This window comes from Chryseobacterium elymi (assembly GCF_003385495.1).
In the GTDB taxonomy this organism is placed as follows: domain Bacteria; phylum Bacteroidota; class Bacteroidia; order Flavobacteriales; family Weeksellaceae; genus Chryseobacterium; species Chryseobacterium elymi.
The window spans coordinates 115343-173013 of record NZ_QNUH01000010.1 but is presented as its reverse complement, the minus strand read 5'-3'; the positions used below and the strand labels follow the sequence as shown (position 1 = coordinate 173013).

The following is a 57671-nucleotide window of genomic DNA, read 5'->3' as shown; positions in this document are numbered from 1 at the left end:
GGGAGATTACTTCAGACCAGCTTTCATATGTTTCGGAAAATCAGTTGAACCTAATAGAATCCTGGAACAATACAGTTTCTGATTTTTCTTCAGATAAAACGATTCATGAACTGTTTGAAAACCAGGTTTCAAAAACTCCTGATCACATTGCATTGGTATACCAGAATGTTAAGTTATCCTATAGTGAGCTGAACAATAGAGCTAATCGACTGGCCAATTATCTGATAAGGACTTATGATCTTCAGCCAGATGAGCTGGTCCCATTATGTTTGGAAAGATCGGAACATATGCTTATAGCAATATTAGCTGTATTAAAGGCCGGAGCCGCTTATGTACCAATGGACCCTTCATATCCTGCAGACAGGATAGAGCATATTCTTCATGATACGGGAGCAAAACTGGTTCTTGGAGATGAAGAAACAATAGACAGGGTACAGAAGATGGATGTAGATGCCATTTCCCTGGATCAGATTGCTTTCCAGGATGAGGTTAAGAGAGAATCTTCGGAAGCTCCCGTTACTACAGTCACATCCGATAATCTGGCTTATGTTATTTATACCAGTGGAACAACAGGGCTTCCCAAAGGAGTAATGATAGAACACAGAAATGTAGCCAACCTAATAGAACAGGAAGCTAAAGAATTTGGATTGAAATCTGATGGAACGATCCAAAAAAACTGCCTGTGGTACGCGAGCTATGTATTCGATGCCCATGTATGGGAACTGTATCCTGTAATTACTCATGGGCACAGCATCTTTTTACTGGAAAAAGAAAAAAGAATTGATCTTTCCGAGTTACAGGAGTATATAGAAGAAAATAATATCAGTATAGCGACTATTTCGCCAATTCTTTTGACGGATGAGTATATTCTTCCTTTAGAGAAACTTGTAGTGGCCGGAGATGTAACGAGCCCTCAGGTAATGGCTCTGTATAAAGAACATGGAGTAGATATTATCAATGCCTACGGCCCAACCGAAGGAACAGTATGTGCCACATTACACCATTATAACGAAGATGGTAATCCATTGAATATTGGAAAAGCCATCGGAAATATGACAGCTTATGTATTGGATAAGAATCTTCGCCAGGTTCCTGTAGGGGTAATAGGAGAACTTTATATCGGTGGAGCAGGTATTGCCAGAGGGTATTTAAACAGACCGGAACTTACGGAAGAACGCTTTATGCTGAACCTTTTCCAGACTGCAGAGCAGAAGGAAAGAGGTGAAAACGGACGATTATATAAAACCGGTGATTTAGTACGTTGGTTATCTCATGGAGAATTAGAATATATTGGAAGAAATGACTTCCAGGTAAAAATCCGTGGGTACAGAATTGAACTTGGAGAAATTGAAAATAGATTGCTTCAGTATCCTGATATCCGTCAGGCGGCAGTATTGGCAAAAGAGAATATCGGAGAGATGAAATATCTGGCGGCATATTATGTGTCAAATTCATCGGTAGATCCAAGTCTGCTTTTTGATTTCCTATCGGAATCCCTTCCGGATTATATGTTGCCAAGTGCTTTTGTGCATTTGACTGTTTTACCATTAACGATCAATGGGAAATTAGATAGAAAACAGCTTCCGGAACCTGATTTTACAAGGAATAAAAAATATATCATTCCAGAAAATGAATTACAGGCTAAACTGTGTCAGATCTATGGTGAAGTACTGAAAATTGATCCGGATGGAATAAGCATCCATGATGATTTCTTCAGACTTGGAGGAAACAGTATCATGGCCATAAAACTGATTGGAAAATTTAAGCAAGAATTAAAACTGCAGGTGGGAGTTGCTGAGGTTTTCAGCCATAAAACGGTTGCTTCTCTTTCAGCTGTTTTAGCAGATAAAAATAAGGTGGGTGAACAGATTATAATTACCCCTGTAAAGGTAGACTCTCCGGAAAAACAAAGATTATCTTTTGCTCAGGAAAGACTATGGTTTATAGAGTCTTATGAGGGAGGCAGCAGTGCTTATAATATTCCTATTACGACAATGTTGGATAAGGATATACAACTTGATCTTCTTCAAAAGTCTCTGGAAAAGGTGATCATGCGTCATGAAGTGCTACGTTCAATGATCCGAACCACAGAAGAAGGGGTAGGTTATCAGGTGGTTACAGATCTTATTCCGGAATTTAAAATCACAGAAGTAAAAACGAGAGAGGAATTAGAGCAGAACATAAACAGATGTGCCAATAAAGTATTCCGTGTGGAGGAAGAACTTCCTATAGCAGTAAACGTATTTACTTTAGACAGTAATCATTACCTGTCTGTTGTAGTTCATCATATTGCTTTTGATGGATGGTCTACAGATGTATTCCTGAAAGAGCTTGCAACCATTTATTATAAGCTGTCTGGTAGAGAAATAGCTGAACTTCCTGTGGTGAATGTTCAGTACAAAGATTTTGCTCTATGGCAGCGTAATTATCTTGCAGGAGAACGTCTGGACAAGCAGATTGGCTACTGGAAAGACAAGCTTGACGATTTCCAGACATTAGAGTTACCGACAGATTTCAAGAGACCTTCCCAAATATCTTATGAAGGAGAAAATCTATACTTCAACCTGGATGCAGAACGAGGAGAAAAATTGAGAAACCTTTCAAAAGAACTTGGGGTAAGCCTTTACAGTTTGATGCTTGGAGGATATTATCTGATGCTTTCTGCGTATTCAGGACAAGATGATATCGTGGTGGGAAGTCCAATTGCGAACCGCCATCATGCAGGTCTTGAAGACATCATAGGTTTCTTTGTCAATACATTGGCGCTAAGAGAAAATATTGATCCTGAGCAAACCCTTAAAGATTTCATTCTTCGGGTTTCAAAATCGATTACAGAAGCACAGTCTCATCAGGATCTCCCGTTTGAGAAGTTAGTGGAAGAATTAGGAGTAGAGCAGGATACATCCAGACACCCGATTTTCCAGGTGATGTTTGGTCTTCAAAGTTTTGGAGGGGGAGATGCTAAAGTAAATGATGAAGATGTTTTATTCTATCCTTTTGATGGAGAAGTAGACTACCAGGTTGCGAAGTTTGACCTGACGACAATGGTTGATGATCATGGAGGCGATCTCCGGATCATGTTCAATTATGCAAAATCTTTGTTTAGAAAAGATACGATTGTCCGCATGGCTGGGTCTTATCAGCTTCTTTTGGATCAATTAACAGGAATCGATATAAATCATACAAAGGTTTGTGGACTTTCTCTATTGCAGGAAGATGAATATAGAAAAGTAACAGAGAGCTGGAATAATACTCAGGAAGAGTATTCTAAAGAGATGATGATTCATAAGATGTTTGAAAATCAGGCTGAAAAAACTCCGGATGCTGTTGCAGTGGTATATCAGGATATTAAATTATCCTATGGTGAGTTGAATGAAAGGGCCAATCGTTTGGCTAACTATCTTCTTCAAACGTACAATCTGCAGCCAGATGATTTAGTGCCATTATGTCTTGAACGGTCTGAAAATATACTTGTTGCAATTTTAGCTGTATTAAAGACCGGAGCTGCTTATGTACCAATGGATCCATCGTATCCCACAGATAGAATAAAACATATCTTAAAAGATACCGATGCAAAAATAGTCATCGTGCAGGAAAGTAGCAGAAATGAACTTAATAAAATTGATCATGTTGAGGTTATATCCTTAGATGATATTTCTTTCAAAGCGAAACTGGAAATAAAAGATTCTGAAAATCCTGTTACTGAAGTGCATTCAGATAACCTTGCATATGTAATTTATACAAGTGGAACGACAGGGCTTCCTAAAGGGGTTATGATCGAACATAGAGGAGTTATAAATCTTATAAAATCAATGGTAAAGGCACACCGACTTGAAGAATATAAGGAAGTGGGATGCTACTCGAACTATGTATTTGATGCCTTTGTGTACGAAACCTTCCCTGTGCTATGTAATGGAAATACGTTGTGGCTCTACAGCAATGATCTTAGAACTTCTGTGGGTGAGCTTAATGACTATATTAAAGAAAACAATATAGAAGTTTCATTTATACCGCCTGTTTTACTGAGAGGAGTAGTTGACAATGGGACAAATCTGAAATTGATTTTTGCCGGAGGAGAGAGCTTCCCTGCTTTGGATAAAAATATAGAGGATATCATCCTTGTTAATGAATATGGTCCAACCGAGGGAACAGTGTGTACAACGTTACACTATTACAAAGAAGACAGAAATCCGATGAATATTGGTGGTCCAATAGGCAATATGACGACGTATGTATTGGATGATCATATGCGAGCTGTTCCGGTGGGTGCAGTAGGAGAGCTTTACATCGGTGGAGCAGGTATTTCCAGAGGCTATTTAAACAGAGCAGATTTAACCGAAGAACGCTTCATGCCCAACCCATTCCAGACTTTAGGTCAAAAAGCAAGAGGCGAGAATGGGAGACTATATAAAACCGGTGATTTAGTACGTTGGTTATCCAACGGCGAATTAGAATATATTGGTAGAAATGACTTTCAGGTAAAAATCCGGGGCTACAGAATCGAATTAGGCGAGATAGAAAACGGAATTCTTCATTATCCGGGAATCCTTCAGTCAGCGGTGTTGGCTAAAGAAAACAAGGCTGGGTTAAAATATCTGGCAGGTTACTATGTATCAGAATCCGAGATTGATTCTAATTTACTTTCAGAGCATTTATCAGATACCTTACCGGAATATATGGTACCTAGTGCCTTTGTTCATTTGACAGCGTTGCCACTAACGATCAATGGCAAACTGGACCGAAAACAACTCCCGGAACCGGAGTTAACAGGCAGCAAAGATTATATAGCGCCGGAGAGCGATCTGCAAGCAAAGCTATGTCATATCTATGGTGAAGTATTAGGATTAGATCCGGAAACGATCAGTATCGATGATGACTTCTTCAGATTAGGAGGAGACAGTATCATCAGCATTCAGCTGGTAGGAAGAATCAGACAACAACTAGATGTAAGATTAAGTGTTAAAGAAGTCTTTACTGCTCGAACAACCACCTCATTGTCTTTACTTATCGAAGATAAAAATAAGAATGAAGGGCCCCATATTTTATCAGAACAAGGCTTATTAGAAGGATCTGTGTCCTTACTCCCTGTTCAGCAGTGGTTCTTCAGCCAAAAAGAATCGGGGTACCTGGCTGATTTTAACCATTGGAATCAAGCTTTTTTAATCAATGTACCAGAGCTAGACAAAGAATTACTAGCAGCCTCCGTAGAACATTTAGTAGAAAGACACGATGCGTTCAGGCTTCATTATCCAAAAGAAAATGGAGTCTATGCCCAGGCCTACGGAAGTAGAGAAATAGAAGCAAGCATCAACTATCTTGATGTTTCAGGACTAAGTAGAGAAGAGTTGTCTAAAACCTTCACTCAGTGGCAGTCTGGTTTTGATATCGAAAACGGTCCATTATACCAGATAGGTTATGTCTATGGTTACGCAGATGGCAGCGCAAGGATATACTTTGCCCTTCATCATTTGATTATTGATGCCGTAAGTTGGAGGATCATTACCGAGGATTTAAAGAATATCTACCATTCCCTGGAAAAAGGAGAAATAGAGAATATTACATCCCACGCCAAAGGGAGCAGTTACCGTCAGTGGGTAGATGCTATAAAAGCTTATAAAACAGAGAGGCCGGAATCCAGAGCTCAGGAATTATTGTACTGGAATACAGCCGCAGAAACGGTAGATGCGAATAACCAGTCATTAAACCCTTTCATTGGCTCAGATTATCATCATGGTCATGTGATGCTAAGCAAAGAGATGACCGAATCCCTAATCAGGAAGACCCATCATGCATACCATACCCAGATTAATGATTTGCTTCTCTCAGCCTTATCCCTATCCCTTTCAGCATTGACGGGAGAAGACAGTCATTCCGTATTATTAGAGAGCCATGGGCGGGAAGAGGTCTTTGGTAACCTAGATATTACCGAAACTGTAGGATGGTTTACCACCATGTATCCACTACTATTGAAGAGAGGCAGGGGCCTTACCGATACCGTAGTATTGACCAAAGAATCGTTGAGAAGTATTCCTAACAATGGAATTGGCTATGGTAGTTTAATAGGCTATACAGACCGAGGTCTACCAAAGATCAGCTTCAACTATCTGGGTCAGCTGGACCAAGAAGACGTTTCCGGAGACAAGAGTTGGTTTATTGCCGCGGAAGACAGTGGCTTAGGCGTAGGAAATAATAACCGTGACAGCCACCAGATCAGTATTAATGGGGCTGTTGTAGACGGACAGCTACGATTCGGAATCTCCGGTTATCTTTCAGAAGAACAGATTAATCAGCTATCCGAAGACTTTAAAACCCATCTAGAAGCAATTGTAACTCATCTGTCCCAAGAAACCAGAAGTTACCTTACCCAATCCGATGTAGAGAATATCATCATGCAGGACCAACTTGCAGCCATTCAGACTAAAGGGGAAATAGAAGGAGTATATCTGGCCAACAGCTTACAAGAAGGGTTTGTATACCATGCCTTGAATCAGGGAGATACGGATGATGCGTACAGAGTCCAATTGATGTGGGATTACCATAGTGAAATCAATGCTCATAAACTTGAGGAGTCGTGGAAACTTACCCAGGCTCATTATCCGTCGTTACGAGTTAGATTTGACTGGAATGGTGAAATAGTACAGATTATAGATAAGCAGGGCAAAGTAAACTGGCATTACCAGGACATCAGCAATATGAGTGCAGAAGCTCAGGAAACCCTGATAGGAGAAATAACCCAGAAGGATCGACTTGACGTCTATGACCTAACGAAAGGTAACTTGTTCAGAGTTTATCTTTTCAAACGAGGTGAGAAGCATTACAGCTGTTTATTCAGTAATCACCATGCGATTTTAGATGGCTGGAGTATGCCTATTGTATTGAACAGTGTGCATGATAGCTACCTCCGTCAGATGAAGAATGAGATCCCGGTTTTAGCGACCGATCATGCCTATACCTTAACCCAGCAATATTTACAATCCCATAAAGAAGGGAGTATCGGTTTCTGGAATAAGTATATGAGGTTACTGGAAGATCAGGAAGATTTGAGCAGTTTGATTAAAGAAGACCAAAGACATATTGATTTAGGAACCTACCGTCACATCAAAGACCATCAGCATATAAAAATGATGATAGAAGGTGATAAGTACCACCTGTTGAAAACCTTTACCAAGGACCAAGGGTTTACGGTGAATGCTGTGCTACAATACCTGTGGCATAAGCAGTTGAGCATTTACAGTGGGCTAGGGACAAGTGTGGTAGGAACCACGGTATCTGGAAGAAGCTTACCAGTAGATGGAATAGAATCCTCGGCAGGACTATATATCAATACCTTACCACTGATTGTAACTCATGAAGAAGGAAGGGTTATCGATCATATTTCCGAGATTCAGAACAGAATTAGTGAGCTTAATACCCATAGTGACATTAACCTTGCGGCATTACATCATGACGGACGAAGAATCTTCAGCAGTTTGTTTGTGTATGAAAACTATCCTGTACCGAAAGGAGGAGAAGATAATGAACTAGGCTTTTTGTTCATGGATTCTGTAGAGAAACTTGATTATCCATTGGGAATAATGGCTTCAGAGCAAGGAGAGAGTGTGACATTGAAAATTAATTATGAAGGAGTTCTTTTTAGTAAGCATACTATAGAGCAGCTGATTGAAGGGATGGAAATGCTTTTAGATCAGATCTTGAAAAATCAGAAAATTACTTCAGATAAGCTTCTGTATATTCCAGAAAACCAAATAAAACTGATGCAGGATTGGAATGCTACAGAATCTGTTTATCCATCAGATAAAACTATTCATGAGTTATTCGAAAATCAGGTTGAAAAGACTCCGGATAATACAGCTTTGATATATCAGGATGTAAGGATTTCATATCGTGAGTTGAATAAAAGAGCAAATCGTTTGGCGAACTATCTTATAGAAACGCATGACCTTCAGCCGGATGACCTGGTACCATTATGTTTGGAACGTTCAGAGCATATGCTTATTGCAATTTTAGCAGTATTGAAGGCAGGAGCAGCCTATGTTCCGATGGATTCATCCTATCCTGTAGATAGAATAAAATATATCCTATTGGATACCAGAGCAAAAATTGTACTTGTTCAGGAAGACACAGTAGAGAAGCTACAGGATATAGATGTAGATGTTATCTCTTTAAATGATGTTGCCTTAAAAGGAATCCTTGAAAAAGCAGATGTGGGGAATCCTGTTACAGGAGTTTGCTCAAACAACCTTGCGTATGTTATCTATACCAGCGGAACGACAGGACTCCCAAAAGGAGTAATGATAGAACATACCAGTGTTGTAAATCGTATCGTATGGATGAATGAAACCTATCCTTTGGTACCAACGGATAACATTTTACAGAAAACCCCATATACATTTGATGTTTCAGTTTGGGAATTATTCTGGGCTCATTTTTATGGAGCATGTATAGTATTTGCTCGTCCGGAAGGGCATAAAGATCCCGAATACCTGGCTGAGATAATTCAAAAAGAGAATGTTACTATTATACATTTTGTTCCCTCAATGTTAAGTGCATTTGAAGAAACATTAGATAGTAAAATCACATTGCAGCCTATGATAAAAAGCTTAAGATACATATTCTGCAGTGGCGAGGCATTAACATTAAAACAAGTGCAAGATGCACAAAGATTAATGGGACAAGCGGAAATTCACAATCTTTATGGACCGACGGAGGCAACAGTTGATGTTCTGTATTATGATTGTAATAATAAATCTATCCAAGAAGTACTAATTGGCCGACCAATAACAAATACGAGTGTATATGTGTTAGATAAGTTTCTGCATCCAGTACCTATTGGGGGAGTTGGAGAACTATTCATTGGTGGTGTAGGTGTAGCTCGTGGCTATTTAAACCGACCAGAGTTGACAACTGAACGTTTTATATCCAATCCGTTCCAAAGTGAGAAAGAAAGAAGAGAAGAATATAACGGACGACTGTATAAGACAGGTGATTTGGTAAGATGGATGTCCACTGGTAATATAGAATATTTAGGTAGAAATGACTTTCAGGTGAAGGTCCGTGGTTTCCGAATTGAGCTTGGTGAGATTGAAAATGCTTTGGTAAAACATCCTGATATCCGTCAAGTGGTAGTGGTCGCCAAAGAAAACAACGCAGAAATAAAATATCTTGTTGGTTATTATGTTTCTGATATTGAGTTGAATACTGAAGCGCTCATAGAGTTTCTATCAGAATTCCTTCCGGAATATATGGTACCTGGTATTTTTGTTCATTTAACAGCCTTACCATTAACCATTAATGGAAAGGTTGACAGAAAGCAACTGCCTGAACCTGAATTTAAAAGTAGCAACGCATATGTTGCTATAGAAAATGAGTTGCAGAAAACACTATCTCAAATTTATGAGGAAGTCTTAGGGCTTGCTTCAGAGAATATTAGTATTCATGATGACTTCTTCCGTTTGGGTGGTAACAGTATCATGGCTATTAAGCTGACTAGTAAAATCAAACAGGAACTAGGTATACAAGTAAAAGTAGCGGTGGTGCTTACCCATAAAACGATAGCCTCCTTGGCGAACGCTTTAAGTGTTGAAAATAATATGGATGAACAGATAATCATTACTCCTGTAAAAATTTCTTCTCAGGAAGAGCAGAGATTATCTTTTGCGCAGGAAAGACTTTGGTTTATAGAAACCTATGAAGGAGGTAGTAGTGCCTATAATATCCCAATGACAGTCCTTCTGAGTGAGAAAACAAATATTTCGGTTCTATGCAGAGCCTTTGAAGAAGTAGTAATACGCCACGAAATACTTCGTACAATGATCAGGACTAATAAAGAGGGATTAGGTTATCAGGTCGTTACAGACCTTGTTCCGGAATTTAAAATTACAGAAGTAGAAACGAGAGAGGAGTTAGATGAACGCATAAACAGGTGTGTTAACAAAATCTTCCGTCTTGATGAAGAAATTCCTGTTGATATTAATATATTCAGGTTCCATAATCAACATTATTTGTCGGTTGTGATCCATCATATTGCGTTTGACGGATGGTCTACAGAAGTCTTTTTAAAGGAATTAAGCAGTCTTTATCATGCATTAGTTTTAGGAAAAGCATCTGAGCTTCCTGAATTGAAGATCCAATATAAGGATTTCGCACTGTGGCAACGTCATTATCTTAGTGGAAAACGTTTAGATAACCAGATTGATTATTGGAAAATGAAATTCGATGATTACCAAAGTCTGGATCTGCCAACTGATTTCCATAGGCCGTCTGAAATTTCTTATGAAGGAGAAACCATTAATTTTGATGTCGTTGGAGAAACATCGGAAAGTCTTCGAGAGATTTCGAAAAAACTTGGAGTGAGTTTGTATAGTGTGATGTTGAGTGGATATTATCTGATGCTTTCAGTGTACTCTGGTCAGAAGGATATTGTGGTGGGAACCCCAGTTGCTAACCGTCATCATGCTGGTCTTGAGGATCTTATCGGATTTTTTGTGAATACCCTTGCTTTAAGGGAGAAAATTGATTCAGATCAGACTGTGAAGGATTTTATTCTACAAGTTGCTGGTTCCGTAACGGAAGCGCAATCCCATCAGGATCTTCCATTTGAGAAACTAGTGGAGGAACTTGGAGTAGAACAGGATACCTCAAGACACCCTATTTTTCAGGTGATGTTTGGTCTCCAGAACTTTGGAGGAGGAAATACATCCGGAAATGAAGAAGAAGCAATATTTTACTCTTTCGATGGAGAAATTGACTATCAGGCTGCGAAATTTGACTTGACAACAATGATCAATGATGGGCCAGAAGCAATACAGATAACCTTCAACTATGCTAGATCTCTGTTCAGAAAAGAAACGGTTATTCGTATGGCTGATTCTTATCAATTCCTTCTGAATCAAATAGTAAGAGTTGGTACAGACAATACAAAAATAGGTGAACTTCCTTTGATGGTAGAAGAAGAAAGTATACAGCTAACAGAAATGTGGAATGATACTCAGAAAGAATATCCAGATAAACGCACCATTCACCAGCTTTTTGAAGAACAGGTTGAAAAAACTCCAGATAATATTGCTGTAGTATATCAGGGAACAAAACTATCGTATAGAGAGCTTAATCAAAAAGCAAATTCTTTAGCAAATTATCTGTTAAAGCATTACAATATTCAGTCTGATGACTTGATTCCTTTGTGTATTGACAGATCCGAAAATATGCTTATAGCTATTTTGGCCGTATTAAAAACAGGAGCGGCTTATGTGCCGATGGATCCATCATATCCTGTAGGCAGAATAAAACATATTCTGGAGGATACTCGTGCGGGAGTTGTATTGTGTAACGAGAATTATGAAAGTCTTCTGCTTAACCTGATGGATAGCAAGGAGATGAAGATTTTTACTTTAGAAAACCATAAAATACAACAAGAAACCGGAGAAGGTAATTACACAAATCCAATGACAGCTGTTACAGCCAATAACCTGGCTTACGTAATATATACCAGCGGAACCACAGGAAAGCCAAAAGGGGTAATGATTGAGCATACAAGTGTAAACAGATTGATAAAGAATACAAACTATATTTCTATTCAGGAAACAGACAGAATTCTGAGCCTGTCCAGCTTTGTATTTGATGCTTCAATCTTTGATATTTTCGGGGCGTTGTACAATGGAGCCTCTTTAATAATACAACCAGCTGATACATTATTAGATATTGATAGTTTGGGTCAGGTAATTATAGAGGAGAATGTTTCCATATTTTTCGTTACAACGGCATTATTCAATTCCCTTGTAGACGAGGGTGGAGATTGGTTGTCGGGACTGAAATATATTTTATTCGGAGGTGAAAAGGTGTCCGTATTCCATGTAGATAAATTTAAATCTAAATACAATCACGTTCAGCTATTGCACGTATATGGACCAACAGAGACTACCACATTTGCATCAGCTTATGTTGTTGATAAACAAAAAATTAAAGAGTTTGTAACAATACCGATTGGCCGTCCTATCAGCAACACTTCCACTTACGTCCTGGATTCTCAATTAAGGCCGGTTCCTTTGGGAGCGGTAGGAGAGCTTTATATTGGAGGATCGGGTACTGCAAGAGGTTATCTGAACAGTCCGGAAATGACACAGGAACGTTTTATAAATAACCCTTTCCAGACATCAATCCAAAAGGAAAACGGTTATAATAGCCATATTTATAAAACAGGAGATTTAGTACGATTTCTTCCTGATGGAAACATTGAATATATAGGACGAAATGACTTCCAGGTGAAGATTCGTGGATATAGAATTGAACTTGGAGAAATTGAAAACAGATTACTTCAGTATCCAGTTGTGAAGCAGGCCGTAGTTCTTGCTAAAGAAAATAAAGGAGGAATGAAATATCTTGTTGGATACTATGTTTCAGATCCGGTTATAGATCCGCACGTGATCTCGAAATTCCTGTCAGAAACACTTCCGGATTATATGATTCCGAATGTGTATATGCATCTGGAGCGTCTTCCCTTGACCATCAACGGAAAAATAGATAGAAGACACCTTCCTGAGCCTGAATTTATTGGAGTATCAGAATATGCAGCTCCTGAAAATGAGCTACAAAGAAAACTGGCCGGTATTTATGGAGATGTATTAGGATTAGATAAGGCAAGTATCAGTATTCATGATGATTTCTTCAAATTAGGAGGAAACAGTATCATGGCTATTAGGCTGATCAGCAAAATACGACAGCAGTTGGATGTTCAGATCAAAATTGTAGAACTATTCAAGGAAAAAACGATAAGCAAGCTTTCTACAACTATTATGAGCTATGAGAAGGAATATAAGCCGATCGTTGCCTTTAATCAAGGAAATAACAATCCTAAAATGTTCTTAATACATCCGGGAAATGGAGGCTGTGAAGTCTATCAGTCATTGGCAGAACAATTGGAAACAGGCTATGACTGTTATGGAGTAGACTCTTATAACTTATACAATGAAGAGAAAATTAATAATCTGAAGGCGCTGGCCAATTATTATCTGGATCACATTGATCATGTACAGACGGAAAGTCAGCAAGAGGAATATATCTTATTGGGATGGTCTCTAGGTGGAAATATTGCCCTGGAGATTGCTTCGGAACTTGAAAACAGAGGTCACCAGAAAATTACGGTTTATTTGCTGGACACTATTTTTTATGCTTCAGATCATAAACTGGTAGAATACCTTGCATTCCCAACAGATGAAGAATTGAGTCAGAAGTTGAATGTTGCTGTTGATGACAGTCATTTTACAGCGACTAAAAACTTTATGTCGGCAGAATATTCTATTGTTAAAGAAAATATTTCTAATAATCTTAGCTCTACAAAGGTAGTTTTGTTCAAAGCAATGCTTGAAGGAGAAACTCTTGATCAATCATTTAATACTCATATAAAAGGGTCAACTTATAATAATGTAGATTCAATTATTGAAAACAGTGATTTGTTATCGGTTTATCCTATTAATGCAGCCCATCATACGATGCTGGAACAGAAAGAACAAATCATTGACCTTATCCACAAAACAGCTTCCAACAAATAAAAAAAACAGGGGAGATTTATTGAGGTCTCCTCTGTTTTTAAATCATAACAGTAAAGAAAATTTTATGAACAGAACAATATCATCAAAACCACAACTATTTTTATTACACTATGCAGGAGGGGACAGAAATTCGTTTCGCTCTTTGATAGAACGTTTAGAGCCTTTTTTTCAGGTCGAAACCCCGGAGTTACCTGGTAGGGGAGATCGTATGGCAGAATCTTTCTTGACAAATAAACAAGATGCGGTAGCAGATTTATCAAGCCAAATAAAAAAGACCAGACAAAAAGAAGTTCCGTATCTGATCTATGGACATAGTATGGGAGCAATATTAGGGTTTGAAATTTGTCATGCTATGGAAAGCACAGATCCTCCCATTTATTTTGTTCCCACGGGATATCCGGGCCCCGGAATTAAAAAAAATGTACCTATTGCTGGCCTTCCGACACCTGAATTCTTTGCTGAGATCAGAAAACTGGGTGGTCTTTCGGATGAAGTAATGGAAAGTAAAGAATTGCTGGATTTTTTTGAACCTGTACTCCGTGCAGACTTTGGACTTCTAGAGAATGAAGAGAATTTTCCATTCTTTGAGAAAATACAGACCCCGATTTTCTCAGTGATGGGAAAAAGTGAACGGTATGCAATTCATATTAGAAATTGGAAAAATTACACCCATGCTGCGTGTGAATGTAAGATTGTAAATGGCAATCACTTTTTTATCAATCAAAACGATAATTATCTGTCGCAAATCATTAGGAATCTTATGAGTGCGGAAGGAATTAATTTGTAAAATAGTTGACACACGTATTCATTAAAATATAATTTTTACTCATGCATAGGAAAAAAAATTACTCATTAATTTTTATTTTTATTACAATCCTGATCGATATTATTGGGATAGGGATCGTAGCTCCCGTGCTCCCTACACTTATTTTAAAGTTGTCGAATGGCAATTTAAGTACTACAACACAATATATAGGGTGGTTTATAGCCATATATGCCTTAATGCAGTTTGTATTTGCTCCAATCTTGGGAAATCTTAGCGACCGTTACGGACGAAGACCGGTACTTTTGTGGTCGTCATTGGGACTTGGAATAGATTATCTTATTCTTGCATTTGCTCCAAGCCTTATCTGGCTGTTTGCAGGAAGAATAGTAACAGGAATTATGGGATCTAGTATGACTACGGCTACAGCATATGTTTCAGACATCAGTACTCCAGAAAAAAAGAGTCAGAATTTTGGAATGATAAGTGCTGTTGCAGGACTTGGATTAATTATAGGGCCTGTGATCGGAGGTATATTAGGGCAGTATGGTGAGCGGATTCCTTTCTATGCTGCTTCTGTACTCAGTCTTCTAAATTTCATTTATGGAGTTTTTGTTCTGCCTGAATCTCTTAAAGAGAGTAACCGGAGACCCTTCTCCTGTAAAACAGCTAATCCTATAGGAGCTATAAAAAGTCTTAAAAAGGAAATATTAGCGCCTTCGCTCATCATTGCTTTTGTTTTCATTGCTTTGGCAGGTCATGCTATGCAGAGTACTTGGAATGTTTACGGAATGAAAAAATTTGGTTGGAAGGCAGACATGATAGGCTATTCATTAGGCTTTTTTGGAGTTTTGATGGTGATATGTCAAGGATTATTTATTGGGTTATTTATTAATAAATTAGGGCAGAAGAGGGCGATCATGGTTTGTCTATTTATCTACTGTGTCAGTCTGTTACTATTTGGCATCGTGAACAAATCTTGGATGGCTTTTGCGGTTATGATGCCTTATGTATTGGGAGGAATGGCTTCCCCTATTCTGCTAAGTTTGATATCTTCCAAAGTTTCTGATAATAAGCAAGGACTGCTTCAAGGAGGATTATCCAGTATTGGTAGTGTTACTGCTGTCTTTGGTCCTTTATTAATGACAAATGTATTTGCTTATTTTACTTCTGCTCAAAGCCCCTTCTATTTTAGCGGCGCTTCTTTTATCTTGGCCTCTTTTTTGGCTTCTATTGGTAGTTTGTGCCTGTATTTTGGAATTAAAAAGGAAACACATTTTAATTAAATAAAGGACTCAACTAAAGTGACAATATTAGTAATGTTAAATCAGCAAAATGCTATAAGAAATCATTTAGTGGCGCTGTATAGCACGTTAACCCTAATAAAAAAGGCCTTTACTTTAATTATCACATCTTATCAAATAAATTCCAAACATAAAACCATAATATTCTATTCACACCATAAACAGTACGTATTTTGGTATGTCATTATTTATTTTAATAATTTAACAAAAAAAATCATTATATGCAGAAAAATAGTTAAATTTGATAAGCTAAATCACTTATTGTTGAAATGTTTAATACAAAATAAAAATATATTAAACATTAAGTGTAAGAAATAAAATAAATATTTAATTTTTCATGTTATTACAAGGCAAAATAGTATTACTAAAAAACAAATTAAATTGTTTCAATTTGAAATGGAGCTTAAATCCAAAAAGTAGATAGTATTACCTTAATCCCCCCACACTTTTATATTGTTCCCAACTTTATAATCGTAAATGATGAGAAAGAGCGGGGGGATTTTTTTTAGGGACACACCCTTGACACTGCAAGAAATTTCTGGAACATCAGAACTTCATCCAGAGAAAATACTGGCAGATCCAGGTGAAAGATCGAAAAGAATATCAAAACGCCACATAGCAGCACAAACTTCGGAAAACTATTTTTTCTTATTTTTTTCATAACCATGTTATTGTAGTAAAGATAGACTGAATTTGGCATTATCACTAAATTTAATATCTCGATAATCCCAATGCAGATAATATTAAACTTGCTTTGGTGTAATAGCGGGTTGAACCGATCGGCTCCAATATGCGTACCCACAGTCTGGCGAGTACCGGAACTACTAATGTATGTATAAACAATCCCATCTCTGTCCCCGCCATCACTGGTGTAGTTTTGCTGTTGTGATATTGTATTTCCCGATGTTTGAGAAGTCCATGTAGCCTTTTGATGCCAATGGAAAAGTACCTACAATGGATAAATCGTGGGGATTTTTAACTTCTAATGTTTTTCCATTTTCTGAAGACAACCATTCACCGCCAATAAATAGCTTGTCAAAATTGTTTTTAATTTGTTTCCTCATTTTTTTTAAATTATATAATTATTACATTTTAAATGTCATAAAAACTAATTCAAATTATTGTTCTGTAAGGTCCAAATTTATATGTTGTAATATATTTCAATGAGTGAAGTCATTTAAACTTATATATAAAAAAGGCTTGACTATTTTTGTGTTGCGAAACATAAAAAACAAATCAAGCCCATGATGTACCAAGTACTTGACAAAGATATAATAGAAAATGAAATAGTACCCTATCTTCCGCTGCCAAAACGAGGATTTTTTCCCAAAGCTCTTTTAGTGGAAATCGTGAATAGTATATTATACAAGCTCAAAACAGGAGTTCAATGGGAATATTTACCTGTAAAAAGTTTGTTTGAAGACTATGTTTTAAGTTATCAAAGTGTTTTCTATCATTATCGTAAATGGTGTGTTAATAATGTTTGGGAAGACTGCTGGATACGGCTGTTATCCAAAAACAAATCAAAGCTGGATTTATCAAGCGGAGATTTAGATGGCAGCCATACATCGGCATTACGCGGAGGAGAAGAGGTTTCTTATCAAGGAAGAAAAAAGCGAAAAACAAGTACTGCACTTTATTTTACAGACAGGCAAGGACTCCCTTTAGCCATCTCTGATCCTGTCGCCGGGAATCATAATGATCTGTATCCTATTGAAATGTATTTTGACCAGATCACTCAGACGCTAAAAAGAGCAGATATTGCTATAGAAGGATTATTTATTAATGCAGATGCCGGATTTGACGCTCAAAACTTCAGAAAGCATTGTGAAAGTAAAAATATCATCGCCAATATTGCTTTCAATAAGCGGAACGGATCAGATACAGACAATTTTTATTTTGATGAAATTTTATATCACCAAAGATATGCGATAGAAAGAACAAATGTCTGGTTAGACAGCTTCAGATCGTTGCTCAACCGTTTTGATACTACGGTATCCAGCTGGAAATCTTTCAATTATTTAGCCTTTATGGTAATTGCTCTGAAAAAATTCTATAAAAATGAAAAGTTTAAATGAATTCTATTTAAAAATATGTTTCAAAATTGTATAAACTATTATTAATTTATTATAAAACGATATTGATTCGGTAATAAATCATGATGTAAACTTCTTTGAGCTGTAATTAATCAGACGTTAAACAATTTTCTCAATTATTATATAAACCAAAATGCTTAAATTCGGGTAATAATGAACTATCCATTTATAATATACCTGAAAAATAAAACATCTACGCAATTTGAGTACAAAAGAGATGTTTCGTCTGTGGCTAATACCTACAACGGATATTATATAACATTTAGCAATGGAAGAAGTTACACTTATGGCGCGGACAGGGTACTTTATTATCCATTTGTATCAAGGAGGGAAAATGTACATATATATGAACGGGGTATACTGAATAAGAAATATAATACGGTTGATGACTATGGTCAATATGTGATTTTTCGAAAGGGAAATCATTGTTCGCTTCCGGTAGAAAAAAGCAAAGATATTGAAATCTGTGATGTTAAAAAGAATACTAAGCATGCAGAATCTCTGCTCAATTATTTTAAGAAGATACTGGAAGAAAATAATAGCGTATCGTTTGATATTCAAAATGAGGAGACAGGAAATAAAAGTTCAAATCAAATAAGCTCCGAGATATTACTTAAGGCTCTTGATGGCATAGATATATTGGATTCAAGATCAGTACTTTCCAAGTACATAGATGGGATTAATTCTTTTATCGGCTTACCAGATGATATACTGATTTATCCTTTCGGCTGCAATGAGAGTCAAAAGCTGGCGGTTGAAACATCGCTCAGCAATTCTATAAGTATAATGGAAGGCCCTCCCGGTACAGGGAAAACACAAACCATTTTAAATTTAATAGCCAATCTCATTTTACAGAATAAAACTGTTGCAATTGTTTCGAACAATAATTCTGCAGTATTCAATGTGCAGGAGAAGCTAGCGAAGTATGGCTGTGAAATGGTTGTTGCCTCCCTTGGAAATAATGAAAACAAAGCTTTATTCTTTGATAATCATGTGGTACAAGAAGTCGATCGAGATTTTGAAATTTCAGAAGAGCGACTAAAAATCCTCAAGAATGAAGTTCGGAGCTTGGATTCCGTACTAACAATATGTTTTCAGAAACGGAACAAATTAGCTATCTTGAAAACTAAACTGTCTGAGGCCGAAATAGAATTCAGTCATTTGAAAGTGGAACAGCCCCTCGATCGAAAAGTGAAATCGGTGCTTGACCAGAGGTTTCGCGGTAAATGGACTCCTACCAAAGCTTTAAAATTAAAAAAATTACTATCAACAATTGATCTGGAGAACAAGCTTTCCATCATCAATAAGCTGCGATTTGTTCTGCGATATGGATTATTTGACCTAACTAGCATCAGTAATTATGGGGAAGGGCTGGCTGTCTACGTTAACCACAAATTCTATGAATTATATATAGCAAATCTGCAAATTGAAATCTCGGACACGGAAAACTGGCTTATGTCCAACAATGAAGAAGCTAATCTTAAACAGTTTGTAGACATCTCCAAGGAGGTGTTTAATGCTGGGCTGTTTAAAAAATATAACGGTTTGGACACTGTTAGATTTAAAATGGAAGATTATCGCAATCAGTTTGATGCATTCACAATGCAGTATCCTGTAATCCTAAGTTCCACACTCTCATTACATACGAGCATTCCGAAAGGATATCTTTTTGATTATCTGATCATAGATGAAGCTTCGCAGGTTGATATTATCAAGTCTGCCACATGTTTTTCGTGCTGCCGAAACGCGATTGTAGTGGGAGATAGCATGCAGCTTACCCATATTGTAGACCAACAGATCAAAGCGGTTGCGGAGCAACTTCGAGTTGAGTATAGTATTCCCCACGCATATGATTATGTTCAGGTGAATATTCTGGATTCGCTGAAAAGTATATATGGGAGTAGTCTAAAGTCAGTGCTGTTAAAAGAACACTACCGTTGCCATCCTACTATCATAGGATTCTGCAACAAGAAGTACTATAATGATAATCTCGTTATTATGACATCTGGGAATAATCATCCTTTTAGGATTATTGAGACCAGAATATCCGGGGGGAAAGATAATTATAACCAAAGACAGATCGATGAAACTGACCTCTATATCCGCGACAATTATTCTGACTATACACAGGTCGGTGTTATAGCTCCATATAGAAGCCATGCGGATATGTTGCAGAAGCAATTGCCAAATGGGGTGGAGGCCGATACCATACATAAATTTCAGGGACGGGAAAAAGATGTGATTATTTTTAATACCGTAAAAAGCAAAATAGAATCATTTATAGATAATCCAAATCTTATAAATGTTGCAGTATCAAGAGCTGTTAAAGAGTTTATTGTCGTAAAACCTGAATCCATGGAGCTTCCTCATGGAACAAATATTGGCGATATGATACGCTACATGTGTTATATGGCAGATCCAAATGAAACAATAGTGCAAGGTCGTATCAGTTCCGTTTTTGATCTTTTATACAAAGAATACAATCAGATTTTTACTTCGTTTCTTTCATCCAATAAAAATATAAAAGGGTCTGCCGCAGAAATAATCATCCACAAGTTATTGAATGAAAATATATTGTTGAATAATGCCCAGTTTTCATCCATTGACTTCGTTAGGGAATACAGACTGAGAGATCTTATTCGGGATTTTCAGTCATTTACTAAAGATGAAATCCGATTCATACAAAAAAATTCGAGAGTAGATTTTCTACTATATAGCAAAATTGACAAAACTCCTGTGCTGGCTATAGAAGTAGACGGAGTGTCATTCCATGACAATGTATTGCAACGGGAAAGGGATCAAAAGAAAGATAATATCTTGAAAATAATAGGTCTTCCATTGCTAAGGCTATCAACTGATGGGCACGATGAGCATGCGAGGATTATTGAAAAGTTGAAAATGGCTATGGGATTGAGTTAATCGTGCTTTAAAAAATTAGATGAATAGTTTTCAATATAGCTAATTCAATTGAAGATTTTGTGATGAGTGTCTTAATGCAAATTGGTTTCTGTCATATGAACACGCCAAGGAAAAAATTGAAGTTTAGAGAGTGGAATACAACAGCTTCAGACCCCACAACTGTTTGGGAATCTGAAACTTGAAATGTTTATCGAAAACAGGTTAAAGCAGCGGGATTTTCTACTTTAGAACACTTCTAAATTTGGGAGAGGTCATTGGAGAGATCATTAAAGTAGTCTGTTTCTATTTGGTTTTGTAGCTTAAATTTGACTATCTTTATATTAGTATGTTAGTTGCCCAAAGAGCAACCTTGATTTTGATTAGGAAAAAATCAAAAAAGACTAGTATATAAGTGATTTGCTTAAGATAATATTTAATCGAATTCAAAAACGAACTGTTATGCAATCCAATGAACCTGACTCTTATTACGGCGAAAGTGAGGAAGAATATCTCGCTCGTAAAAGAGAGGAGAGTAATGCCACAGGAGGACTTATGGCGGGATTATTTGCACTTCTATTATTCTGTGTGAAAATATTTGTTATTTATGGTGCATTTATTTATGCAGGCTTTTTATTAGCCAGGAAATTCTTAGGATCCGAATCAGACAAAGTAAAGATTTTAGGATGTACAATAGTCTTTACATACCTTATTTTTTGTGTTATTTATTTTTTTAAAGGAACCATTATTGGATTTCGTGCTAAAAATCGAAATATCTGGATTTTACCATGGATAGTTTGCATATTGGTTTGCTGTCTTACCCCTGCATTTATTGTTAGTGGTTTTGTAGCTGCCCTATTCAGTCCAGCACATTATGACAATATTTGGTATAAGATTATTAGTTGGGGATCCTTTATTATTTCGGCATTATGCGTCTATAATATTTATGCGTTTAAGACACCTTCTGCCCCCATATTTTTATCTTGGAGCTACAAGTTGGGTGTAAAATTGACTTCATAATCACGGTAATGCTATTATTGATTTATTGATTGAATTAGCGAAGCTCAAACTTTTTTTCTTCCTTTTTTCATTTGCAATTCGAAGGCGAGTTCTTCTGTTTTGTCTTTTAAGTTGTCCAGTAAAACGATTCCAGAAGGCCAAATCTCCTGAGGTTTGATTTGGGAAAAAATTATACCTAGTGTAGATTAATTTTTCCATAAAACCTCATAAAACATATCAGTATTTATTACAAATAATCTTGAAAATGCAGAAAGTTCAAAGCTTCTGTCAGTTTGTTCTAGATTCAATAGTTAGGGAATTATTTTTTTTTAACATATTTCTTATATTATAGTCTGTATAATAACTTAATTTATATCAACTTTTCAAAAAATAAAAGTGTTGAAAAGTTCTTAATAGAGATTATTGCTTTCCGTAATGTTAGGACGTTAATTTGGAAATTTTTGTATTGCGCATAATATTTTATAATGCAACATAGGAAACTTTGTCATTGTCATATGTTTAAAAATACTAATCTTGTAGTAGTAGATTAAGCAAACATTATTCATATGAAAACAGCCTATTTATACGTCCGTGTAAGTACAGACGAGCAAAAAAGAAAAGGGTACTCCTTACCAGAGCAGGAAGATCGATTATTAAAATATTGTAAATATAACAATATTGAAGTCAAGGGGATTTATCGTGAAGACTTCTCAGCTAAGAATTTCAATCGGCCTGAATGGAAAAGCCTATTCACAACAATTAAGCATAAATCACCTAAGGAAGAAGCTAATATATTATTTATTAAATGGGATCGATTCAGTCGTAATGTTGAGTATGCCTATGAAATGATAGGTATGCTTCGGAAATATAAAACAACAGCAATGGCTATTGATCAGCCTGTAGATTTTTCAGTTCCGGAAAGTACAGTTATGCTTGCAGTATACCTTTCTGTACCAGAAGCGGAAAATAGTAGGAGAGCCCAGAATACAGCAAATGGAATTCGTCGGGCTAAACTAATGGGTAGATATACCAATAAGGCACCTTTAGGATTTATTAATATGACATTGTTAGATGGCAAAAAAATAATTGCTCCTAAGCAACCTGAGGCAGAAATTATAAAATGGGTATTCCATCAACTTTCAAAAAATATTCATAAGATAGAAGAGATCAGAAAAATGGCGACAGATAAAGGTTTGATATGCTCACGATCGCATTTTTTCAGATTGATACGTAATCCGGTTTATTGTGGTCTTATACCAGTAAATATTAGCGCTGAAGAACAACAAATGATTAAAGGAATGCATGAGGCATTAATTTCCGAAAGTCAGTTTTATGATGTGCAGCGTATAGTTACAACAAAAAGGCAAGTTACCGCTAAAGCAGATACTCTAAAAGAAACATTTTTTCTAAGAGGATTCTTAATATGTCCCCATTGTAATCAAAAACTTAGTGGAAGCTTTTCTAAAGGCAAAACCAAAAAATATCCCTACTATCACTGTCATGGGCGATGTAAGACAAGAATAAATGCAATTCTTCTCAATGAATGTTATCAGAATAAACTTCAAGAACTAATATTATCAAATAATGCAGCTGAATTATTCAGCAGCATTTTAGAAGATCAGAATATAAAAACACAGAAAACAAACTATTTACATGAACGGATGTTAGCAGAGCGAAAATTGAAAGAAGAAGGATTAACTCTTTCCCAAGCTAGAAAACTATTTGTAGCAAGGATTTTGAAACTGGACGATTACAATGAATTAAAAAAAGAGAACCAGGTTAATTCTCAATGCTTAAAAAAAGAGTTACGTAATATCAATACTAAATTAAGAGATATTGATAGACAGGAACAATTGGAAGACAAATTATTTTTAGATCTTTTTCAGGGATTCTCAGAATTTGATACAGCGGATAAAAAGCATCTTGTGAGTCTAATTCCTCCTGTTGATATTGACTACCAAAAAGGGAGTCTTTCTTTAGATCTAAATGATGCATTATTAAAGGTACTATCAAAAAAGACCAACCGAAAAAATAAGAAAAATGAATTTTACTTATAAAAAAATATCAATTGAACAGGCAATTGCCCTACTAGCAAAAAATGGCATTAAAGTAGATGATGATGAAGTAGCAGTTATATTGGACTTACTTTATCTTATCTCAAAAAATTACAAAAAACCAGAAATAAAAACACTATAACCCTAAGGAGATTTCGAATTTTCGAAAAAGTCCTATAGAAAATATATTGAGGCTCTTCTAGATAATTTCAAACAAGTGATAGAGGAATTCTAGCTTCAAAAATCGAACTCTAAATATCCCAATCGTAAAAGTTTGGGCTACAGATTTTTATGGGTATAAAAAATGAGACAACTTTTTAAAAGTTGTCTCATTAAGTGAGCGCGAAAGGATTCGAACCTTTGACCGTCTGCTTAGAAGGCAGATGCTCTATCCAGCTGAGCTACGCACCCATTAAGTAATTTTGAGAAAATTACTAAAACAGTCGGGGCGGCAGGATTCGAACCTGCGACCTCCTGGTCCCAAACCAGGCGCGATGACCGGACTACGCTACGCCCCGAGAAATATATAATTAGTAAGAAAAAAATGCGGAGGGTAAGGGATTCGAACCCTTGCGACGCTTGCACGTCGACAGTTTAGCAAACTGCTCCATTAACCACTCTGGCAACCCTCCTTTTTTCTTATTTTTTAATGATCGTTGTTCCGTTATTGCGAGTGCAAATATAGAATAGATTTCTTTATTTACCAAATAAAATTCAAGAAAAATTTGCGTATTTTTGAGGAGATAAATGATTAAAAAATTAAACTGATGCGTAAGACATTATATATCATCGGATTAAGTACTTTTGTTTTTTCATGTACTTCCCAGCAAAATGTAAAAAAAAATACTTACCAGCCGAAAGCCCCGGTATCACAGGCGAAACCTGCTGTTAAGACTCCGGTAGCCGAGACAGCAAAACCTAAAATTACCAATGACCACGGAGTAGAATTTTTTACAGCCAATCTTGCTGATCCTACAAAAAATGATAATACGGCAAGTTACGGTTCTATCGTTTCAGCAAAGCCGGCAGGATATAAAGTCGTAAAGACCTATTTCCCTGCCATAGCACAGAACTTTAGACAACGCTACCTGATATTACATTATACAGCACTGCCTGATGATAAATCCATTACAGTTCTTACCCAGCAGGGAGTAAGTGCCCATTACCTGGTGAATAATACTGGAGACAATGAGATCTATCAGTTGGTGGACGAAAACAAACGCTCTTATCATGCCGGGGTAAGTAACTGGAGAAATGATAAAAACCTTAATGATACTTCTATAGGAATTGAGATCGTTAATACCGGATATACATCAGATGCTGTAGGAAAAAAAACATTTGCTACATTCAGTGATGAACAGGTGAAAAAAGTGGCTGCTTTGGCTAAGGATATTGTCAACAGATATCAGATCCCTGCTACGAATATTCTCGCCCATTCAGATATTGCTCCAACCAGAAAACAGGATCCGGGACCTATGTTTCCATGGAAAAAGCTGTATGATGAGTACCAGCTTGGAATGTGGTACGATGAAACTGTAAAACAGAATTTCTTAGCTCTGGCACAGGAAGAAGTGCCTCTAAGATATAATGACCCTTCCTTTATCTTTGCCATCCAGACAGCATTGCAGAGATTTGGATATTATGTGGATCTGAGTGGAAAATGGGATGATGCAACAAAAAGAACCATCGAAGCTTTACAGTACCATTTTCGTCCGCAGAATTTTGACGGAATTATGGATGCCGAAACATGGGCAATTCTTCAGGCTTTAAATCAAAAATACCCAGCGAAATAATGATCAAAACGCATCGGTTAAGATGCGTTTTTGCTATATTTAAAAATAAAAAAGTTAAAATATCTGTAATGGGAAATTTCAGAAAAGAAAGTGATCTGTTAGGCGAACTCAATGTGCCTGCAGACGCATATTATGGGGTACAGACGCAGAGAGCGATCGATAACTTCAAAATTTCAGGACAGCTTCTGTCTTCATATCCGGATTTTATCAAGGGGCTGGCTTTTGTGAAAAAAGCAGCAGCAAAAACCAATTATGAATTGGGTCTGCTGGATGAAAACCTATACTTCAAAATAGCGGAAGCATGCGATGAAATTGTAGCCGGAAAATACCATGAGCAGTTTCCTGTGGATATGATCCAGGGAGGAGCCGGAACTTCAATCAATATGAATGCGAATGAAGTGATCGCCAACATCGTTTTAGAAAAATTAGGAAAAAATAAAGGTGAATACGAGTTCTGTTCACCGAATGACCATATCAATCTTTCCCAGTCCACCAACGATGCCTATCCTACGGCGATCAAAATGGGACTGTTACATATGAACATCGTGCTCGTTGAAAAACTTGAAAAGATCGTTGAAGCTTTCCGTGCCAAAGGAAAAGAGTTTCATGATGTAATCAAAATGGGTCGTACCCAGCTTCAGGATGCCGTTCCAATGACTTTAGGACAGGAATTTGAAGCTTATGCGGCCACTCTGGAAGAAGATATTTCTAAATTAAATAACAATGCCAGCCTTTTTGTAGAAGTGAATATGGGAGCAACCGCCATTGGTACAGGACTTAATGCTCCGGTGGGCTATGCAACCCTTTGTGCGAAAAACCTTGCTCAGATTACTGGCTTTCCGGTTATTTCCGCTCCGGATCTGGTTGAGGCAACACCGGATACAGGTTCTTATGTGATCTATTCTTCCGCTACAAAACGTCTTGCCGTAAAGCTTTCAAAGATTTGTAATGATTTGAGACTGCTTTCTTCAGGTCCAAGAGCCGGATTATTTGAGATCAACCTTCCTCCTATGCAGCCCGGATCATCCATTATGCCTGGAAAAGTGAATCCCGTTATCCCGGAAGTGGTAAATCAGGTATGCTTTAAAGTATTTGGAAATGATCTTACCGTAACTTTTGCTGCGGAAGCCGGACAGCTTCAGCTTAACGTAATGGAGCCGGTACTTTCCCATGCGATTATGGAAAACATCAATTTCCTTTGCAATGCTTTAGATACGCTTCGCGAAAAGTGTATTGTGGGAATTACTGCTAACAAGGAAATCTGCCTGAATATGGTAAAGCACAGCATCGGTATTGTAACAGCACTTAATCCATATATCGGATACAAAAAGTCTACAGAGATTGCGAAGGAAGCTCTGGAAACCGGAAATAGCGTTTATAATCTTGTTTTGGAAAAAGGAGTTCTTTCCCAGGAAAAGCTCGATGAGATCCTTGATCCTAAAAATATGCTGAAACCGCACAACAAATAAAATAATCTAAGCGATAAATGATAATTCATTAGCATCATTTATCGCTTATCATTTATAAATTCAAAAGCTTGAGGTTTTTAATTATAATTCCTGCACATAACGAAGAAGAAAATCTTTCATTCACACTGGATTCTTTACGGCAGCAGAGCTGTAAGGATTTCCAAATTGTAGTGGTTAATGATGGTTCTACTGACGGAACGTCCGAAGTAATCAGGAAATATACAGAAAATGATTCCCGTTTTGAAACAGTGAATCTTCAGAAATCTGCCCATCAGCCAGGTTCTAAAGTAGTGAATGCATTCAAAAACGGATTAAAAACACAGAATATAGATAAATTTGATATTATCTGTAAATTTGATGCCGATATAATTCTTCCCGGAAATTATCTGGAAAAAGTAGAGTCTGCATTCAAAAATAATCCTGAATATGGGCTTGTTGGTGGTTTGTTATACGTGGAAAAAGATGGCAGATGGGTGTATGAAGGAAATTCCAATAAACATCACGTAAGAGGTCCTATGAAAGCGTACCGCAAAGAATCTTTCGTTCAGATCGGAGGGTTGAGAGAAACGCTGGGCTGGGACAATATCGATTCAATTCTTTTGGAAAACCTGGGCTGGAAAGAAGTTGTCCTTCCGGAATTACAGGTAAAGCTGATCAAAATCAAAGGTGCGGATTATACAATTATACCGGCAGACTATTATGGCAGATATTTTTATTTTTTAGGTTTGAACAGGTTTCTTGCCTACATCGCTTCTTCAAAGGAAGCTGCGAAGAACGGATCTTTTCCTTTTTTCTTTAAGATTATCAAAGCTTACGAAGCGTGTAAAACAGCCAAACTGGAACTGAAGATCTCCAAAGACGAACAGAAAGTCATCAATGATAAACGGTGGAAAATGCTAAAGGAAAAATGGCTGAAAATATAATCACAATTATAAAACTGCAAAAGATAAATTGACAGTAAGTCAAACATTTTACCTTTGCTAACCTCTAACCTCTAACCTCTAACCTCTAACCTCTAACCTCTAACCTCTAATTGAAAAAAATTGCCTACATAGAAATAGATACCCACGCAGAAATTGCGCAGGCTTTCATGGATATCATGAAGGGGTCTTCGGCTTTTAACGTAGATTACTATTTTTCGAAAAAGATTAAGGATCTAGTTGCGGAGAATGGGGAAACAGTATTTTTATCTGACAGTTCCATGATCATGGAACAATTAAAATTAAAGAAATACGATCTGATCATTATTGGAACGGTTCACAGGTATTTCAATACTTTTCATGCATTGGTTCAGAAATATAATGTATCTGTTATTGTTCATAATATGAATTTTTCTGTAGCTTCAAAAAGTGCTTTGATGAAAAGTGTTTTTAAAGGAGATATTATTTACAGGCTGAAGCTTTGGTGGAAGGAAGGTCTTTTTTATACCTCAAAAACGTACAGGAATGCTAAAAATTTATTGGTGTTGGATGAAGAGCTTTCATCAGATATTTATAAATTTCTGCCTCTTTTTTACAGCAAAAATTTTGAAAAACAGGAAAACAGTGATCTTACCATTGTGATTCCGGGAGGTGTTTCACAAACAAGAAGAGATTATCATCACGTTTTTAAAACCATTCTAAATTTAAAAACCGAAGAGAAATGTGAATTCATATTTCTTGGAAAAGCTAAAGACAGTGAACTGAAGCAGCTGGAAAAGTTATCTCAAAAACTACCGCATAATGTTTCTATACAGTATTTTTCGGACCGGGTTTCCCATGACGATTTTGAAAAATGGATGCAGAATGCAGATGTTTTGTGGTGCCCGATTCAGCAGAAAACAGAATTTTTCAACAGGGAAGAAATCTATGGGCTGACCAAAATGACCGGGAACTTGGGGGATGCTATCAAATATGGCAAAACGGCTGTTTTTCCTAAAGATTATCCTTCGAAATTAGAATTTATTGTTCCTGAGGCGGACAATATTATGAAGCAGTTTAAAACGCTTAAAAATATGCGCTTCGATTTCCAGGAAAGCTACAGCAAAAAGTTAGTTCTGAAAAAATTGGAAGATGTTCTTTCCGGTTTGATTTCTATTTAAATTTAAAAATACTTTTAATAAATTTTGCATTCAGATAATCCTCGAGTGGAAATACTTTCGTGAAATAATTTCCGATGTAGATCAATACCAGAACAACAGCTGGTTTGTACATCAGGTTGATGAAATTATTATGGAAAGTAGGTAAAACAATCGCCACTGTAATCGCTAAAGTACAGATAATGGAAACAAAGATCATTTCAATCGTAAGCGGAGAAACTTTAAAAACAAAATAATTGAATGCGATCTTGATGACATTGTAAGTTGTGAGTGAAATAGCTGTAGATAAAGCGATCCCGATCAGTTTCAGATCAGTGTTTTTAATGAAATAATAATTCAGTCCAACAGTAAGTCCGGCCAGAAGAAGCATGATCAGGATATTGAATCTGTAATATTTGGAAAGCGAGATAATATTTCCATTAAAGCCTGTCGCCAGGTCAATTAAAACTGCGGAACCCCAGATCCAGACCACAGGTTCATATTCTCTCAGCATTGTTCCGTTTTTGGGCATGAATTCCGTAAGATAAGGAAAACCTACCATGATGCATGAAAACAAAACCGCGCCTAAAAAATATAAGGATAATGATGTCTTTTTATGAAACCTGTCAAGTTCCTCCATATCACCATCAGCCAGTGTTTTATTGATGATTGGGGCAGAGATGTTGAACAGTCCCAGCTGTGGAATCGAAATCAGAGAAATCAGAGCATAAAGAACAGAATATATTCCTACTTCCTCCATTCCCATAAACTCACCGATCATAAAGCTGTTGATCGCCAGATAATTTCCAAAAGTTCCCAGGAACCCGAAAAAACTGTAGTTGAAAAACTCTTTCCAGAAATTATCCTTCCTGAAATAATCCGTATTAAAGTCCAGCTTTATCTTTTCAAGCTTGTTCGTGTAGTAAACGTATCCGAAAAGCATCAGAGCAAACATTCCGAAAAAGAAGGAAAATGCTATTTTCTGCGATAGTAAAAAATAAGCAAACAGGCAGAAAGCTCCGAGATTAGCGATCTTGGGGAAAAGATTGTCAAAAATATTAGAAACGACAATTCTCTTATAATTGGAAGTGTATTTATTAAGGATTGCACAGAAAGAAAGGATGAGGATCAGGGGTAGGATCATTTCCTTTAATTTCCATGCCTCAGAATGTCTGAATTTTGGAAAAAGGTAGGGGAGTACGAAAAACACTCCCGTAAAAATGATAAAATTAATAAATACCGTAAGCAGCGACAACGAGAGCATATTCTGTTTCTTGCCGTCTTTTTCCATCCTCTGGAAAAACTTAACGTTGGAATAGGAGATTCCCAATACCACAAAAGGAACCAGCATCTCAGCAGTAGGCAGGATATAGCGGAGTTTTCCGTAAAATTCGAAATTATACGGAAAGATGAAAATGGCGGATATGGTACCCAGCAGAAAACCAAAATAACCTATGATGGAATATTTGAAGCCCTGTCTCGCTACTACACTCATAATGTTTTTTTAATGGTTTTTTGGCGTAAAAATAATGTTGTTTATATAGCTGGTTTTGTTTTTTTCATCGTTAGTGTTGTGTGTTAAAATCTCTTCCGTCAGCAGCTCCAGCTTAAAACTTTCACGGTTAAGATATTGCGCTTCATATCCCCAGTTTTTTATTTCAGAAATGTCATTCCAGATAGGGGTTTTGTGGTGTCTCTGTTCCATTTCGACCATTAGTGTGGGAAGGAACCTTGTGATGATTTTTTTGGCACCGGACAGGGTTTTCATTTCATTTCCTTCCACATCTATCTTAATGAAATCCAGTCTGTCAAAATGCTCTATAGCAGCCCATTCATCCAGCTTGATCACTTTTACTTTTTCCGTATAGCTTTTCTCTTCACCCTTTTCTTTGTAAGAGGTATTTAAAGTTCCCCGGGAAGCAATCAGTTTGCCGTTAATAATAGGAACCTTAAACTCAGCTGTTGTATTTTCGTCAGAAAGCGCTAAAGGAAATATCATCATTCTTGGGAAAAGTCTTTTCAGGCGGCTGTAAAGTTTCTTGTTCGGTTCAAAACCATAAATGTGTTCATGGTTCAGCTTATTCTCCAACTGATAAAGAAAAGCTCCGACGTTGGCCCCAATGTCCAGTATTACAGCATTTTTTGGAAGGTATTCCTTAATCCATACCAGCTCAGGTTCTACATTGCGCGCCGAAAAATTATTCTTAGTAAGATTGTTTAAATTCTTAAAATATCTTTTTTTATAAAAACTCGGACTTATATATTGTAGTTTTTCTGCAATTTTTTGGTATAAAGACATCCTTAATTATTTGACGAAAAGCAAAGATAAACAAAAATGTTAAACTAATGTTAAAAAATAGAAAATATAACTAGTTGATTATCAACTTGTAACTTTCAATTGTTGTTTTGTGGAAAATTGAACTTTAGCAGGTTGATATCTTGCTGTAAAATGCTGCCGGCAAAACGATGTCCTCAATACTATTGCTTTTAAAACAGAAAAATTCGGTATCACCAGCTTAATGCAAGAGATAATAAAAACAAAATTCCCACAAATCATACAGGATTTAATAGCACTAGGCTTCTGTGTAAATCTGCGGGATCTGTGGGAATTTTGAAAAAACTATTATTTAATTCTGAGAATATTTTGCATAAGCCTTCGCAAGTTTTTCGTCGTACCTGTTTTCTCTGTATCCTGCTCCATTGTAAAGTTTTGCAAAGCCTGCCCAGTTTTTGTTTCTAAGAGGTATCAGGCAGCCATTTTTTTCAAGGAATTTTCCAAATGCTTTCAAATGTTCACCTTCGTTCATTTCCATTTTCGAAACAAAATCATCTACATCAATATAACCCAGGTTTTTAGAATGATATCCCATAATCTGAAAACTTCCCCAGGAAGCAGAAGACAGTGCAGCTTCTTTGAATTCACGATTATTATTTAGGCTGATTGCCTCATTTAATCTGTCGTATTCTTTCACCCCGCCCTGGTAGTGCACTCTTGTCCATTTCGGGTAAAGAACGTTCTGGCTGTTTGAATTGTAATAAAAATTAGGATCGATACCTCTCTTCTTAAGTTCATTCCAGAAAACATGACCTTCAAATAGAATTTTGGGCTTATTGTTGATCAGAAATCCTTTTCCACTGCTTTCAATTTCGTTTACGGCCTTTACGGTAGCTAACTCCAGATTGTGTTCATCTGCGAAATGAATAAGATCTTCTTCTTTCAGAAATTTATCAGTCTGGCTCATGGGCTTTTCGTCTTTTTCAAGAAGAACGGCCCAGGTTTTTACGCCTACAATTCCGTCCACGACCAAAGAATTTTTTCTTTGGAAATCTTTTACAGCTGTATCAACTTCCAGAGTGAATGAATCTGAGATCTTAATGCTGTATCCAAGTTTATAAAGGATCTCGCATAATGTAAGCACTTCCGGTGCTTTTGTATAATATTTTAAAAGTCTCATGACAGTTTTTTTTAATGATGAATGATGAATGATGAATGATGAATATTTTTAGATAAAGTTACAATGGCCAGACATTCAATTCGGCATTTCAAGTATAAAGTATAAAGTATAAAGTCTCAAATCTGATATCTGATATCTTGACTCTTGATTCTTCTCTCAATTACTGACTAACAGGTATCTGCGGCATTCTCTCACAGATCATTCCAATCAGGAAGAAGGATTTAAACTTTACTTCCTCCCTCTGAAGTTTATATTCAAGATTAAGAGGCATCGTGCTGGTAACACTGAAATTCTGATTCAAGACTGCATAATCATCAATTCTTAGCTCAATGCTGTATTCCCCTGGAGGAATCAGTTGATTGATGATTCCCGCTTCATTGCTTTCGATCTCAAAAATCCTGTTGTTATTGGTTCCTTTAATAGAGATAGCGCATTTATAGATAGGATCGTTATTGATCTTGTCAGAAACCCTGAACCGTACAACAGAACCTGCGGGTGGTGGAGCAGGAGTGGAAATTGGATTAGGTATAGTCGGAAATTTCGGCCCCCATGATCCCCATGGTACTTTAATAGGATGGGTTGGCCGAGGTGCTGGCTGTACCGGACTTGCTGCATGTGATACCGGATTAAGAGGTCTTAAGTTTTTAATATTGCTCAGGATATTTCCAGTATTTATTTTACCTGTGAATGCTGGATTGACCGCTGTCTTCATGTTTTCCACAGTTTTGGGTTCCATAGCTGTTCTGGCTGAAAAGTCATTAATAATAGCAGCTTTCTGGGTTTCAGAGATGGCTGTTTTCTTAGCCAGATAATTAAGCTGATCAGATTTGATAGTCTTTACATTAGTAATCGCTTTGAGGAACTTCTGGTTATTGTTTTTATTGATGAAAACCTGCTGTTTCATTACCATAGGCCCGAAATAAACCAGCTCTTCTGTGTTGCTTACACTGCTACTGACAATAGACGGATCAAGGATCACTTTCAGATTTTTAATCAGGATCATGGTCTTTGGAAATGCCGGAAGCTTGAAATCATTGGAGATCGTCTGCCCGTCTGATATTTTTTTAGGCTCCTTCCATTCAAAATAATCGGAAAGCATAAAATTTTTATTGAACCAGTTTCTTTTTAAATGCACAAAAGAATATTCCACTTCCACAGCCTGGATCATGCTTTCGTCATAATCTATAGATAAAATCTCAGAAGGAATATTTTCATTGCCGTTTTTCGCTTCAGAATGAAGTCCTTCCAGTTCAGATTTTTCAATGCGCATACTGTTCCATCCCGATTCATTTTCCATAAAATCATACGGGATGAAATTAATGTCATGAATTGAAGAATTACTGATCACATCAGTTTTTTCTGCGGCCTCAAAAGTATGCTTTGCATTTTGTGCCATAGCAAGATAGAGATCAGCATCAGAAGATCTGTTGATTCTGGCCAGCTCCTTTTCAATAGTGTCTTTACTGCCTTTTACCTTCCATTCTGAAAAAGCCAGCTCTTTCAGGTTATTTAAGTTGACAAGCCGGTCATTCCAGTTTCTTTTTTTCTCATCAGTTTCCAGTCCGTCAAACACCAGTAGATGGTCTGTTACTTTATTGACGGCATCATCATATAATATTCTGTATTTTTTATAAGCTTTTAACTCCTTGGTGTCGCTGTTTTTGGCATCAAAAAGAATGGTGCTTTTGCTTTCCAGAACCTTGTCAAGATTCTCTTCCAGATTTTTCAGGTTGTTTTTATCCAAAATATCTCTGTAAATATCAAATAAAGAATTATTGGGATTAAGATCCCAGAAGTTAGGCGAGATAGGCACAGAGTTCAGTTCGTAAGCTACATTTTGCTTTTTAATGATCGAAAGCGCTTTTTTCTGTTCATCGTTCAGCAGGCTTTGGGGTTTCAGAAGTTCCAGTTCCTCATTGTCATAAATGCGCAGGGAAGGGCAGATCATCGGCAGATCATTTTCCATAGAGCTTTGTGACATATAAATGTTTTTAAGTTTCTGATAGACAGCTACAAAATATTTCATGGTTATCGTTTTTAGTTTAGGTGAATAACCGGCAGAAAAAACTTCTGCCGGCCATTCTATTGAGAAGGATATATTATGGTATAAGATGGGAAGAGAGAAGAAGGGAGGCTGGAAGTTAGTATGGTACATTCATCTTTTAATAATTCTCGAAAAATTAATTAAAACTACACCGTGACTGCATCTTGGTACTCAGTAACTTCCTTCTTCCGGCTTCAGACTTCCTTTCTGTTTATGATTTTCCGTCCGCCCATTTTTTAATCTCAGGATTCGGGTTTGGAGATTTTGGTACGATATGGCATTTATAACCGATGATGTAAATTCCTTTTGAGGTCAGCTTTTTGCCTTCCCATTCATAGCTGGATTTTACATTTTGATTGTCATAGCTGTAGTTTCCTCCGATCACGAAAGGTCCTATTCCTACGGCACCGCCTGCCGTTATGGAGTTTTTAGCTTCAGTGTATGCTGAGCTACTGTTTTTAAAGTTCAGAGAGACGTCTTTAGCAATAATCAGTTCCGTGATGATAGACGGCATAAGTCCTTTGCCTTTTCCATCGCTGATCATATCCCCGTTCAGGGTTTGTGGAGACTGTTCGTGAAGCTTCCAGTATTTAGATTCTATGAACTGCTGATTGAACCAGCCTCTTTCCACCCTTACTTTTCCTACTTTGAAAGAAATATCCATACTCGTATAATCGGATTTTATCTGGGTTTTTTCATTTTTCCCTCCACCTTTTGCTCCAATGGAAAATAATCCCATGCTGAAGCCTCCTGCAGCTCCCCAGTTATGAATCGATTTAGAATAATCGTAATTGGATTTCCCCTGTGAAATAGAGATTTCAGGCCATCCTTTTGATTCTCTCAACGCATTGGCTGCTACCGGAATACATGGAGAGTAATTGGTGTAATCTAAAATTCTGGTTCTCTGGCTATTCCTGAATTCCGCCTGAATTCTTTTCTTGATCACAAGCATGTGTTTCTCTTCAATCTCGCTCAGATAATTTTGAATTCTCTCCACAGCTTCCTTGTATCCTAAAGACTGCCATGCCTTTAAAGCTGCATCTTCACGCTTTTTCATGTTTTTCCCGTCAATGGATAATTTTGCCATGGCATCAGTATCACCATTATCTGCGGCAGTTCTGATCTCGTTGTTTGCATCCACGATATCATAATACTTCATCTGGTATTCTACATATTTTGCATAGGTAGGTGCCACAAAAGTGTGGATCAGCTCAGGTTTGTTGAAATCATCTACCGGAGCATTCTCATCAAAATCAGGATTCTTTACCTTCTTTATTTTGAATAATTTGTTTCTTAGAGAGTCTAGCTTTTTTTCTACTTTTTGATCAAAATCTGTATCTACAACCACAGACCACTGCAAAAGATCCTCATATACTTTAGAAACTCTCTTTTGTGAATCGTTCATAATGGTAATCGCTCTCCCTTTTCCGTCTTCCGTAAGCGGTGGAAGTTGTGATGGAATAGCATCGGTCATTGCTGCAAACTGTTCCATCTGTAGGTATTTTTTGAATTTACTGTTAGATAAGGCTGTCTGGTAAGCTTCCATATCTATTTTCGGATTTCCGTTGGCATCCAGGATAGGTTTTCCTGTTCCGTCCAGCATTGGCTTTGGTGAAGGAGCATCTCCGAAAAGACCGTTCAGTGCATAATCGAAAGTATCTTCTGAAAGTGTAATCCCTACCGGATCAAAGGCAATGAAATCATCAGTCCCTAAAGATTCGGGATTTCCCCCATTGGTTACAGTGTCATAGACCTGCTTTAAAAGCATACTCATCAATGAATTTGTTTTTGCGTCTTGAGTTAAAGTTGGCATAATTATAAGTTTTTTTAATTCTGTGCTTACTCTTTCTGGTTTTCAGCGTCCCCTATTTTGTATGGTACAAATGTATTTCAGTATTGCAATTAATTCATCAGTGTTTTTCCTGTTTTTTAATGTGGTTTTTACTGTTTTTAATTTTATGATGTGTATTTTGTAAATAATGATTGGTTTTTTGCGGATAATATAATGAGTTTCTGTTGGTTTTTGAATATTTTTAACTGATTAGAATGTTAAATTTTACATATTGTTATAATTTTTTTTAAAATATTGATGTTTTGATAAAATTTTGGCAGATGTTTTGATATCGAAACAATACTTATCGATAAGAACACATTAAAACTAATAATCACTGATTTTTTTAACAGTTTAAATATTTAATAGTGATGAAACACCTAAATCAAAATCAGGAATTTCGTTTCAACGAAGTTCTTTTTGAGCACCGGAACAAAGAATACGGTGCCTATGCATTAAGAAATGAATCAGATAGGTTATTAACCAAAGCGCTTTTTGTGGGCGTGAGTTTATTGGCTGCTATTTCAATAACGCCGCTTGTGATATCGGCATTTACAAATGAGGCTCCAGTTATACATACCCCTACCGATGGTCCGCCAATAGTTATTAAACTAAAAAAAGTGGATCAAATAGAAAAGCCGCCTGTTGAAATTATAAAACCAGTTCAACCTGTTTTACCTCCAAATACGAGACAATTTGATAGTTCTGTTCCAACGCCTAAATCTGATGCAATAGAACCAATTAAACAAACTAAACCCCAAGATGCAACTCCCGGATTAGTAGATGATTTTAAAGGAGATCCAGTAAAACCTGATAGATATCTTCCGCAACCTCCGGTTATAGGAACTGGACCTATTACTACAGTTGTTCCAACCGTTGTACCACTCGACAAGAATAAAATTGTAAGTGGAGGAGACTTGGCTGTTGAGGCAGCTTACGAAGGAGGAATTAACTCTTTCAGAAATAAGGTGATGAATAATTTTGACGGTTCAGGGTTTGAAGGAGAAGAAGTAATGAAAACAACAATTACTTTCGTAGTTGAGATTGATGGAACCATTTCCGGGATAAAAGCAAACGGAGCGAATGCAGAGTTTAATAATGAAGCTATCAGAACCATTAAATATATCAAAGGAAAATGGAAACCTGGTTTAAATAAACAAGGTGAAGCCGTAAGAAGTTATTTCAAATTTCCAATCTCTATGAACTTTGAATAATTGAGATAAAAACAAATCTTAAAATAGTTATCCACAAAAATTTTTTTTTGTGGATAATTTTTTTAATTGTTAAACTGTTTATTAACAATACTTTAACTCAATTTTGAATTTCGCCATTCATACAGAGCAAAGAAAAAAGTGTATTTTTGAAACCTAAAGTTCTAATAATGGCAAAAATCATAGGTATCGCTAATCAAAAAGGAGGAGTAGGAAAAACTACCACAGCTGTAAATCTGGCGGCAGCATTAGGGGTGTTGGAAAAAAGAATACTCATTATTGATGCAGATCCACAGGCTAATGCAACCTCTGGGCTTGGTGTGGAAGATGTTCAGTACTCTACATATAATTTATTGGAGCACAGTGCAGATACAAGAACTTGTATCAAAAGAACTGCTTCTCCCAATCTGGATATCATCCCATCACATATTGACCTGGTAGCAGCGGAAATTGAGCTCGTGGATAAAGAAAATCGCGAGTATATGCTGAAGAAAGCATTGACAGAAGTAAGAAATGATTATGATTATATCATTATAGATTGTGCGCCGAGTTTAGGACTTATTACAGTTAATGCCCTTACTGCAGCAGATTCTGTGATCATTCCGATTCAGTGCGAATATTTTGCATTAGAAGGATTGGGGAAGCTATTGAATACTATCAAAAATGTACAGAAGATCCATAATAAGGACCTTGGTATTGAAGGTCTTCTTCTTACTATGTACGACAGCAGATTAAGATTATCTAATCAGGTGGTCGAAGAAGTGAATTCACATTTCCCTGACATGGTTTTTGAAACCATTATCAGCAGAAACGTAAGATTGAGTGAAGCGCCAAGTTTTGGAGAAAGTATCCTTAACTACGATGCAGAAAGTAAAGGTGCCATCCAATATATTCAGCTGGCAGAAGAAGTTTTGCTTAAGAATGAAAATTTAGTAAAAAATTAATTTAATAATAAATGGACCCTATAAGTGAATGATCACCATCACTTATCAATCATCATTTATCAATTATATATATGAAGGACAAAAAAAGAGCTATGGGACGTGGTTTGGGCGCCATTTTGAGCGCTGAATCCAAAGCGAGTATCAACTCCGCAACTGATGAAGGAGCCGATAAATTTGTTGGGAATATCGTAGAGGTTGCCCTTGAAGATATTTATCCGAATCCGACCCAGCCGAGAACTTACTTTGATGAAAAAGCGTTAAACGAACTTGCTCTCTCAATCAAAAACTTAGGGGTGATCCAACCGATTACCTTAAGGAAAGACGGAGAAAAATTCGAAATCATATCAGGGGAAAGACGTTACCGTGCAAGTAAAATTGCCGGTCTTTCGACCGTTCCTGCTTATATTCGCTTGGTAAACGATCAGGAGCTTCTGGAAATGGCTCTTGTTGAAAACATTCAGAGAGAAGATCTTGATGCTATTGAGATTGCTCTGACCTATCAGAGACTTTTGGATGAGATTGGCCTTACCCAGGAAAATCTGAGCCAGAGAGTAGGGAAGGACAGAAGCACCATTACCAATTCCATCAGGCTTCTAAGATTGAATCCTGATATTCAGAATGCGATCAGAAGCGGTGAGATCTCTGCAGGACACGGAAGAGCGATCATCAGTCTTGAAAGTGAAGAACATCAGCAGATTCTATTTGATCTGATCATCAAAGAAAAACTCAATGTACGTCAGGCCGAACAGGCTGCTGCAGCACTGAAGAATCCTAAATCACCGGCAGCGAAAAAAGTTAATACTGAACTCTCTAACAATTATAAAAGAGCGCAGAAGACCATCGCTGATATTTTAGACGTAAAAGTAGAAATCAAAACCTCCGGAAACGGGAAAAAAGGTAAAATTCTCCTGGACTTCAAAAATGAAGAAGAACTGGAATATATTTTATCTCATATTAAATAAATGAAGAAATTATTTTTCACATTCTTTTTGAGCATTTTTGCTTTTGCTTACCCGCAGGTGACTCCCGGCGACACCGTTCGTCTAGGACCTCCTCCGAAAGACAGTGTGATTGTTACTGAAACTGTAAAACCTACAAAAACGGTAAAATCGGAAGCCAAAATCATTGAAGATCTTGAAAATGCAAACGGACCTACTAAGAAAACCATTAAGCTTAACCCTACAAGAGCCGGGCTGTATTCTGCCGTTCTTCCGGGATTAGGCCAGTATTATAATAAAAAATATATCAAAATCCCTATTGTCTGGGGAGCTGTAGGAGCAGGTATCGGATATACCATCTGGAGCAATAACCAGTACAAAAAGTACAGGGAATATTACGTGGCAAAACTTAACGGAACACCCAATGAATTTGTAGACAGCCATCCCTGGCTTGATAAAAAAGCTTTTGGAAATGCTCAGGACAGATATAAAAGACAGAGAGATTATGCTATCGCCATTACAGGTCTCATCTATATCCTGAATATTGTAGATGCCGTGGTGGATGCGCATCTTTACGAAAGCCGTCATGATCCGGATCTTAGTTTCAATCCTACGGTAATTCAGGATCAGTACGGATTTTCAAACCCTAAAACAGGCTTAAGTTTAAGCTATAGATTTTAAAATAAACTTTGAATAAAGCTCATCAGGACTGTAAAGTTCATTGAGACCATAATAAATAAGATATCACATGAGAATAGCATTAGTCGGATACGGTAAAATGGGGAAGATTATTGATGAGATTGCACTGAAGAGAGGTCATGAAGTAGTAGCCCGCCTCAAAGAAACTCCAACAGCTGAAAACCTTAATAATGCCGACGTTGCCATTGAATTTTCATTGCCAGAGGCAGCATACCATAATATCAAAGCCTGTCTTGAAAATAAAGTACCCGTGATCTGCGGCACTACAGGCTGGCTGGAGAAAAAAGAAGAAATTGAAAAAATTGCTGTAGACAACGATAGTGCATTCTTATACGGCTCCAATTTTAGCTTGGGCGTGAATTTATTTTTTGCCCTCAACGAAAAAGTGGCCAATATCATGAAAAATGTGGATGAATACTCCTGCCAGCTGGAAGAAATTCATCATGTCCATAAAAAAGATGCTCCCAGCGGAACAGCAATTTCCATTGCCGAGGGAATCATCAAAAATAATCCTAAATTTAACGCCTGGAAACTGGAAGAAACCCAGGGACAGGAACTGGGAATCTTTGCCATCCGCGAAGATGAGGTTCCCGGCACCCATAGCGTTTATTATAAAAGTGAAGTTGATGAAATTGAAATAAAACATACAGCCTTCAATAGAAACGGGTTCGCGCTCGGAGCTGTAGTTGCTGCAGAATGGATTAAAGATAGAAAAGGAAACTTCGCCATGAAAGACGTTTTAGGGCTTTAGTTTGTAACAAATTCTTTAAATTGCATACCAATAAAAAAATGATGAATAGTAAATTATAGATAGCACAACGCTGTGATCATTTATTACTCATCATTATCATTTTATATATTTAGAATAGGCACAAAAAACTATGAATTATTTTTTAACTTATACAGTATATGTTCTCATTTTGTCTGTACTGATGGGGATTTCCACTTGGAAGCTGTTCAAAAAAATGGGGTATAGTCCATTATTGGCATTTATACCTTTCTATAATTACTTCATTATATTAAAAGAAACAAAACACCCGAAATGGTGGGCTATCCTGTCTTACCTTCCGATAGTGGGACCCATTATGATGTCTGTTTTCCATATTTATTTAATGAAAAAATTTGGGAAAACTCTTTTTCAGCATCAATTGCTTACCGTGATTCTGCCATTTATCTATATGGCAACGGTGAACTATTCTAAAGACGTAGAAATAGAAGACGAAAATGCCAACGACCTGTTCATTACGGACGAAGAGAAAAATGCAAAAAAGAAAGATACATTCATAGGATCTATTACTTTTGCAGTTGTTTTTGCAACCATTATTCACGTTTTTGTAACGCAGCCGTTCGGGATTCCTACAGGATCTATGGAAAGAACACTTTTAGTAGGTGATTTCCTTTTCGTGAACAAATGGAGCTATGGATACAGAATGCCCATGCGCCCTGTAGCGATACCATTCCTTCAGGGAACCATTATGGATACAGGACAGAAAGGAAATCCAAAAGATGACCCCAAATCATATGCTGATGGCATAAAACTTCCTTATACAAGAATTTTTCAGTTTAGTAAGCCTCAGAAAAATGATGTAGTTGTTTTCAACTATCCACGTGATTCTGTGCATACAGCGATCGACAGAAAAGATCCATACGTTAAAAGATGTGTAGCTGTTGCTGGAGATACCTTTGAAATGAGAGCCGGGAGACTTTTTGTTAACGGAAAACCTGAAATGGTTTTAGGAGATCAGGAAGTACAGCACAGATATATTGTAAATACCGGAAGCCAGCTTGATATTCCTGCATTGTATAATACATACGGATTCCTTCCGGTACAGGAAATTCAGGGAGAAAAAGGATACATTTATGCTTTTCAGGGACTGACAGATAAAACTGCTCAGGAAATAAAACAGCTTCCTCAGGTCATCGATATGAACGAGGATGTCACGGCTAAAGGGGAAGCAGCGTTATATTACAGAGACGAAGCAAAAACAAAAATAGATACCACGCAGTCGATCTTCCCGGTGAACAAACCATGGAACCAGGATTGGTACGGGCCTTTAAAAATTCCTAAAAAAGGAGATGTGGTAACACTTAATCAGGAAACTCTGCCAGAATACAGATGGATTATCTCTGAATACGAACATAACAGTCTGGAAAATAAAAACGGGAAGATTTTTATCAATGGTAAAGAAACAACACAGTATACCATTAAACAGAATTACTACATGATGGTGGGTGATAACAGAGATGCTTCATTAGATGCAAGATTCTTTGGTTTTGTTCCGGAAGAAAACATTGTAGGAAAGCCTATGTTTACCTGGATGAGTATACAGGGAGCATTCTCTGATGCAAGCTCAACTTATCAGGCTCCTAAAAAAATAAGATGGGACAGAATGTTTAAAGCAACAAATACAGGAGAAGTTAATAAAACTTCATACTGGTGGGTTGCTGTAATGATCCTTATACTGTTCTTCGGATGGGAGTATTTTATGAAACTATTCGGAAAGAAAAAAACAGAAGACGAAGTATAATTTAAACTTAAAAAATAGAATGAAGTATTTGAAAAAATGCTTCATTTTTGCATCATGAATATGACGAATGTATTATTGCCGGTATTTTATATGCCCCCGATTTCATGGTTTTCAGTGTTTTTAAATCCTGAGAATGAGATTATATTTGAACAGTTTGAAAATTTTCCTAAACAGACCTACAGGAACAGAGCCAATATCTATGGAGCAAACGGGAAGCTTTCCTTAATAATTCCCATCAATCATAATGGAAAAAGAGAATTTAAAGATATCGAGATCTCATATAGGGAAGACTGGAGAAATTTGCACTGGAAGTCTATTAAGACAGCTTATCAAAGCTCTCCCTATTTTGAATATTATGAAGATAAATTCAGAAAAATATATGACCTGAAAGAAAAATTTCTTCTTGATTTCAACCTTAAAGGATTAGAAATCATACAGCAGATTCTTAAAACAGAAAAGGCACAGTCTTTGAATGGAGAATATATCAAAAATCCTGAAAGTATTAATTTCAGAGAGAAATTCTCGGCTAAGCATCCTTCAGAATTTCATATGGAGGAATATTACCAGACATTCTCTGATAAACTGGGATTTTTAGAAGATTTATCGGTTTTGGATCTCATTTGTAACAAAGGCCCTGAATCTTTGACTTATATAAAAAATATTAAATAATTATATTAATATGAAATTGCCATTAACAAAATTCTATGAAAATAAACCAATGAAAATGGCGATTGCATATGACTCTAAAAAAATAAATATCAACATATGAAAAAGGTATTATTAGCTGCTGTTTTTCTGGCAGGCTTTAGTTTCTCTTATGCTCAGGAATCACAGGCTAAGAGCATTGACCCGAAAGAAGATAAAGATCTGATGACTTGGTATCATAAAGATTTTTCTGCAACAAAAGTATACGGAGTAAATACGGCAAATGCATATAAATATTTAGAATCCAAAGGCCTTAAGCCAAAAACTGTTGTTGTAGGAGTTTTAGACAGTGGTGTTCAGGTTGATCATCCTGGTCTTGTAAAAAATGTATGGTCTAATCCTAATGAAGTTCCCGGAAACGGAAAAGATGATGATGGAAACGGATATATTGATGACATCCACGGCTGGAACTTTATCGGCGGTAAAAATGGCGACATTGATATCGACAATATGGAGGTGACAAGAGTCGTTGCTAAGTATAAATCTGTTTTCGAAGGTGATGACTCTGTAAAAAACAAAGCGAACCAAGCGAAAATGCCCGAAGAGTTTGCTATGTATATGAAGTCTAAAGAGCTTTTCAGCAAAAAAAGTATAGAAGCAAAGCAAAACCTGCAGACGTACACAATGATAAACAGTATCATTCCCAATATGGTAAAGCTGTTGGCAGGTAAGCCTGTTACTGCAGAAACTTTGCAGGGAATTAAACCGCCTACAGATCAGAAAGATGCTATTGCTCTTAATGTTTTAAGTCAGGTTTCTCAAAATCCTGAATTCAAAGGAAAATCTTCTGCAGATTTCGAAAAGCTGATGAAGGAGCAAATGAAAGAAGCCATTGATCATTTTACCCCGCAGTCCAAGCAATACGATCTGAGCTATGAGCCAAGAAAAGAAATAGTAGGAGATAACTATGATGACTATTCTGAGAAAAATTATGGGAATAATAACTATGAGGGACCAGATGCCGAACACGGAACACACGTTGCGGGAATCATTGCCGGTCTTCCTCAGGGCAAAGAAATACAGTATGGTATAGCTTCCAAAGTAGCTAAGATCATGTCTGTAAGAACCGTTCCTAACGGAGACGAAAGAGATAAAGACGTTGCAAACGCTATCAGATATGCGGTGGATAACGGAGCAAAAGTGCTAAACATGAGTTTCGGAAAACCGGTGTCTCCAGGTAAAAATGTAGTATGGGATGCCTTCAAATATGCTGAGGACAAAGGTGTGCTTTTAGTAAAAGCAGCCGGTAACGAAAATGAGGATGTAGCTGAGCACCTCGCTTTCCCTACCAATTTTAAAAATGTTGCAGATGAAAAACCGTTTGTAAACAACGTATTGGTTGTGGGAGCAAGTACCAACAGAAATAACGAGCTTAGAGCAAATTTCTCCAACTACAATAAAAAAATGGTAAATGTTTTCGCACCGGGTGAAGAAATTTATTCTACAGTCCCTAAAAATGAATACAAATATCTTCAGGGAACTTCCATGGCATCACCGGTAGTAGCCGGAGCCGCAGCGGTACTACTTGCTTATATGCCTAATTTGAAGCCTTACCAGATTATTGAAGCATTGGTAAAAAGCAGCAACTCTAATGCAGATAACAAATTCCCTGATTATTCTCAGGCAGGAGGTGTTATAGACCTTCAAAAGGCTGCAGAATATGCCTATACTAATTTCTATGACGGAAAATCTTCAGGCAGCAATAAACCTGCGAAATCCGTAAAAAAGGCTGTTAAAAAATAATATATCTTCCTGTATATAAGGAGAAAGCGTTTAAAGTCCGAAATTTTCGGACTTTTTTTGTTTTTATTTTTCAATTTGGCACGGTTTTTTGTAACTTTATAATAACAAAATAATAAACAACAAAATGAAAAAGTTACTACTTGCAGGGATGATTGGAACATCACTTTTTGCAGTGTCTTGTTCCTCAGTGAAAAAAGCAGAAACATCACAAAACCAGAGAGTCGAATACTTAAAGTTAAAGGGCGACTGGCAGATTGTAAGCGTAGACTATGAAAAAGGGCTTAAAATCAAACCTTTTGATGAAGGTGCAGATGCCCAGTGTTTTGTAGGAAGTCATTGGAGATTAATTCCAAATAACTACACCGGTGCCTATACTTTAAACGGAGGTGGAGCTTGTCCAAGCCTTACACGTCCAATTAAATTTGAAGTAAAAGATGGCAATACTTTCTTGTTTAAAAAAATCGCTGAGGGAACTAAAGCTAAAGAAAATACTGTAGGATACTCTTTAATGATTACTAACCAGTCTACAGATCAGTTTTCACTTGTACAGAGTGTACCGTTTGACGGAAGCACAGTACAGGTTGTTTACAACTTCCAGAGAACAGGAATGAAATAATTTATCAATATAAAATATCAAAAAAATGAAATTTAATAAAACATATATAGGCGCTCTTTTCTTATCATCAGCATTATTGCTAACAAGCTGTGAAGCTGTTCAGAATTCTAATCATCAGCAGAGAGGTACGGCAGTAGGTGCTGCTTCAGGAGCTGTGATCGGAGGTATCTTGGGGAATAATGTAGGAAGTGGTAAAAATTCAGCATTAGGAGCAGTATTGGGAGGTATTATCGGTGGTGTTGCGGGTAACGTAATCGGTAATAAAATGGATCAGCAGGCTAAGCAAATTAAGGAAACTTTACCTGGAGCTGAAGTAGAAAGAGTAGGAGACGGTATTAAAATTACCATGAATGAAAGCATTGTGAACTTTGCTTTTGACTCTTCGAATTTAACTTCTGTTGCTCAGGCCAACCTGGATAAGCTAGCTACAGTTCTTGTTGATAATCCTGATACGAATATCAATATCTACGGCCACACAGACAGTAAAGGAGCAGATGCTTACAACCTTTCTCTTTCTCAAAGAAGAGCAGATGCTGTAAAAACTTATTTATCTAGAAAAGGAATTGCTTCCAGCAGAATGTTCACAAAAGGTGAAGGAGAAGCTATGCCTGTGGCTACCAACGATACAGACGAAGGAAGAGCTAAAAACAGAAGAGTGGAATTTGCCATTACAGCTAATGAAAAAATGATTAACGAAGCCAAGCAAGGGCAATAATTAATCTTATTATATAAATATTTTCGTTAAAGACCGCTTCGGCGGTTTTTTTTGTATTTTTATGGTGTTAAACTTTGAATTCACTATTTTTGTAACCGAAATAGCATAAATGAAGAAATACTTTAAACTTCTCCGTGTAGAACAATGGGTGAAAAACCTGTTTGTTTTCGTCCCTCTGTTTTTTTCCGGAAATATTACAAATCTGAACCTACTTAATAAAAGTATTTTTGCATTTATTATTTTTTCCCTTGCAGCGAGCGTTGTCTACATCCTGAATGACTATAATGATATTGAGGCAGACAGAAAGCATCCTGAGAAAAGAAGGCGGCCTCTGGCAAGCGGAGCTGTTTCAAAAGCCAAAGCCTTGGGAATTCTTACAGGGCTTATTGTCGTTGATACTGCCCTTGTGCTTCTTGCCAGCCTTTATTTTCATGAACCTCTATGGAAATTTGCTACAATCATTGGATTATATATTACAGTCAACCTTGCTTATACCTTTAAACTTAAGCATGTTCCGATCATTGATATTTTTATTATTGCTTTAGGTTTTGTGTTTAGAGTTTTAGCGGGAGGTTACATTACGGGAATTGGTATTTCCCAGTGGGCCATCTTACTGACTTTTGTGCTGGCACTGGTTTTAGCGATCGGAAAAAGAAGAGGAGAGCTCATTAATGCTCAGGTTTCCGGGAAAACTAGGAAAGCACTGGACGGATATAATGTACAGTTTGCAGATATTGCATTGTCTATTTCGGTTACATTAGCCATTGTCTGCTATCTTATGTTTACCCTTTCGCCTGAAGTTCAGGCACGGTTTCATGAGAGAGTTTTTTATACCGTCATATTTGTAGTCTTTGCTTTTTTAAGATATCTTCAGCAGACATTAGTATATAACAGAACAGAATCTCCTACAAAAATTGTTTACAGAGACCGATATATCCAGATCACTTTAATACTTTGGGTAGCCGCATTCCTAATCCAGATTTATTTTAAAAAATGAAGCCAAATTTCATACAAAAAGTTACAAACTGGGGCAATTTCCCGGTGGTAGAAAAAGAAATGAGATCTGAGGACAGCTTCAAAAAAATAAAAGAATTTGTACTCAATCATAACGAAATTATTGCAAGAGGAAACGGAAGATGCTATGGTGATGCATCTCTGGGAGAAACTATATTTTCTACCAAAAAACTAAATAAGTTTATCAGTTTCGATCGTCTCAATGGTATTATAGAATGTGAATCCGGAGTATTGCTTTCGGATGTACTTGAAATTTCGGTACCACAGGGCTATTTTCTTTATGTAACTCCCGGGACGAAATTTATTTCAGTGGGAGGAGCTGTTGCTTCCGATGTTCACGGTAAAAACCATCATGCAGAAGGATGTTTTTCAGAATATGTCACTGAATTTAAATTGATGACGGAAAACGGAAATATCATTACCTGTTCCAGAGAAGAAAATTCAGATAAATTTTGGGCTACTATTGGAGGAATGGGACTTACCGGAATTATTCTTACTGTAAAATTTAAGCTTAAAAATATAGAATCCGCTTACATCCGTCAGGAAAGCATAAAAGCAGAGAATCTGGACGAAATCTTCAGACTCTTTGAAGAAAGCGAAAACTGGACGTATACAGTAGCATGGATCGACTGTCTTCAGAAAGGCAAAAATTTAGGAAGAAGCATTTTAATGAGAGGCGAGCACGCTTTTCAGCACGAGCTTCCACAAAATATGGCAAAACAGCCACTAAGACTTAAGAAAAAATTACAGCCCACAGTTCCTTTTTATTTTCCGGGCTTTGTGCTGAATGCATTAACCGTGAAGATCTTCAATCTCCTGTATTACAAAAAACAGGCAAAAAAAGAAGTTAAATCATTCGTTGATTATGAAACATTTTTTTATCCTCTGGATGCTATCAACGATTGGAATAAGATCTACGGAAAAGCCGGCTTCATCCAGTACCAGATGGTGATTCCGAAAGAAACAGGTAAAGAAGGAATGAAACAGATCCTTGAAACTATTGCAGCAAGTGGGAATGGTTCGTTTCTGGCTGTCTTGAAACTTTTCGGGAAAAACAATCCGGAGGCTTATAATTCATTTCCGTTTGAAGGCTATACGCTGGCCCTGGACTTTAAGGTCAATTCAAAGCTGGAAAAACTTGTTGAGAAATTAGATAATATTGTGCAGCAGTTCGGAGGAAGAATCTATCTGACAAAAGACAGCATGAGCAGATCTTCACTCACGAATTATCTTAAAAACATTCAAAGTTCAAAATTTGTGTCTTTACAGCACAAACGAATCATAAATAACAATTCATAATGATAGTTCTGGGAAGTACATCTGAGGTGGCACAGGCTTTTGTTGAAAAGGCTCTGCAGGAAGGAGAAAAATTTGAAAAAATCTATCTTTTTACTTCAAATAAAGAAACTACTGAAAGATTCGCAAGGCATATTGATGTAAAGTTTCTTCAGCAGTCTGAAGTGATTGAAATTGATCTGATGAAGGAGATTGATTATAATACATTTGATCATGTCATTTCAAATGTATTATTTTGTGCTGCAGGATATTTGGGAGATGGAACAGAAGAAGGTCTTTATGATAACAGGAATACAGAAAGGGTCATTAGCATCAATTATTCAAAGCTGGTTCCCGTTATGAACTATTTTGCCCAGAAGTTTGAAAGCAGAAGATCAGGAACCATCATCGGACTGTCATCAGTGGCAGGAGACCGTGGGAGGCAGAGTAATTTCATCTATGGAAGTGCAAAAGCGGCTTTTACAGCGTATCTTAGTGGGCTCCGTAACTATCTTTTTGAGAAAAAAGTACATGTTCTTACCATAAAACCTGGATTTATGGCTACAAAAATGACCGAAGGACTGCCTTTGAATCCGAAACTGACCGCAACACCAAAACAGGCTGCAGACTGCATTTACAAAGCGTTTAAAAAGCAGAAGAATGTGGCATATGTTTTGCCGGTATGGAGTATTATTATGGTGATTATCAGGAATATACCTGAATTTATATTTAAGAAATTAAAGCTTTAGTGAAAATGAAAAAATTGTATTGTTTTGATTTTGACGGAACCCTGACCTATAAAGATACAATGTTTATGTATCTTAAATTCTATGATTCTACCAAATTCCGGATACAATTTTTAAGACATGTTCCTCTTTTTATCCTCCTGAAACTGAAGCTTGCCGAGACTGAAAAGGTAAAGAAAAGCTTTATAGGATCTATTCTGAAAGGACAGACACAGGAAAAGATCGAGATGAAGTCCAAACAGTTTTTTGAACAACATTATCCAAAGATTGTAAGAGAAAATGCTCTTGACTTTATAAAGAATATTGATAGGGATAATACACAGAGCATATTGGTAACTGCTTCTCTGGATATATGGGTAAAACCTTTTGCAGAAGAACTGAAAATGGAGTTGGTATCCACCCGTGCAGAGTTTAAAAACGGCATTTTTACGGGGAATTTCATTGGTAAAAACTGCAATGGAAAGGAGAAACTGTTAAGAATAAAAGCAGAGATAAGTGATTCTAAATATGATAAAATTATCGCTTTCGGAGATACTTCCGGGGACCGTCAGATGCTGAAATGGGCAAATGAAGGTCATTACCAATTTTTTCACTAATTTTGGATGATAAAAATCTTAAAAATGAAAGGACTGCTTATTTTATGTACTGCAATCATTATGAGCTGTGCAGCAACGCCGTCTCAAAAATTATCAGGGATGCAGGAAAATACTGAACTGCTTGTTTCCGAGGCACAAGGCGGCACGGACAAAGCCGGATTTAAGATCATTAAGGATGAACAGGAATTCCTTAATGTCATCAAAGGAAGTTTCGGTCTTGTTGAGTTGGGCAAAGAACCATCCATAAATTATCCGGAATTTCCAAAAAACAAAAAAGTAGTTCTGTATAATATGGGCAGCTTCAGATCGGGAAGCCACACGATTGATACGATTAAAAGTATCACTGTGAAAAACAATATCCTTTATGTGGAGGTTCCTGAAATACCTTCAGGCGGAATGGAAATTCAGATGCTTTCAGCCCCATGGTTTATTTTTACCGTTCCTTCAGATTATCAGTTTACCTCAGTAGAATTAAAATATTCAAAATAAAAATGAACAAAATATATTTAGATAACGCGGCAACAACTCCTCTTTCAGAAGAAGTCATAGATGCCATGGTTGGTACCATGAAAATGAATTTCGGAAACCCTTCTTCTACCCATAGTTTTGGACAGGAAGCGAAGATCCTTATTGAAAATGTGAGAAGACAGGTTGCTGATTATCTTCATGTAACTCCTGCAGAGATCATTTTTACCTCTTGCGGAACAGAATCAAATAATATGATCATCAAATCCAGTGTGGAACACCTTGGAGTGGAAAGGATCATCAGTACTCCGCTGGAGCACAAATGTGTTTCTGAGAGTATTCTGGATATGAAAAGCAGAAAAGGAGTAGAGGTAAATTATATCCGTCCTAATGAAAAAGGTGATATTGACCTTAATAAACTCGAAGAATTATTAAAAGCTTCGGGTAAAAAGACCCTGGTAAGCTTAATGCATGCTAATAATGAGATTGGAAATATCATAGATATTAAAAAGATTGCTGAGCTTTGTAAAGCCAATAATGCTCTTTTCCATTCAGATACGGTACAGACAATGGCACATATGAATCTGGATTTTTCAGATATCATGGTGGATTTTGCTTCATGCAGTGCCCACAAATTCCATGGACCGAAAGGAGTAGGTTTTGCTTTTATCAGAAAAGCAACCGGAATGAAGGGAATCATTACAGGTGGACCCCAGGAAAGAAGCCTGAGAGCCGGAACAGAGAACGTAAGTGGTATCGTAGGCCTTGGTAAAGCATTGGAACTTTCTCTAAACCATATGGAAGAATATACCAACCATATTCAGGAGATTAAAGACTATGCGATAGAGAGACTTTCTGCTGTGATTCCGGGTATCAAATTCAACGGAAGAAGTGCAGAGAAGGAAAACAGCCTTTACACGGTTTTAAGTGCCTTACTTCCATACAAGAACCCTTTAATAGGTCTTCAACTGGATATGAAGGGAATTGCAATCTCGCAGGGGAGCGCATGTTCTTCGGGAGCATCGAAACCTTCCATGGTGATGATGATGGTACTTACAGAGGATGAAATGGATCATTGTACGCCATTACGTATTTCATTCAGCCATATGACGACAAAAGCAGAGATAGATGCCTTGGCAGAAGCTTTGGAAGAAATTTCAAAAGATTTTGTTATAGAAAAAACAAATGTTGAGCATAGATAGTCTTATTGCTTAAATATCGTAATTTTGAATATCCAATTAAGGATTGAAATAAGAATATAATATTAATTTAAATAAAAGAAACAAAATGGCTTTAGAAATTACGGACAGCTCATTTCAGGAAACGGTTTTAAAATCAGATAAGCCGGTATTGGTAGACTTCTGGGCGGTATGGTGCGGACCATGCAGAACTTTAGGACCAATCATCGAAGAGGTAGCATCAGATTTTGAAGGAAAAGCAGTGGTAGGAAAAGTTGATGTAGATAACAATCAGGAGATTTCTATGCAGTATGGCATCCGAAATATCCCTACAGTTCTGATTTTTAAGAACGGTGAAGTGGTTGATAAATTAGTAGGTGTGACTCCAAAAGAAGTAATCGCTGAAAAATTAAGCGCACACTTGTAAAAAAATAACTTTGATAATGAATGCCTTCCGGTTTTGGAAGGCTTTTTTTTTACAAATAATTTGCAGGTAATGAAAAAAGGTGTAATTTTGCAATCACAAAAAAGAAACAGCGTTCTTTACAACAACAGAAAATGATCCGGTAGTTCAGCTGGTTAGAATGCCGCCCTGTCACGGCGGAGGTCGCGGGTTCGAGTCCCGTCCGGATCGCAAAAGTTTATAATTTACTTTTAAAAAAATTAGATCCGGTAGTTCAGCTGGTTAGAATGCCGCCCTGTCACGGCGGAGGTCGCGGGTTCGAGTCCCGTCCGGATCGCAGAAGTTTTGTCAATTTCTTTTAAAAAAATTGATCCGGTAGTTCAGCTGGTTAGAATGCCGCCCTGTCACGGCGGAGGTCGCGGGTTCGAGTCCCGTCCGGATCGCAACTATTAAATCAAAATAGTACAAATGCTTTAAAACATATGTTTTAAAGCATTTTTTGTTTTGTGCCTTCAAATAGGGCTAAATATTAACAATATAAAAGTGACCTATTCGTTGACCTAAGACATCTGGTTTTAAGAGGTCAATGAATAAAATTAAATATTCAATTGGTAAATTTTTAAAATTTGCAATTTAAAAATGACCTACGCCAGTGACTTGTCAAGTTTGGCTAAAAGAGGTCACTACCAAATTTGATTAAACGGTTTATAAAGTTGACAATCTATAAGTGACCCATAGCAGTGATCTGCCGAACTTGATTTATATGGTCACTGAATGTTTAGAAACATCCGTTCATAAACCAGTTCAGAAAGTGAATATCTTGTTAATGAGTTTTACTGAAATTAATTTTAAACTTTTAAAAAAGCCAAATAAATGAACAAGACATTCAACTTACTTTTTTTATCTTAAAAGTCCAAAGTAAACTCGGTAGGAGAGGCTCCCGTTTATTTGAGAATTACAATTGATGGTAAAATATGCGAGATAAGTACAAAACGTTCCATACACACTTCTAAAATATGGTAAGAATTTTGGAAAGATTATTAGAATTTGTTTGGGTAATGTCTGGATAGATAAGGATCCTTTCATTAATTATACTTCCAAATTTAACGAAGTGACCAGATCTTTTTTGAATGAGCAGAAAATTGAAATTCTTAGTACAAAAGATTTCAAAAATGAAAGAATATCGCAAGTAAGGGATATTTTCCTGTTTAGTTGTTTTACAGGTCTTGCTTACATAGATACACAACAACTGACTACCCAAAATGTTAATATAGGATTAGATGGTAATAAATGGATTTTCACTAAACGCCAAAAAACGAAAACAACTTCTACCATTCCTCTGCTTACCCAAGCCGAATGCATTATTGAGAAATATAAAAATCACCAGACTTGTATAAATAGAGGCAGATTGCTTCCTGTTCTCAGTAATCAAAAAATGAATGCTTATTTGAAAGAGATTGCAGATTTATGTGGTATCAACAAAGAATTAACCTATCATATAGCACGTCACACTTTTGCCACAACTGTCACTTTATCCAATGGAGTTTCCATTGAGAGTGTAAGTAAAATGCTTGGGCACAAAAATATTAAAACGACCCAGCATTATGCGAAAATACTGGATAGCAAAGTGAGTGAGGACATGATGTCTTTGAGGCAGAAATTTGTTGATAAGATTGTTTAATCTAAAGCCGTAGTGCATTCATAAAAATGTTGTTCATTTGCTTTAAAATATTATACTAATTTCCTTTTTTCTCGGAACTTTTCTAATTAAATAATTTTAAACAGGTTTCATATTACAAGAAAGACTTTGAATTATTTAAAGGCTTTTTGCTTTTTAATTTCTTAAGTTGTAGAGAAAGAAGTAACTCAGATCACGTTGTCCAATTTTCCGGCTATTCAGATATAGTATTTTCGGATCATATTTTTCGTATTTTTGTTAATACCAAAAACTATTAACTATGGAAATTGATATAATTAAATTCCAGATTGCTGAAAAATTAAGCAATGATTATGATACATGGAATAATGTATTATATAATACACAGTCAGAAAATTATGTCTGTAGCCATTGGGAAGCAGAGATCAATCCTGCAGATGTCCGGGTCGATATTCCCAATAGAACCTTTTTGGTTAGTGATGGTTTTTTTTCTTCTAATGTAACATTAGGATCAAGTGATAACGGCCTGAATGAATTTTATAATAAAGCCTTTGCTGCAAAAGGTAAATTTGAATTTGAGACTGCAGAGAATGTAAAAATAAAGGAAATAGAAATAGATATTGAAATAGATATTTTTTAGTACGTTATATGTTTAATTGTCTCAGCTTAAAAAAATGGAAAAATTTCTTGATTTATAAATTTCACACACCGTTTATAAGTAGTGATATTTATTATTTAATCTAAAATCAAGCAACAGTGCATCTAAGTTATATTAGGATTTTAATAATTACCAAAAAAAACATCCGTAAATAAATATCTTTAGAAAATTACAATTCTCTATTCAAAAACGGACTAAAAAAGGGGAACAAAAAAACAATAAAATTCGAATTTCACACATAAACTGATTTTTCCCTGAATCTTTAATCCTTTATTGATGTATGATGTATGGCTGTTGTTAGTTAATATCATATTTTCGTGAATAAAAATTGGGCGGTTTCAATTTTTTTTTAACTTAGTTTAAACTAAGAACCAGAGAAATCACCAAATTATAATATATGAAAATTTCCTACCCAATAGAAAGGTAAACCTTCTACGGTTTCAATACCTGTATGTATTCATATAGATAGTAAAATTACCTGTATAAATACAAAGTCGATTATTCACTGATAGCATCCCACTTGAAATCTCTAAACAATTGTCTCTATGCCACCGATTATTCGAGACTTTCAAGGATGAAATTATACATTGTACTGCATTTTAGAAGCAGACATTCCGTCAATGAAAATAGGTATTCCTATATTTTTTTAATACATCTTCATAAACACTATTACCTTGTTTTCCAACGGTTAATTCTGTTAAATTTTACAGACAAATCTTATTCTTATGTGAAATTAAAAAACAATAAAACCATGAACACACTTGAACTACTTAACAAACAATTTAATTACCCGTTCCCTACATTAAAGAATCCCAATGCAGATCAGTTGCAGGAAATTACCGAAAACCAATGGATCGATGGGGAGTATCTGTGGCTTTATGAACAGAATCCTGGTCTTCGTAAAAAATATAAGAAAACTAAAACGGCGCATATTGCCGCACAATGGTTTCCTACAGCACCCGTTGAACGGTTCAAACCTATCTGCAGACTGATGCTGTGGACGCTGTACAATGATGACCTGTATGAGGAAAGTGTATCCTGTGACATTAAAAAGATACATACCCAGTCGGTTGCAGTTCTCAATGGAGAAATAAGCGCTGCAGAATCAGGGATACCTTTGGGGGCAATGCTAGAGTCACTAAGGCAGGAGCTGCTTCAGTTTATTCCTCAGGAATCAATCGCTCGCTTTTCAAAAATGATCAGCAGATATTTTACCGGGCTGGAAGCCGAGCTCCGGTACAAAGAAAACAAAATGTTCCCCACGATAACAGAATGTATTGCTTTAAGGGAAAATTCGATCTGTCTGTATCCCTTTCTGCAGCTCACAGAGGTGGAAACGGGTATCATTCTGCCTCCGGAGATACATGAACATCCGGTGATCATGCGTCTGCAAGCATTGGCCTGCCATCTGGTAACTTATTTTAACGAAGTGCAGTCGGTAGAAAAAGATGAAGCGACAGGAAGTATTTATTATAATATAGTGAAAGTAATCCAACACGAATACCAAGTCTCGCTGGAAGATGCCTGTCTGGAAGATCTACGTCTTCATAATGAAGACCTGAAAGAATTCGTGACCCTGCAGGCTTCTCTGCCTGACTTCGGGATTTGGCACGATGCTGTGGTAAACTGGGTACATTATATGAGCATGGTACTGAGCGGATGGAAAAATATATCAACAAAACTTGACCGTTACAATGCTATGGAATTCCCAAATGCAACAGAATTAAAAGAAAAGCTCAACCAAATATAGTAGTAAGACTTTCAAAGTGCAATAAAAACTGAACTATGAAAACCTCTAGCTATATATTTCTATTGTAAATAACCAAGATCATATAAATATAGTCCTCTAATTTTTTTGAGAAATTAGGAAATAATCAAAAGATTATGCTTATGGAGACCTAAAACATGAGCAGATGTATCAAATAAAACGCCATAGTTACATCTTAAATATCCCCAAAAACTAAAATGTTTAGAAATCTAGTTTTCCAGAAAATGACTGGTGATGTTACTAGGCCGAGTAAAAATGAATTTTTTATGTAAATGAAACAAACCAGAATAAATGGATTGCCATTACATACTAACTAAATAATAAAATCTAAATTTTAAAAATATGACACCTCAAGAATTTGACAGCAAAAATTTCATTCCTCTGAATTATTATCCCTGGCCGGCAGTAACCAGTAAATTTATTGACCGTTTGGGTAAAGAGGAATGGAACTATATTGATAAAGACTTTACCTTTGTTTCTGAAAAAACCCGTGAGAAATATAAACATATCAAACTCTTTGACGTATTGGCAAGAATGCAGGGATATCTAAGTTGGGAGCAGATATTGCCTTGTACTCGTTTTTTATTCTGGCAAACTTTTATTGATGATCAATACGATCACGATAATATACCTAAACTGGAGAGATTGAGGAAAAGAGTGGTTGAAGTTTTACAGGGTGATAAAGTAAGATCAGGTGAATTTGGCTTGCTGAATCAGGTTGCCCTTACCAGAGATGAGTTCAAAGCTTGTACCACCCCTGAATGGATGGAACGATTTATTCATGATACTAGCGAATATATATTGTATGGTGTTGAGGAAGAATCCTTGTATCGAGCAAGGAATGAAGAGATTCCAAGCATTGAAAAATACGCTTTGATACGACAATACTCTATTGGGATGTACCCTCACTATGATTTTGTAGAGTTGGGTGTCGATTTTCCATTGGCAGCACAAGTTATCAATCACCCGGTGATCCAGCGTATTAGGATGCTGGCCGTGCAGATTACCATCTGGCAGAATGATATCCATTCCCTTAAGAAAGAAATGTATAACAAGAATGATAATTTCAATGCGGTTTTTGTACTCCAGAAAATACATCAACTTTCTTTTGAAGAAGCCATACAAGAAACCATGCGTATACATGACGCACAGGTTGCAGAGATGATAACATTACACAAACAGCTTCCTGATTTTGGACTAGGTATCGAGCATCAAAAAAATCTAAGCGAATGGGTAACCAGATTAGGAGCAGTAATTCAGGGAATCAATACTTATTACAACATACATCCGTACCGTTATACTCCTGATGGGCATGCATGGCCAGAACATAGAGAATTGAATGTGCGAGAATAATAACTCTTGACTGGATTTATTAAGCTCATATCCCTATATAATATCCTTCACTATAGGTGCACTGTAACAACAGATTTGTTACAAAATAAGTTAGTTTTTTAATTTTGAAGATGTTGTGGTACTAAAACGAGACCAGAAAAGGTTTCCTTTTCTGCG

The 57671-nt window shown here is 36.7% G+C and carries 42 protein-coding genes and 6 tRNA genes (1 of these 48 cut by a window edge); 37 read left to right on the top strand and 11 right to left on the bottom strand.

Annotated elements, in window-relative coordinates:
* The 3 genes from DRF60_RS13290 to DRF60_RS13280 all read left to right on the top strand — a co-directional run.
* Positions 1-13544, top strand: part of the annotated coding region (locus DRF60_RS13290; RefSeq protein ID WP_116012507.1) for a non-ribosomal peptide synthase/polyketide synthase (this coding region is incomplete at its 5' end). The annotated region extends 12247 nt beyond the left edge of the window; 13544 of its 25791 annotated nt are in view.
* A gap of 64 nt (positions 13545-13608) precedes the next feature.
* On the top strand, positions 13609-14331 hold the full coding sequence (locus tag DRF60_RS13285; RefSeq protein WP_157967966.1) for a thioesterase II family protein: 723 nt from the start codon (positions 13609-13611) through the stop codon (positions 14329-14331).
* A gap of 41 nt (positions 14332-14372) precedes the next feature.
* Positions 14373-15593, top strand: coding sequence for a TCR/Tet family MFS transporter (locus DRF60_RS13280; protein WP_116012505.1), 1221 nt, complete (start codon positions 14373-14375; stop codon positions 15591-15593).
* A 523-nt stretch (positions 15594-16116) separates the two neighbouring features.
* Here DRF60_RS13280 and DRF60_RS21180 read toward each other — a convergent pair.
* From DRF60_RS21180 to DRF60_RS13270, 3 genes are read right to left on the bottom strand one after another with little or no spacing between them, the layout of a single operon-like run.
* Entirely contained in the window at positions 16117-16272 is a 156-nt protein-coding gene (locus DRF60_RS21180; RefSeq protein WP_157967965.1) for a hypothetical protein, read from the bottom strand.
* Positions 16273-16322: 50 nt separating this feature from the next.
* Complete coding sequence (locus DRF60_RS21175) at positions 16323-16475, bottom strand: hypothetical protein (protein WP_157967964.1); 153 nt, start codon at positions 16473-16475, stop codon at positions 16323-16325.
* Entirely contained in the window at positions 16475-16675 is a 201-nt protein-coding gene (locus DRF60_RS13270; protein ID WP_116012503.1) for a hypothetical protein, read from the bottom strand. Before DRF60_RS13270 ends, DRF60_RS21175 begins: the two co-directional genes overlap by 1 nt.
* 183 nt (positions 16676-16858) lie before the next feature.
* On the opposite strand from DRF60_RS13270, the gene DRF60_RS13265 reads away from it, so the two are divergent.
* From DRF60_RS13265 to DRF60_RS13240, 5 genes are all read left to right on the top strand, one after another.
* The gene (locus tag DRF60_RS13265; RefSeq protein ID WP_116012502.1) at positions 16859-17689 is read left to right on the top strand and encodes a transposase; all 831 of its coding nucleotides are present in this window, start codon (positions 16859-16861) and stop codon (positions 17687-17689) included.
* Between the two features lie 171 nt (positions 17690-17860).
* Positions 17861-20626: an AAA domain-containing protein gene (locus DRF60_RS13260; protein WP_116012501.1), complete on the top strand. Its 2766-nt coding sequence runs from the start codon at positions 17861-17863 to the stop codon at positions 20624-20626.
* Between the two features lie 438 nt (positions 20627-21064).
* Positions 21065-21622 (top strand): hypothetical protein, encoded by a 558-nt coding sequence (locus DRF60_RS13255; RefSeq protein WP_116012500.1) that lies wholly within the window; start codon positions 21065-21067, stop codon positions 21620-21622.
* A 545-nt stretch (positions 21623-22167) separates the two neighbouring features.
* Positions 22168-23658 (top strand): recombinase family protein, encoded by a 1491-nt coding sequence (locus tag DRF60_RS13245; protein WP_116012498.1) that lies wholly within the window; start codon positions 22168-22170, stop codon positions 23656-23658.
* Positions 23642-23797 (top strand): PTS sugar transporter subunit IIBC, encoded by a 156-nt coding sequence (locus DRF60_RS13240; protein WP_116012497.1) that lies wholly within the window; start codon positions 23642-23644, stop codon positions 23795-23797. The genes DRF60_RS13245 and DRF60_RS13240 overlap by 17 nt, the downstream gene beginning before the upstream one ends.
* Positions 23798-23992: 195 nt before the next feature.
* On the opposite strand, the gene DRF60_RS13235 is transcribed toward DRF60_RS13240, so the two are convergent.
* The 3 genes from DRF60_RS13235 to DRF60_RS13225 form a co-directional block, all read right to left on the bottom strand.
* A tRNA-Arg gene (locus tag DRF60_RS13235) sits at positions 23993-24066 on the bottom strand.
* A gap of 32 nt (positions 24067-24098) precedes the next feature.
* Positions 24099-24173, bottom strand: a tRNA-Pro gene (locus tag DRF60_RS13230).
* 29 nt (positions 24174-24202) lie between these two features.
* Positions 24203-24287: transfer RNA gene (locus DRF60_RS13225), tRNA-Ser, on the bottom strand.
* Between the two features lie 135 nt (positions 24288-24422).
* Between DRF60_RS13225 and DRF60_RS13220 the strand changes: the two genes are divergently transcribed.
* The 4 genes from DRF60_RS13220 (at position 24423) to DRF60_RS13205 (ending at position 28997) form a co-directional block, all read left to right on the top strand.
* Entirely contained in the window at positions 24423-25448 is a 1026-nt protein-coding gene (locus DRF60_RS13220) for an N-acetylmuramoyl-L-alanine amidase (RefSeq protein ID WP_116012496.1), read from the top strand.
* Positions 25449-25516: 68 nt separating this feature from the next.
* The gene (aspA, locus tag DRF60_RS13215; protein ID WP_116012495.1) at positions 25517-26917 is read left to right on the top strand and encodes an aspartate ammonia-lyase; all 1401 of its coding nucleotides are present in this window, start codon (positions 25517-25519) and stop codon (positions 26915-26917) included.
* A gap of 68 nt (positions 26918-26985) precedes the next feature.
* Positions 26986-27840, top strand: a complete 855-nt coding sequence (locus DRF60_RS13210) for a glycosyltransferase (RefSeq protein ID WP_116012494.1) — start codon at positions 26986-26988, stop codon at positions 27838-27840.
* A gap of 110 nt (positions 27841-27950) precedes the next feature.
* Positions 27951-28997, top strand: coding sequence for a hypothetical protein (locus tag DRF60_RS13205; RefSeq protein WP_116012493.1), 1047 nt, complete (start codon positions 27951-27953; stop codon positions 28995-28997).
* On the opposite strand, the gene DRF60_RS13200 is transcribed toward DRF60_RS13205, so the two are convergent.
* From DRF60_RS13200 to DRF60_RS13180, 5 genes are all read right to left on the bottom strand, one after another.
* Positions 28990-30468 (bottom strand): lipopolysaccharide biosynthesis protein, encoded by a 1479-nt coding sequence (locus DRF60_RS13200; protein WP_116012492.1) that lies wholly within the window; start codon positions 30466-30468, stop codon positions 28990-28992. The genes DRF60_RS13205 and DRF60_RS13200 overlap by 8 nt on opposite strands.
* Before the next feature lie 9 nt (positions 30469-30477).
* On the bottom strand, positions 30478-31272 hold the full coding sequence (locus DRF60_RS13195) for an FkbM family methyltransferase (protein ID WP_116012491.1): 795 nt from the start codon (positions 31270-31272) through the stop codon (positions 30478-30480).
* Positions 31273-31600: 328 nt separating this feature from the next.
* Entirely contained in the window at positions 31601-32428 is an 828-nt protein-coding gene (locus DRF60_RS13190) for an N-acetylmuramidase domain-containing protein (protein WP_116012490.1), read from the bottom strand.
* Between the two features lie 160 nt (positions 32429-32588).
* Positions 32589-34454: a hypothetical protein gene (locus DRF60_RS13185; protein ID WP_123902688.1), complete on the bottom strand. Its 1866-nt coding sequence runs from the start codon at positions 34452-34454 to the stop codon at positions 32589-32591.
* A 229-nt stretch (positions 34455-34683) separates the two neighbouring features.
* Complete coding sequence (locus DRF60_RS13180; RefSeq protein WP_123902687.1) at positions 34684-36285, bottom strand: hypothetical protein; 1602 nt, start codon at positions 36283-36285, stop codon at positions 34684-34686.
* A 389-nt stretch (positions 36286-36674) separates the two neighbouring features.
* On the opposite strand from DRF60_RS13180, the gene DRF60_RS13175 reads away from it, so the two are divergent.
* The 25 genes from DRF60_RS13175 (at position 36675) to DRF60_RS13055 (ending at position 57515) form a co-directional block, all read left to right on the top strand.
* On the top strand, positions 36675-37517 hold the full coding sequence (locus DRF60_RS13175) for an energy transducer TonB (protein ID WP_116012487.1): 843 nt from the start codon (positions 36675-36677) through the stop codon (positions 37515-37517).
* 167 nt (positions 37518-37684) lie between these two features.
* Positions 37685-38458, top strand: a complete 774-nt coding sequence (locus tag DRF60_RS13170; protein ID WP_116012486.1) for a ParA family protein — start codon at positions 37685-37687, stop codon at positions 38456-38458.
* Positions 38459-38529: 71 nt separating this feature from the next.
* A complete protein-coding gene (locus tag DRF60_RS13165; protein ID WP_116012485.1) occupies positions 38530-39420 on the top strand; it encodes a ParB/RepB/Spo0J family partition protein in 891 nt (296 codons plus the stop codon).
* Positions 39421-40077, top strand: a complete 657-nt coding sequence (locus tag DRF60_RS13160; RefSeq protein ID WP_116012484.1) for a DUF5683 domain-containing protein — start codon at positions 39421-39423, stop codon at positions 40075-40077.
* A 67-nt stretch (positions 40078-40144) separates the two neighbouring features.
* The gene (gene dapB / locus DRF60_RS13155) at positions 40145-40846 is read left to right on the top strand and encodes a 4-hydroxy-tetrahydrodipicolinate reductase (protein WP_116012483.1); all 702 of its coding nucleotides are present in this window, start codon (positions 40145-40147) and stop codon (positions 40844-40846) included.
* A gap of 130 nt (positions 40847-40976) precedes the next feature.
* Positions 40977-42623 carry a signal peptidase I gene (lepB, locus tag DRF60_RS13150; RefSeq protein ID WP_116012482.1) on the top strand — a complete coding sequence of 549 codons (1647 nt, stop codon included), beginning with the start codon at positions 40977-40979 and terminating at the stop codon, positions 42621-42623.
* A gap of 54 nt (positions 42624-42677) precedes the next feature.
* A complete protein-coding gene (locus DRF60_RS13145) occupies positions 42678-43292 on the top strand; it encodes a WbqC family protein (RefSeq protein WP_185144591.1) in 615 nt (204 codons plus the stop codon).
* Between the two features lie 96 nt (positions 43293-43388).
* Positions 43389-45071: a S8 family serine peptidase gene (locus DRF60_RS13140; protein WP_116012481.1), complete on the top strand. Its 1683-nt coding sequence runs from the start codon at positions 43389-43391 to the stop codon at positions 45069-45071.
* A 124-nt stretch (positions 45072-45195) separates the two neighbouring features.
* On the top strand, positions 45196-45687 hold the full coding sequence (locus DRF60_RS13135; protein WP_116012480.1) for a lipocalin family protein: 492 nt from the start codon (positions 45196-45198) through the stop codon (positions 45685-45687).
* Positions 45688-45712: 25 nt separating this feature from the next.
* Complete coding sequence (locus tag DRF60_RS13130) at positions 45713-46402, top strand: OmpA family protein (protein WP_116012479.1); 690 nt, start codon at positions 45713-45715, stop codon at positions 46400-46402.
* Positions 46403-46511: 109 nt separating this feature from the next.
* The gene (locus DRF60_RS13125; RefSeq protein WP_116012478.1) at positions 46512-47399 is read left to right on the top strand and encodes a decaprenyl-phosphate phosphoribosyltransferase; all 888 of its coding nucleotides are present in this window, start codon (positions 46512-46514) and stop codon (positions 47397-47399) included.
* The gene (locus tag DRF60_RS13120) at positions 47396-48715 is read left to right on the top strand and encodes an FAD-binding oxidoreductase (protein ID WP_116012477.1); all 1320 of its coding nucleotides are present in this window, start codon (positions 47396-47398) and stop codon (positions 48713-48715) included. The genes DRF60_RS13125 and DRF60_RS13120 overlap by 4 nt, the downstream gene beginning before the upstream one ends.
* Positions 48715-49440: an SDR family NAD(P)-dependent oxidoreductase gene (locus DRF60_RS13115; protein WP_116012476.1), complete on the top strand. Its 726-nt coding sequence runs from the start codon at positions 48715-48717 to the stop codon at positions 49438-49440. Before DRF60_RS13120 ends, DRF60_RS13115 begins: the two co-directional genes overlap by 1 nt.
* A gap of 5 nt (positions 49441-49445) precedes the next feature.
* The gene (locus DRF60_RS13110) at positions 49446-50033 is read left to right on the top strand and encodes an HAD family hydrolase (protein ID WP_116012475.1); all 588 of its coding nucleotides are present in this window, start codon (positions 49446-49448) and stop codon (positions 50031-50033) included.
* A gap of 24 nt (positions 50034-50057) precedes the next feature.
* The gene (locus tag DRF60_RS13105; protein WP_116012514.1) at positions 50058-50522 is read left to right on the top strand and encodes a hypothetical protein; all 465 of its coding nucleotides are present in this window, start codon (positions 50058-50060) and stop codon (positions 50520-50522) included.
* Positions 50523-50524: 2 nt separating this feature from the next.
* Complete coding sequence (locus tag DRF60_RS13100) at positions 50525-51700, top strand: cysteine desulfurase family protein (RefSeq protein ID WP_116012474.1); 1176 nt, start codon at positions 50525-50527, stop codon at positions 51698-51700.
* Between the two features lie 85 nt (positions 51701-51785).
* The gene (gene trxA / locus DRF60_RS13095; protein ID WP_034741495.1) at positions 51786-52103 is read left to right on the top strand and encodes a thioredoxin; all 318 of its coding nucleotides are present in this window, start codon (positions 51786-51788) and stop codon (positions 52101-52103) included.
* A 133-nt stretch (positions 52104-52236) separates the two neighbouring features.
* A tRNA-Asp gene (locus DRF60_RS13090) sits at positions 52237-52310 on the top strand.
* A 32-nt stretch (positions 52311-52342) separates the two neighbouring features.
* Positions 52343-52416 (top strand) — tRNA-Asp (locus DRF60_RS13085).
* 32 nt (positions 52417-52448) lie between these two features.
* Positions 52449-52522: transfer RNA gene (locus tag DRF60_RS13080), tRNA-Asp, on the top strand.
* Positions 52523-53027: 505 nt separating this feature from the next.
* Positions 53028-53102, top strand: coding sequence for a hypothetical protein (locus tag DRF60_RS21900; RefSeq protein ID WP_394337462.1), 75 nt, complete (start codon positions 53028-53030; stop codon positions 53100-53102).
* An 88-nt stretch (positions 53103-53190) separates the two neighbouring features.
* Positions 53191-53760 carry a site-specific integrase gene (locus tag DRF60_RS13070; RefSeq protein ID WP_317125828.1) on the top strand — a complete coding sequence of 190 codons (570 nt, stop codon included), beginning with the start codon at positions 53191-53193 and terminating at the stop codon, positions 53758-53760.
* Between the two features lie 277 nt (positions 53761-54037).
* Positions 54038-54376: a hypothetical protein gene (locus tag DRF60_RS13065; RefSeq protein ID WP_116012472.1), complete on the top strand. Its 339-nt coding sequence runs from the start codon at positions 54038-54040 to the stop codon at positions 54374-54376.
* A 769-nt stretch (positions 54377-55145) separates the two neighbouring features.
* The gene (locus DRF60_RS13060) at positions 55146-56144 is read left to right on the top strand and encodes a terpene synthase family protein (protein WP_123902686.1); all 999 of its coding nucleotides are present in this window, start codon (positions 55146-55148) and stop codon (positions 56142-56144) included.
* Positions 56145-56504: 360 nt separating this feature from the next.
* On the top strand, positions 56505-57515 hold the full coding sequence (locus tag DRF60_RS13055) for a terpene synthase family protein (RefSeq protein WP_116012470.1): 1011 nt from the start codon (positions 56505-56507) through the stop codon (positions 57513-57515).
* Positions 57516-57671: the final 156 nt, after the last annotated feature.

Bases quoted from the DNA above. Each gene is read 5' to 3' on its own strand.
- DRF60_RS13285 (WP_157967966.1), top strand. From the start codon at position 13,609: ATGAACAGAACAATATCATCAAAACCACAACTATTTTTATTACACTAT.
- DRF60_RS13280 (WP_116012505.1), top strand. From the start codon at position 14,373: ATGCATAGGAAAAAAAATTACTCATTAATTTTTATTTTTATTACAATC.
- DRF60_RS21180 (WP_157967965.1), bottom strand. From the start codon at position 16,272: ATGAAAAAAATAAGAAAAAATAGTTTTCCGAAGTTTGTGCTGCTATGT.
- DRF60_RS21175 (WP_157967964.1), bottom strand. From the start codon at position 16,475: ATGGCGGGGACAGAGATGGGATTGTTTATACATACATTAGTAGTTCCG.
- DRF60_RS13270 (WP_116012503.1), bottom strand. From the start codon at position 16,675: ATGAGGAAACAAATTAAAAACAATTTTGACAAGCTATTTATTGGCGGT.
- DRF60_RS13265 (WP_116012502.1), top strand. From the start codon at position 16,859: ATGTACCAAGTACTTGACAAAGATATAATAGAAAATGAAATAGTACCC.
- DRF60_RS13260 (WP_116012501.1), top strand. From the start codon at position 17,861: ATGAACTATCCATTTATAATATACCTGAAAAATAAAACATCTACGCAA.
- DRF60_RS13255 (WP_116012500.1), top strand. From the start codon at position 21,065: ATGCAATCCAATGAACCTGACTCTTATTACGGCGAAAGTGAGGAAGAA.
- DRF60_RS13245 (WP_116012498.1), top strand. From the start codon at position 22,168: ATGAAAACAGCCTATTTATACGTCCGTGTAAGTACAGACGAGCAAAAA.
- DRF60_RS13240 (WP_116012497.1), top strand. From the start codon at position 23,642: ATGAATTTTACTTATAAAAAAATATCAATTGAACAGGCAATTGCCCTA.
- DRF60_RS13220 (WP_116012496.1), top strand. From the start codon at position 24,423: ATGCGTAAGACATTATATATCATCGGATTAAGTACTTTTGTTTTTTCA.
- aspA (WP_116012495.1), top strand. From the start codon at position 25,517: ATGGGAAATTTCAGAAAAGAAAGTGATCTGTTAGGCGAACTCAATGTG.
- DRF60_RS13200 (WP_116012492.1), bottom strand. From the start codon at position 30,468: ATGAGTGTAGTAGCGAGACAGGGCTTCAAATATTCCATCATAGGTTAT.
- DRF60_RS13195 (WP_116012491.1), bottom strand. From the start codon at position 31,272: ATGTCTTTATACCAAAAAATTGCAGAAAAACTACAATATATAAGTCCG.
- DRF60_RS13190 (WP_116012490.1), bottom strand. From the start codon at position 32,428: ATGAGACTTTTAAAATATTATACAAAAGCACCGGAAGTGCTTACATTA.
- DRF60_RS13185 (WP_123902688.1), bottom strand. From the start codon at position 34,454: ATGAAATATTTTGTAGCTGTCTATCAGAAACTTAAAAACATTTATATG.
- DRF60_RS13180 (WP_123902687.1), bottom strand. From the start codon at position 36,285: ATGCCAACTTTAACTCAAGACGCAAAAACAAATTCATTGATGAGTATG.
- DRF60_RS13175 (WP_116012487.1), top strand. From the start codon at position 36,675: ATGAAACACCTAAATCAAAATCAGGAATTTCGTTTCAACGAAGTTCTT.
- DRF60_RS13170 (WP_116012486.1), top strand. From the start codon at position 37,685: ATGGCAAAAATCATAGGTATCGCTAATCAAAAAGGAGGAGTAGGAAAA.
- DRF60_RS13165 (WP_116012485.1), top strand. From the start codon at position 38,530: ATGAAGGACAAAAAAAGAGCTATGGGACGTGGTTTGGGCGCCATTTTG.
- DRF60_RS13160 (WP_116012484.1), top strand. From the start codon at position 39,421: ATGAAGAAATTATTTTTCACATTCTTTTTGAGCATTTTTGCTTTTGCT.
- dapB (WP_116012483.1), top strand. From the start codon at position 40,145: ATGAGAATAGCATTAGTCGGATACGGTAAAATGGGGAAGATTATTGAT.
- lepB (WP_116012482.1), top strand. From the start codon at position 40,977: ATGAATTATTTTTTAACTTATACAGTATATGTTCTCATTTTGTCTGTA.
- DRF60_RS13145 (WP_185144591.1), top strand. From the start codon at position 42,678: ATGAATATGACGAATGTATTATTGCCGGTATTTTATATGCCCCCGATT.
- DRF60_RS13140 (WP_116012481.1), top strand. From the start codon at position 43,389: ATGAAAAAGGTATTATTAGCTGCTGTTTTTCTGGCAGGCTTTAGTTTC.
- DRF60_RS13135 (WP_116012480.1), top strand. From the start codon at position 45,196: ATGAAAAAGTTACTACTTGCAGGGATGATTGGAACATCACTTTTTGCA.
- DRF60_RS13130 (WP_116012479.1), top strand. From the start codon at position 45,713: ATGAAATTTAATAAAACATATATAGGCGCTCTTTTCTTATCATCAGCA.
- DRF60_RS13125 (WP_116012478.1), top strand. From the start codon at position 46,512: ATGAAGAAATACTTTAAACTTCTCCGTGTAGAACAATGGGTGAAAAAC.
- DRF60_RS13120 (WP_116012477.1), top strand. From the start codon at position 47,396: ATGAAGCCAAATTTCATACAAAAAGTTACAAACTGGGGCAATTTCCCG.
- DRF60_RS13115 (WP_116012476.1), top strand. From the start codon at position 48,715: ATGATAGTTCTGGGAAGTACATCTGAGGTGGCACAGGCTTTTGTTGAA.
- DRF60_RS13110 (WP_116012475.1), top strand. From the start codon at position 49,446: ATGAAAAAATTGTATTGTTTTGATTTTGACGGAACCCTGACCTATAAA.
- DRF60_RS13105 (WP_116012514.1), top strand. From the start codon at position 50,058: ATGAAAGGACTGCTTATTTTATGTACTGCAATCATTATGAGCTGTGCA.
- DRF60_RS13100 (WP_116012474.1), top strand. From the start codon at position 50,525: ATGAACAAAATATATTTAGATAACGCGGCAACAACTCCTCTTTCAGAA.
- trxA (WP_034741495.1), top strand. From the start codon at position 51,786: ATGGCTTTAGAAATTACGGACAGCTCATTTCAGGAAACGGTTTTAAAA.
- DRF60_RS13065 (WP_116012472.1), top strand. From the start codon at position 54,038: ATGGAAATTGATATAATTAAATTCCAGATTGCTGAAAAATTAAGCAAT.
- DRF60_RS13060 (WP_123902686.1), top strand. From the start codon at position 55,146: ATGAACACACTTGAACTACTTAACAAACAATTTAATTACCCGTTCCCT.
- DRF60_RS13055 (WP_116012470.1), top strand. From the start codon at position 56,505: ATGACACCTCAAGAATTTGACAGCAAAAATTTCATTCCTCTGAATTAT.